Origin of the sequence: Duganella vulcania, from assembly GCF_009857655.1 — a bacterium.
In the GTDB taxonomy this organism is placed as follows: domain Bacteria; phylum Pseudomonadota; class Gammaproteobacteria; order Burkholderiales; family Burkholderiaceae_D; genus Rugamonas; species Rugamonas vulcania.
Genome location: NZ_WWCX01000045.1, coordinates 1 through 54,262, shown reverse-complemented (window position 1 = coordinate 54,262; position 54,262 = coordinate 1). Strand labels below are relative to the sequence as shown.

48 protein-coding genes and 4 pseudogenes are annotated in these 54,262 nt (G+C 61.6%); 26 read left to right on the top strand and 26 right to left on the bottom strand.

The features are described from left to right. Nucleotides 1-62 precede the first annotated feature (62 nt). A complete protein-coding gene (locus tag GTP90_RS21600) occupies nt 63-305 on the bottom strand; it encodes a hypothetical protein (protein WP_161085474.1) in 243 nt (80 codons plus the stop codon). Between the two features lie 43 nt (nt 306-348). After that, complete coding sequence (locus tag GTP90_RS21595) at nt 349-588, bottom strand: hypothetical protein (RefSeq protein WP_161085473.1); 240 nt, start codon at nt 586-588, stop codon at nt 349-351. A gap of 725 nt (nt 589-1,313) precedes the next feature. On the opposite strand from GTP90_RS21595, the gene GTP90_RS21590 reads away from it, so the two are divergent. The 3 genes from GTP90_RS21590 to GTP90_RS21580 are packed head-to-tail and all read left to right on the top strand — an operon-like array spanning nt 1,314 to nt 6,354. Then, nucleotides 1,314-2,630, top strand: a complete 1,317-nt coding sequence (locus GTP90_RS21590; RefSeq protein WP_161085472.1) for a recombination directionality factor — start codon at nt 1,314-1,316, stop codon at nt 2,628-2,630. An 8-nt stretch (nt 2,631-2,638) separates the two neighbouring features. After that, the gene (locus GTP90_RS21585; protein ID WP_175048178.1) at nt 2,639-3,916 is read left to right on the top strand and encodes a metallophosphoesterase family protein; all 1,278 of its coding nucleotides are present in this window, start codon (nt 2,639-2,641) and stop codon (nt 3,914-3,916) included. Next, complete coding sequence (locus tag GTP90_RS21580; RefSeq protein WP_161085471.1) at nt 3,913-6,354, top strand: sbcc family protein; 2,442 nt, start codon at nt 3,913-3,915, stop codon at nt 6,352-6,354. Before GTP90_RS21585 ends, GTP90_RS21580 begins: the two co-directional genes overlap by 4 nt. A gap of 208 nt (nt 6,355-6,562) precedes the next feature. Here GTP90_RS21580 and GTP90_RS21575 read toward each other — a convergent pair whose 3' ends face one another. The 9 genes from GTP90_RS21575 to GTP90_RS36465 form a co-directional block, all read right to left on the bottom strand. Then, a complete protein-coding gene (locus GTP90_RS21575; RefSeq protein ID WP_161085470.1) occupies nt 6,563-7,645 on the bottom strand; it encodes a DMT family transporter in 1,083 nt (360 codons plus the stop codon). A 12-nt stretch (nt 7,646-7,657) separates the two neighbouring features. Further along, complete coding sequence (locus GTP90_RS21570) at nt 7,658-8,026, bottom strand: hypothetical protein (RefSeq protein WP_161085469.1); 369 nt, start codon at nt 8,024-8,026, stop codon at nt 7,658-7,660. Nucleotides 8,027-8,081: 55 nt separating this feature from the next. After that, the gene (locus tag GTP90_RS21565) at nt 8,082-8,711 is read right to left on the bottom strand and encodes a hypothetical protein (protein ID WP_161085468.1); all 630 of its coding nucleotides are present in this window, start codon (nt 8,709-8,711) and stop codon (nt 8,082-8,084) included. Between the two features lie 10 nt (nt 8,712-8,721). Continuing rightward, a complete protein-coding gene (locus tag GTP90_RS21560) occupies nt 8,722-9,420 on the bottom strand; it encodes a HupE/UreJ family protein (RefSeq protein ID WP_161085467.1) in 699 nt (232 codons plus the stop codon). A gap of 15 nt (nt 9,421-9,435) precedes the next feature. Further along, nucleotides 9,436-12,663: a CusA/CzcA family heavy metal efflux RND transporter gene (locus GTP90_RS21555; protein WP_161085466.1), complete on the bottom strand. Its 3,228-nt coding sequence runs from the start codon at nt 12,661-12,663 to the stop codon at nt 9,436-9,438. Next, nucleotides 12,663-13,832, bottom strand: coding sequence for an efflux RND transporter periplasmic adaptor subunit (locus GTP90_RS21550; RefSeq protein WP_161085465.1), 1,170 nt, complete (start codon nt 13,830-13,832; stop codon nt 12,663-12,665). The genes GTP90_RS21555 and GTP90_RS21550 overlap by 1 nt, the downstream gene beginning before the upstream one ends. Beyond that, nucleotides 13,829-15,082: a TolC family protein gene (locus tag GTP90_RS21545; RefSeq protein WP_161085464.1), complete on the bottom strand. Its 1,254-nt coding sequence runs from the start codon at nt 15,080-15,082 to the stop codon at nt 13,829-13,831. Before GTP90_RS21545 ends, GTP90_RS21550 begins: the two co-directional genes overlap by 4 nt. Nucleotides 15,083-15,165: 83 nt before the next feature. After that, nucleotides 15,166-15,564 carry a hypothetical protein gene (locus GTP90_RS21540; RefSeq protein ID WP_161085463.1) on the bottom strand — a complete coding sequence of 133 codons (399 nt, stop codon included), beginning with the start codon at nt 15,562-15,564 and terminating at the stop codon, nt 15,166-15,168. Nucleotides 15,565-15,738: 174 nt separating this feature from the next. Beyond that, the gene (locus GTP90_RS36465) at nt 15,739-16,011 is read right to left on the bottom strand and encodes a hypothetical protein (RefSeq protein ID WP_175048177.1); all 273 of its coding nucleotides are present in this window, start codon (nt 16,009-16,011) and stop codon (nt 15,739-15,741) included. A gap of 111 nt (nt 16,012-16,122) precedes the next feature. Between GTP90_RS36465 and GTP90_RS21535 the strand changes: the two genes are divergently transcribed. Further along, nucleotides 16,123-18,216 (top strand): TonB-dependent receptor domain-containing protein, encoded by a 2,094-nt coding sequence (locus tag GTP90_RS21535; RefSeq protein ID WP_161085462.1) that lies wholly within the window; start codon nt 16,123-16,125, stop codon nt 18,214-18,216. 4 nt (nt 18,217-18,220) lie between these two features. Here the strand turns inward: GTP90_RS21535 and GTP90_RS21530 are convergent, their stop codons facing one another. Continuing rightward, a complete protein-coding gene (locus GTP90_RS21530; RefSeq protein WP_161085461.1) occupies nt 18,221-18,604 on the bottom strand; it encodes a flagellar protein FlaG in 384 nt (127 codons plus the stop codon). A 75-nt stretch (nt 18,605-18,679) separates the two neighbouring features. On the opposite strand from GTP90_RS21530, the gene GTP90_RS21525 reads away from it, so the two are divergent. Further along, complete coding sequence (locus GTP90_RS21525) at nt 18,680-20,152, top strand: pyridoxal phosphate-dependent decarboxylase family protein (protein WP_254451982.1); 1,473 nt, start codon at nt 18,680-18,682, stop codon at nt 20,150-20,152. 16 nt (nt 20,153-20,168) lie between these two features. Here GTP90_RS21525 and GTP90_RS21520 read toward each other — a convergent pair whose 3' ends face one another. The 4 genes from GTP90_RS21520 to GTP90_RS21505 form a co-directional block, all read right to left on the bottom strand. Further along, nucleotides 20,169-21,629 (bottom strand): hypothetical protein, encoded by a 1,461-nt coding sequence (locus tag GTP90_RS21520; protein WP_161085460.1) that lies wholly within the window; start codon nt 21,627-21,629, stop codon nt 20,169-20,171. Continuing rightward, complete coding sequence (locus GTP90_RS37050; protein WP_254451981.1) at nt 21,626-23,764, bottom strand: ATP-grasp domain-containing protein; 2,139 nt, start codon at nt 23,762-23,764, stop codon at nt 21,626-21,628. Before GTP90_RS37050 ends, GTP90_RS21520 begins: the two co-directional genes overlap by 4 nt. 93 nt (nt 23,765-23,857) lie before the next feature. Then, the gene (locus GTP90_RS21510) at nt 23,858-24,097 is read right to left on the bottom strand and encodes a hypothetical protein (RefSeq protein WP_161085459.1); all 240 of its coding nucleotides are present in this window, start codon (nt 24,095-24,097) and stop codon (nt 23,858-23,860) included. Then, entirely contained in the window at nt 24,087-24,683 is a 597-nt protein-coding gene (locus GTP90_RS21505) for a hypothetical protein (protein ID WP_161085458.1), read from the bottom strand. The genes GTP90_RS21510 and GTP90_RS21505 overlap by 11 nt, the downstream gene beginning before the upstream one ends. Before the next feature lie 165 nt (nt 24,684-24,848). Between GTP90_RS21505 and GTP90_RS21500 the strand changes: the two genes are divergently transcribed. Then, the gene (locus GTP90_RS21500; protein ID WP_161085457.1) at nt 24,849-25,130 is read left to right on the top strand and encodes a hypothetical protein; all 282 of its coding nucleotides are present in this window, start codon (nt 24,849-24,851) and stop codon (nt 25,128-25,130) included. A 52-nt stretch (nt 25,131-25,182) separates the two neighbouring features. Here GTP90_RS21500 and GTP90_RS21495 read toward each other — a convergent pair whose 3' ends face one another. From GTP90_RS21495 to GTP90_RS21480, 4 genes are read right to left on the bottom strand one after another with little or no spacing between them, the layout of a single operon-like run. Then, nucleotides 25,183-26,175 carry a YncE family protein gene (locus GTP90_RS21495; RefSeq protein WP_161085456.1) on the bottom strand — a complete coding sequence of 331 codons (993 nt, stop codon included), beginning with the start codon at nt 26,173-26,175 and terminating at the stop codon, nt 25,183-25,185. 26 nt (nt 26,176-26,201) lie between these two features. Then, the gene (locus GTP90_RS21490) at nt 26,202-28,808 is read right to left on the bottom strand and encodes a TonB-dependent receptor (protein ID WP_217432018.1); all 2,607 of its coding nucleotides are present in this window, start codon (nt 28,806-28,808) and stop codon (nt 26,202-26,204) included. A gap of 8 nt (nt 28,809-28,816) precedes the next feature. Beyond that, complete coding sequence (locus GTP90_RS21485; protein ID WP_161085455.1) at nt 28,817-30,202, bottom strand: ATP-binding protein; 1,386 nt, start codon at nt 30,200-30,202, stop codon at nt 28,817-28,819. Then, nucleotides 30,199-30,852: a response regulator gene (locus tag GTP90_RS21480; protein ID WP_161085454.1), complete on the bottom strand. Its 654-nt coding sequence runs from the start codon at nt 30,850-30,852 to the stop codon at nt 30,199-30,201. The genes GTP90_RS21485 and GTP90_RS21480 overlap by 4 nt, the downstream gene beginning before the upstream one ends. A 203-nt stretch (nt 30,853-31,055) precedes the next feature. On the opposite strand from GTP90_RS21480, the gene GTP90_RS21475 reads away from it, so the two are divergent. From GTP90_RS21475 to GTP90_RS37630, 9 genes and pseudogenes are all read left to right on the top strand, one after another. After that, a complete protein-coding gene (locus GTP90_RS21475) occupies nt 31,056-32,033 on the top strand; it encodes a YncE family protein (protein WP_161085453.1) in 978 nt (325 codons plus the stop codon). A gap of 18 nt (nt 32,034-32,051) precedes the next feature. Next, complete coding sequence (locus tag GTP90_RS21470) at nt 32,052-32,714, top strand: response regulator (protein ID WP_161085452.1); 663 nt, start codon at nt 32,052-32,054, stop codon at nt 32,712-32,714. Continuing rightward, nucleotides 32,711-34,024, top strand: coding sequence for an ATP-binding protein (locus GTP90_RS21465; protein ID WP_161085451.1), 1,314 nt, complete (start codon nt 32,711-32,713; stop codon nt 34,022-34,024). The genes GTP90_RS21470 and GTP90_RS21465 overlap by 4 nt, the downstream gene beginning before the upstream one ends. 82 nt (nt 34,025-34,106) lie before the next feature. Then, nucleotides 34,107-35,468, top strand: a complete 1,362-nt coding sequence (locus GTP90_RS21460) for a TolC family protein (RefSeq protein WP_161085450.1) — start codon at nt 34,107-34,109, stop codon at nt 35,466-35,468. Next, complete coding sequence (locus tag GTP90_RS21455; protein WP_161085449.1) at nt 35,465-36,538, top strand: efflux RND transporter periplasmic adaptor subunit; 1,074 nt, start codon at nt 35,465-35,467, stop codon at nt 36,536-36,538. The genes GTP90_RS21460 and GTP90_RS21455 overlap by 4 nt, the downstream gene beginning before the upstream one ends. Beyond that, entirely contained in the window at nt 36,535-39,576 is a 3,042-nt protein-coding gene (locus GTP90_RS21450) for an efflux RND transporter permease subunit (RefSeq protein WP_161085448.1), read from the top strand. The genes GTP90_RS21455 and GTP90_RS21450 overlap by 4 nt, the downstream gene beginning before the upstream one ends. A gap of 303 nt (nt 39,577-39,879) precedes the next feature. After that, nucleotides 39,880-40,617, top strand: coding sequence for a COG4705 family protein (locus tag GTP90_RS21445; RefSeq protein ID WP_161085447.1), 738 nt, complete (start codon nt 39,880-39,882; stop codon nt 40,615-40,617). Nucleotides 40,618-40,640: 23 nt separating this feature from the next. Then, nucleotides 40,641-41,042, top strand: a complete 402-nt coding sequence (locus GTP90_RS21440) for a histidine kinase (protein ID WP_161085446.1) — start codon at nt 40,641-40,643, stop codon at nt 41,040-41,042. A 595-nt stretch (nt 41,043-41,637) separates the two neighbouring features. Next, nucleotides 41,638-42,087 (top strand): annotated as a pseudogene (locus GTP90_RS37630) (abortive infection family protein); the annotation flags it as partial. A 94-nt stretch (nt 42,088-42,181) separates the two neighbouring features. Here GTP90_RS37630 and GTP90_RS21430 read toward each other — a convergent pair. Next, a pseudogene (locus GTP90_RS21430) lies at nt 42,182-42,439 on the bottom strand (DUF4158 domain-containing protein); the annotation flags it as partial. A gap of 276 nt (nt 42,440-42,715) precedes the next feature. On the opposite strand from GTP90_RS21430, the gene GTP90_RS21425 reads away from it, so the two are divergent. From GTP90_RS21425 to GTP90_RS21400, 6 genes are all read left to right on the top strand, one after another. Continuing rightward, on the top strand, nt 42,716-43,027 hold the full coding sequence (locus GTP90_RS21425; RefSeq protein ID WP_161085445.1) for a PepSY domain-containing protein: 312 nt from the start codon (nt 42,716-42,718) through the stop codon (nt 43,025-43,027). A gap of 107 nt (nt 43,028-43,134) precedes the next feature. Further along, on the top strand, nt 43,135-43,917 hold the full coding sequence (locus GTP90_RS21420) for a COG4705 family protein (RefSeq protein WP_161085444.1): 783 nt from the start codon (nt 43,135-43,137) through the stop codon (nt 43,915-43,917). Nucleotides 43,918-43,945: 28 nt separating this feature from the next. After that, nucleotides 43,946-44,398: a hypothetical protein gene (locus GTP90_RS21415; protein ID WP_161085443.1), complete on the top strand. Its 453-nt coding sequence runs from the start codon at nt 43,946-43,948 to the stop codon at nt 44,396-44,398. A 10-nt stretch (nt 44,399-44,408) separates the two neighbouring features. Next, a complete protein-coding gene (locus tag GTP90_RS21410; RefSeq protein ID WP_161085442.1) occupies nt 44,409-45,167 on the top strand; it encodes a COG4705 family protein in 759 nt (252 codons plus the stop codon). A gap of 19 nt (nt 45,168-45,186) precedes the next feature. Continuing rightward, nucleotides 45,187-45,852: a response regulator gene (locus GTP90_RS21405; protein WP_161085441.1), complete on the top strand. Its 666-nt coding sequence runs from the start codon at nt 45,187-45,189 to the stop codon at nt 45,850-45,852. Continuing rightward, nucleotides 45,828-47,186, top strand: a complete 1,359-nt coding sequence (locus GTP90_RS21400) for an ATP-binding protein (protein WP_161085440.1) — start codon at nt 45,828-45,830, stop codon at nt 47,184-47,186. Before GTP90_RS21405 ends, GTP90_RS21400 begins: the two co-directional genes overlap by 25 nt. Nucleotides 47,187-47,583: 397 nt before the next feature. Here GTP90_RS21400 and GTP90_RS21395 read toward each other — a convergent pair. Together GTP90_RS21395 and GTP90_RS21390 are read right to left on the bottom strand one after the other, a co-directional pair. Further along, a pseudogene (locus GTP90_RS21395) lies at nt 47,584-47,736 on the bottom strand (IS256 family transposase); the annotation flags it as partial. 60 nt (nt 47,737-47,796) lie between these two features. Continuing rightward, the gene (locus GTP90_RS21390) at nt 47,797-48,468 is read right to left on the bottom strand and encodes a cation efflux transmembrane domain-containing protein (protein WP_161085439.1); all 672 of its coding nucleotides are present in this window, start codon (nt 48,466-48,468) and stop codon (nt 47,797-47,799) included. A gap of 246 nt (nt 48,469-48,714) precedes the next feature. On the opposite strand from GTP90_RS21390, the gene GTP90_RS37040 reads away from it, so the two are divergent. Both GTP90_RS37040 and GTP90_RS21380 read left to right on the top strand, forming a co-directional pair. Beyond that, entirely contained in the window at nt 48,715-48,969 is a 255-nt protein-coding gene (locus tag GTP90_RS37040) for an EamA family transporter (RefSeq protein ID WP_443093309.1), read from the top strand. A gap of 49 nt (nt 48,970-49,018) precedes the next feature. Beyond that, nucleotides 49,019-51,547 (top strand): plasma-membrane proton-efflux P-type ATPase, encoded by a 2,529-nt coding sequence (locus tag GTP90_RS21380; RefSeq protein WP_175048176.1) that lies wholly within the window; start codon nt 49,019-49,021, stop codon nt 51,545-51,547. A 95-nt stretch (nt 51,548-51,642) separates the two neighbouring features. Here the strand turns inward: GTP90_RS21380 and GTP90_RS21375 are convergent, their stop codons facing one another. Together GTP90_RS21375 and GTP90_RS21370 are read right to left on the bottom strand one after the other, a co-directional pair. Then, entirely contained in the window at nt 51,643-51,900 is a 258-nt protein-coding gene (locus tag GTP90_RS21375; protein WP_161085438.1) for a hypothetical protein, read from the bottom strand. Between the two features lie 135 nt (nt 51,901-52,035). After that, complete coding sequence (locus GTP90_RS21370; RefSeq protein WP_161085437.1) at nt 52,036-52,551, bottom strand: aspartate carbamoyltransferase; 516 nt, start codon at nt 52,549-52,551, stop codon at nt 52,036-52,038. A gap of 140 nt (nt 52,552-52,691) precedes the next feature. Here GTP90_RS21370 and GTP90_RS21365 point away from each other — a divergent pair, with 140 nt between their 5' ends. The 3 genes and pseudogenes from GTP90_RS21365 to GTP90_RS37730 all read left to right on the top strand — a co-directional run bounded on the left by GTP90_RS21365 (nt 52,692) and on the right by GTP90_RS37730 (nt 53,750). Beyond that, complete coding sequence (locus GTP90_RS21365) at nt 52,692-52,868, top strand: cyclic nucleotide-binding domain-containing protein (protein ID WP_161085436.1); 177 nt, start codon at nt 52,692-52,694, stop codon at nt 52,866-52,868. Nucleotides 52,869-53,311: 443 nt separating this feature from the next. After that, nucleotides 53,312-53,407: pseudogene (locus GTP90_RS37735) on the top strand (hypothetical protein); the annotation flags it as partial. Nucleotides 53,408-53,438: 31 nt separating this feature from the next. Continuing rightward, nucleotides 53,439-53,750, top strand: coding sequence for a recombinase family protein (locus GTP90_RS37730; protein WP_443093308.1), 312 nt, complete (start codon nt 53,439-53,441; stop codon nt 53,748-53,750). A 79-nt stretch (nt 53,751-53,829) separates the two neighbouring features. Here GTP90_RS37730 and GTP90_RS21355 read toward each other — a convergent pair whose 3' ends face one another. Continuing rightward, the gene (locus tag GTP90_RS21355; RefSeq protein WP_161085435.1) at nt 53,830-54,102 is read right to left on the bottom strand and encodes a hypothetical protein; all 273 of its coding nucleotides are present in this window, start codon (nt 54,100-54,102) and stop codon (nt 53,830-53,832) included. Nucleotides 54,103-54,262: the final 160 nt, after the last annotated feature.

The following is a 54,262-nucleotide window of genomic DNA, read 5'->3' as shown; positions in this document are numbered from 1 at the left end:
CATGCAACTCGAAGGCTTGCAGTCGCTATGTGATGCTCAGCCTGCACGGCTGTCGGCCGTCATTAACTGAGCGGGAGCCCAGCCTCCCAGGAATCACAACTCATACACCACTCCGTGGGACGCGATCCGGTGATCAGCTCCTGTCCAAAAAAAGGAATCGCCCCGGCGGTCCAATCTGCGCCTTTGGTTCTCGCCATCTCTTCGCGAGTCTCGGCAGCGACGGTTAGCGCCAAAGCATCTATCTCAAGCTGATTCTGAAAGACTTCCTGCATTGCTTCGTTTAGTACTACGCTTTTAACGATCATTACTGCTCCTAAGTAAAATCCAATTTTGCCGCCGAGGCTGACGCTAGCGACGTTTGTTGGCGTTGAAATGTGCTGCGGTGCGGTTGGCGGACGAGTCTTTTCCAATAACGATTTCGCGTGCTTTCCAGATTCCCCATGCTAGCGCTACTGTCGCGAAAGCATATTGCGCTGGTCGAACTGGTTCAAAAAAAGCAATCCATGTCGGGAGTTGCCACCCCAGCGCAATTGCCAGAACAGTTCCCAATAAATGAGCTGACAGCGCTATCCACAAACCCTTGGTCATCGTTTTCCTTGTATAAAAGTCCTACTAAAAATTTCGTCGCTGCGAGGTCAACGGCCCGGTTGTGCCGCTGTAGCGCATCCAGTCTAGACGACGCACGCTACGGTTTTGCGGTGTAGGCGGCGAGTCGGCTGACTTCTTCGAGTTGATTTTAGTTTATTCAAAGAAACTTTGCAGCGAAAAAATTCATCATTAATAAAGCGACAATGAATCGCGTGCTGGAACGCCTGTTGAACGGTATTTGCGATCATGCTTGGGTTAGCGAGGCATGGTGGCTTACTTGGTGGTCAACGTTTGGTCCGCTGCTGGTTGAGTATTTTCATTACCGCCGCCACCAATTCTCATGAGCTGCCGCCACTTATTCTCATAGGGTGTCGCCACCGATTCTCATAGTTCGCTGACGGCCGTTCTCATGATGTGCCGCCACCCGTTTTCGCAGAGCGCCGTCAACCGCCTGCTCGTAGGCGGCCGCCATTATTCACAGTCCGCACCCTGACGCGTGTCGATGCCGGATCAGCTCTAAGTGCGATGGCGGGTAAGGCTGCAGACATTTAGGAAATATGCGATTGGATTAACGTTAAAACGCCGGATGTAATGGCGTGAGCCCTCCTCAAGTTGCATATTTAAGATGTTAGCTGCACGACGATATCTGCGCTGGCTTGCGGGGTTGAATTCGGGCGAAGGCGCGAGATCCTGATGGTGCGATCAATCCACCACAGGAGGAAGCCATGAAAAGCGACATCACCGTTTTGAAGGACAGCCGGACGCCAGTGCCCACGGTGCTGGGCCAACGTTCCGCGCGTATTCCGACCGCCGGAAAAATCAGGGCCGGAATCAAGGTGCTGACCCGCCGCGCCCAGGACAATGCCCACGCCCGCGACATCTACCAGCGCGGCATCGAAGAGGGGCGCGGTTTCGACGACATCGAACGCGCCCTTGCCCAAGCGCTGCCCGATTTGCAGCACCCCCTCGTCCCCAAGAACGTTCCGTACTTCACCGTGCGTGGCGCCGACTTCCCCAACCCCGAGACCGCGCGACAGATGCTCGATCTATATGGGGAAGATCGCGGCGACGGCGTGCGCCGTCTCTACCGGTTCCCGGTCGTCTTTCCGGCCGACGTGTGGCAGGCGGTGATGCCGCACGACCTGGTGTGCTGGGGCGCCGGCGAGAAGAAGTTCTGGAGCGAATATGCCGCCGATGGCCGTACGCGCCTGTGCAAATGCTACGCGCCGGTGCCGCAGGACCGTACGTCACGCAAGCCGATTCGCATCTTCGGCGGGCGCCGCACGCAGCTTCGCGCCGAGAACAGCGGCATGTGCGACCCGGAATTGTGTCCCGAATACCAGGCTCGCAAATGCAATCTATCAGGGCGCTTCATTTTCTACGTTCCGGGCATCCGGTCCTGCGACGCCTTCGAGCTGCCGACCAACAGCCTGTATTCGATGACGCGCGCGATCGAGAAGTTCGAGGCGCTGGCTTTCCTGCGCGGCGGCCGCATCTCGGGCTTCCTCGATGCGAAGCGCACACCGTTTTACATTTCGAAGGTGGAACGCGAGGTTCCGCACATCGACGAGCAAGGCCGGAGCGTGCGGACCAAGGTGTGGCTGATCGAGATGGAGGCCCCGATCGATGTCGCCGCGTTGCTGAACGTCGGCGACGGTGAGATTGTGCGGGAGGCCGACGCCGCTGCCATGACCTTTGAGGCGCCACCATCGGCAGGTGCGGCCGAAGATCGGGAGCCGTCGGCGCGCGATCACTTCGAACCGGAAGCGAATACGGAGCATGCCGGCACAACGGTGACTGCAGCCGCAGCCCCGATGACCGGCGGCGGTATCGAGGAGGTCGAGGCGATCCTCGGCGTGGTCGACGCCTTCGGCATGGACCGCGGCCGCTTCGAGGCGTTCGCGCAGAAGAGGTGGGGCGCCGGCTGGAAGCGCAACGCCGGTGGACGTTCCCGCGTGTTGGCCGTGCTGGAGGGATGCGAGGACGCGGCCGCGCTGGCGGCCGAGGTCGACGGCGCGCTGGGCGCTGCATCGGAAGCGTGAGGTGTGCGATGGACATTCGGATCGCACATTTCTCCGACCTGCACTATGCCCCGGAAACCCTGGTCGAAGTGGACCGCTGCTTTGCGTACGCGGTGGACGCGGCCATCGGTCGCGGGATCGACGCCGCCGTCATCTCCGGCGACGCCACCGACCACGCGCAGAACCTGCATTCGCCGGCCGTCGATGCGCTCGGCCGCAATGTGCGCAGGCTGGCCGACCACTGCCCGGTGCTGATACTACAAGGGACGTTCTCGCACGAGCCGCCCGGCACCTTGAACGTCTTCCGGCATTTCGGCGGCCGTTATCCCGTGCACGTGGCAGACCGGCTGCAGCAAGTCGCGCTCGATGGTGAGGGAAGCTGGCGCGTTTCCGATGGATGGCGTTTCGATGCGCTCCCCGATGGCACGCGGGCGCTGTTTTCCGCACTGCCGACCGTGAACAAGGCGGTGGTCGCTGCGGCGGCCGGCGCGGCGTCTGCAGCGGAGGAGGTGGGCACGCAGCTGTCCACCCTGTTGCGCGGCTATGGCTGTATCAATGATGGGGCGCGCGGGCTGGGCATCCCCACGGTCGGCGTGGCGCACGGCACTGTTCACGGCAGCACCAACGAGCATGGCGTGCCGATGGCCGGCAACGACCACGAATTCACGACCGGAGCGCTGTTCGCGGCGCGCGCCAGCGCGTTCATGCTGGGGCATATCCACCTGCACCAGTCATGGGAAAGCAATGGGCGCCTGGTCGCCTACGCCGGCTCGCCGGCGCGGCTGCATTACGGCGAGGAGGGCGACAAGGGATTCCTGATCTGGACCGTTGGCGCGGCAGGCAGTCGCTTTGAGCGGATCGCCACGCCGGCGCGGCGCACGATCGACCTGTGTTTCGACGGTCCGCCAGATCCCGCCTGTATCCGCGCGCGCATCGATGAACTGGATGTCGAAGGGGCGTTCATTCGGGTGCGCTGGCAAGTGTCGGAGGCGGAGCGCGACCAGGTCGACCGTGGCGCGCTGCTGGCCGCGTTGACCGGCGCGGCGCAGGTCAAGCTGGAAGGGCGGGTGCTGCCGGTGCAGATCGCGCGCATGGCGGGCATTTCCCGGATGGGACTGCGCGATCGCATCACCGTCTGGGCCGAAGCCGCCGGCGAAGAGGCCGCGCCATTGCTGTCGTGCGTGGAGTGGCTGGCTGCGCGCGATACCGAGTCGATCGCCCGGACGATACTTTCAAGCGGAGCGGCCCCGGTTCGGCGGGAAGTGAACCGCGCCGCCATGATCACTGTAGAGGAGGGCGCGTCATGAAGCCAGTTTCGTTGTACCTGAGAGGTTTTCGCGGCATCCGTGACGGCTTGGGCCGCGACGAGCTGTCGCTGGACCTGGCCGCTCTGACGGAGGGGGCGCAGCTGATCGCCATTTGCGGCGCGAACGGACGTGGCAAGACGACGGTGCTGGACAACCTGACCCCGTATCCGACCATGCCGTCGCGCGCCGGCGGCGACGGCAGCGGGGCCTTCTCCTACTATGACCACGTGTTCCTGCCGGAGAGCCTGAAGGATCTGGTGTGGGAGCACGGTGGCCGACGCTACCGCTCCCAGCTCGTCATCCGCAACGAGAGCCGGCGCCGGACCGAAGCCTATCTGCATGTGCTGGAGAATGCGCGCTGGTGCCCTGTCAGGACCGACGACGGGACGGTCGCCGACGGAAAGATGGAAACGTACATGCGGTGCCTCGACGCGGTGCTGGGGGCCGAGCGCACATTCTTCGTGTCGGCGTTCGCGGCGCAGGGACGGCGCCAGCTCTGCGCGTACCGCACCGGCGAAGTCAAGGCGCTGCTGGCCGATCTGCTGGGATTGGAGGACATCCGCTGCAAGGGACAACAGGCGGCGGAAGTGGTCAAGCTGCTGCGGGTTGGATTGGGCGCCGCGCGCGACGAATTGTCGGCGGCGGCGCTGGACATGGATGCGGCGAAGCTTGACGGCGCGCGGCTTCCGGCCATTGTCCGCGACATCGCGGCCGCGCAGGCACGGCGGTCGTCAACCCTCCGGAGTATCGATGTGTTGCACAAGACCTTGGCGAGGCTGGAGGCCGAGCGCGCCCAGTTGGCCGATCGTGCGGCCAACCGTGCAGCGTTGCAGACGGAGTTGGCCGGCCTGACCGCCTCGATGGCCCGGCAGGCGTCCGAACACGCGGCTGACCGCCAGCGGGAAGCAGGGCGACTGGCGCGCCTGCAACGCGAGGCGCAATCTCGTTGCGCGGACCAGCGGCGCGCCCGTGCGGCGATCGACGCGCAACGCGGGCTGGCGTGTGCTGTGATGGGCGAGGCCGGCGGGATCCGCCGCGCGTCGCGTCGCCTTGGCATGGCGCGCGCCGTGGTCGCGGCACGCGAGCAGCGCGCGCTGCGTTGCCGTGAGGTGGCCGCGGAACTGCGCACGGTGGAGGAGCGGGAGCGCAGCCTCGCCAAGGAAATCGAATCGGTCGAGCGCATGGCCGGACAGGCCGCGCTGCAGCTAGAGGACGTGCAGCGGCGCCATGGGCTGACCCTGACCGTCCCCTGCAAAGGCATGCCGATGCAGCAGGATTGTCGCTTGCTGGGCGACGCCCATGCGGCGCGGCCGTTGATCCCGGATGCCAGCGCGGAGCTGGCGCGCCTGAACGACACGCGCTCCGGACTGCGCTCGCAGTTGGCGCAGTTGAGGGTTCGGGCAGCCCGGCTGCGCATGGCGCCCAGACAGCTCGCGGACGCGGAGGCGAAACTGGCTCGGTCGCGGCGGCGTGCCGAAGGCGCCACGGCGCTGGCGGCGCGCAGCCGGGAGCTTGCACAGGCGGAGGCGACCATCCAGGATTGCGACGAGCGGCTGGGGCGCCTGGAACAATCGGCGCGGACGAGCGAGCGCCAGCAACTGGCGGAAACAACGGCGGTCGAGGCGGCCATCGCGCAGGTCGATGCACGGGCGGCGCGGCATCAAGCCGAGCAAGGTGCGGCGTGCGCGAGCTTGCGGCAGCGGCTTGCCCACTTGCCACCCGAGTTTGACGAGGCGCGTATCGCGGCGGCCGCGGAAGCGCTGCGCGTGGCGCAGGTTCAATCGCAGGCGGATGAGGCGGCTCTGGGGCCGCTGTTTCGTCAGCGCGCTGCCGCTGAAGAGGCGCTGGAGGCGGCGGACAAGCTGCGCGAGCGGTGCGCAGCCCTGCAGACGAGGTGCAGCGCGATCGAGACCGAGCTGTCCACCTGGACCATGTTCGCCAAATGCATGGGCAACGACGGTCTGATCGCGCTGATGATCGACGACGCCGGGCCGGAACTGTCGAGTCTTGCGAACGACCTGCTGTTGGCCTGCTACGGGCCGCGCTTCACGTTGTCGATCCGCACGCAGGTCGAAACCGCCAAGGGCGAAGCGCGCGAGGGCTTCGACATCGTGGTGCACGACGCGGAAGCCGGGCAATGCAAGCCGATGCACCAGATGAGCGGAGGAGAGCGCGTTTGGATCAACGACTGCCTGACGCGCGCCATCGCGCTCTATCTCGGCCAATGCTCCGGGCGTCACTATGAAACGCTTTTCACCGACGAGTCCGACGGGCCGCTGGACACGGAACGCAAGCGCATGTTCATGCGCATGAAGCGGCAGGTGCTGCGCGTTGGGGGGTACGAGCGGGAGTACTTCATTTCGCAAACGCTCGAAATGATAGCCATGGCCGATGCCGTCATCGACCTGGACGTGATGTGTGCGGACCTGCCCGGTTGAATCATTGTCGGGACAGCCTTTGCCGCCTTACAACCACGCCTATTTCACAGGGACTGCCGGTGCTTTCGTCAGCACTGCAACGGCGGCCAGCTCTCCTTCCGCCTCGGCGCCCGCGAGTCTTTGTTCTGGATAGTCACGCATTTTCTTCAAATCGAAATGAAGCAAGTGTGCGACTATCCGACGGCATTGCGGGAATGAATTCAACGCGTCAATGCCCGTGCTGGTGATGGATATCAGGATAGTGCTTGTGCGAGTGTTTGATTGGTGTGTGCCGGTGCGGGTGCACATGCGGTTCGGTTTTGTCCCACGGGAAGTCATGCTCATGCTGGTGGTGCGCATCATGGCGATGAGCGTGGGTGTGATCCAACGGGTCGTGTTCATGCTCGTGCTCATGGCTCTCGGTGAGATGCAGCCAAATGCCTCCGCCCATCAGCAGCGCGGCGATCCAGAAGAGGGTGCCGGGCTGCTCGCCGGGCAGGAATAAAGAAATGGCGGCGCCGACGAACGGTGCGGCCGAGAAGTAGGCCCCGGTGCGGGCCGTGCCCAGATGGCGCAAGGCGAGCACAAACATGACCAGGCTCAGGCCGTAGCCGCAAAATCCGATGACGGCCGCGCTCAATACCGTCGAGACGCCCGGCAAGCGGCTGCCAAGTGCGCCTGCAATGGAGAGATTGACGGCGCCGGCCACCAGTCCCTTGACGCAGGCGATTTGCACCGCGTCGCTGGCGGAGACCTTGCGTGTCAGGTTGTTGTCGATGCCCCAGCACAGGCAGGCGCCCACGATGGCCAGCGCGCCCACAGGCAGGCCTTGCGCGGTGGCCTGGTCCCACGAAAGCAGCACGCCGGCCGCCACGATCAGCAGCATGCCGATGAAGATGCGGCGATCGAAGTTCTCCTTGAAGACGAACCAAGCCAGCATCGAGGTGAGCACGCCTTCCATATTCAGCAGTAGCGACGCCGATGCGGCCGGCGTGGTCGTGAGGCCGAGCATCAGCAGCACCGGACCTGCCACGCCGCCGGCCAGGATCGCACCGCCCAACCATGGCCAGTCCTTGCGGGTCAGCCCCGCAATTTCACCGTTGCCGCCGCGCCGGACCAGTCCACGCGCCAGATAGAGCACCAGCAGGCCAAGGCCGCTGCCCATGTAGAGCATGCCTGCGAGGGCGACCGGCGCCATCTCGCCGACCAGGGACTTGGCGAACGGCGTGCTGGCGCCGAACAAGGCCGCCGCCAGCAGCGCATAGATCACGCCCTGGTGCAGCCCCGCGTTACGGTTGGGTGTCGGATTCATGCTTTTCTTTGTTTATTTGACGAGGAACTCGGAGGATACGGTGGTCTTCTCAGCCGTTGTGACGGTCGCGCGCGCTTTGGTTCCAGGCACGATTGTAGCCGCTTTCACCGGCGCCATCCCGTTCACCCCGGTTGGCTTCAGGACAACTTCGGTGACGTTGCCGCCGGCGGTATAGGACAGGGTGCCGGTCGCACCCACGGTCGAGACCTTGTGGCCGTCGTTGGTCAGGTAGACCATGGCGCCGTCCTTCTTCCTGGCCAGTTCCAGCTTGAGCGCCTGCTCCGGCGGTACGTCGTCGTGGTCCGGGTGCGCAAGCGCGGTGTTGGCGACCAGCGCCATGGCGGCGGTTAGCATCAGGGTCGTGTGTTTCATCTTGTTCATTCCATACTCCTCTTGCGCGGCGATGTCGATGGCCTCGCCGCAATCGCCATGCATTTTATTTGCGGACGATGTCGCTATAGAAGCCGCTGGTTTGCAGGGTCAGCGTGACCGGCGCCGCCGACGTGTTCTTCCAGTACCAGCCGTGCTCCCCGGTGAACGGGGCGATCAGCACCCCGCGCGACTCGCTCACGGCCTTGTCCTTGATGAAGCTTTCGAATTCGTCTTTCCCGGCGTTGGGTGGCTCGCCGTGAAAGTCCTGCAGCAGCAATTCACCGGCGCTGGTCTTCCACGTATAGGCCAGCGCCTGGCCTTTTGCGAGGCGGGTCTTGACCTCCAGTCCTTTCCCCGGCGGCAGCGTCACGTCCATCGTGTCGCTGCGATACGGTGTTTGCTGTCGGGCCGCGATCGTCAGCGAGCGTTCCTCGCCCTTCGCGGCCACATTCGACAGTGTGGTGGCGATGGCCTCGGTATTGGCGAAGCCGCTGGAGGGCGGGCCTTCCTCGCGCGACTCCTGATGCAGTCCGGTCAGCCCCAAAAGCTTGCCGGCGCCGGTCGGATCGATACCGTATTCGGCGGGCAGGACGGCGAACGTCAGGAGCACGGCCGCGATGGCGCAGGCGGCCAGGACGCCGCGCAGCAGTTCTTTTTTCGGGGCCGGCGCGATGATGTGCAGGGATTCGGACATTAAAGACTCCTTATTGGGTAATCAATCCGGCGAGCTGGAAGCCCGCCAGGGTCAAGCCGGCGGCCATCAGGGCGATGTTGCCGCGGATGGCGTTGCGGGCGAAGCTGGCGGTGCCGCGCCAGAAGCGCATCAGCACCAGGATCATGCCGAGCGCGAGCAGCTGGCCGATCTCGACGCCGACGTTGAAGGCGATCATGTTGGGGATGAGGCCGTCCGGCGACAGCGCGAAATCCTGCAGCTTGGTGGCCAGCCCCAGTCCATGGAAGAAGCCGAAAATGAGCACGGCCGCCTTCTTGTTGGGCTGCAGCCCGAACACGCTGCGGAAACCACCCAGGTTGTCGAAGGCGCGGTAGACGATGGACAGTCCGATGATGGCGTCCACCAGATAGGCGTTGATGTGCCAGCCATTGAGCACGCCCAGCAGCAGCGTGGTGCTGTGGCCCAGCGCGAACAGCGTCACATACAACCCGATGTCCTTCATCCTGTGCAGGAAGAAGATGACGCCGACCAGGAATAGCAGGTGGTCGTACCCCGTCACCATGTGCTTGGCGCCCAGGTACAGGTAGGGAAGGAGATGCAGTCCCTGGGCGCCTTGCAGAAATCCTTTGTCAGGTTCCGATACGCCATGCGCCAGCGCGGCGCCGGCGGCGATGGCCAGGGCTGCGGCGAGCAGCGCCCGCAGCCATCCGGCCGGTTTGAAAATAGTCATATCACAGTCCTCAGGTTAAGCCAGCTCAGGGAGCTGCGCCGGGCGAGGCGCTTTCCGGCGGCGTAGCACCATCGCGGTCAGCGCCGGTAGCACGAACAAGGTCAGCACGGTGGAGGTGAGCAGGCCGCCGATCACCACGGTCGCCAACGGCTTTTGCACCTCGGCGCCGGTCCCAGTGGCGATCGCCATCGGCACAAAGCCCAGCGAGGCGACCAACGCCGTCATCAGAACCGGGCGCAGGCGTTCCAGCGCGCCCTCGATGACGGACGTCGCCGCGTCCATGCCGTCGGCCATGCGCTTGTTGATGGCGGAGATCAACACCAGCCCGTTGAGCACCGCCACCCCGGAAACGGCGATGAAACCGACCGCCGCCGAAATCGAGAACGGCATGCCGCGCAAGATCAGCGCGAAGACCCCGCCCGCCAGGGCCAGCGGCACCGCCGTCAGCACGGTGGCGGTCAGCATGGCGTTGCCGATGGCCAGGTACAGCGCGCCGGCGATCAGCACGAGGCAAATCGGCACGATGACCGCCAGCCGCTGGGTGGCCGCCTTCAGGTTCTGAAACTGGCCGCCCCATTCGATCCAGGTGCCGGCCGGCAGCCGGACCTCGCTGGCCAGGCGGCGCTGGGCGTCGTCGACGAAGCTGCCCAGGTCGCGTCCGACGACGTTGGCCTCGACGTAGATGCGGCGCTTGCCGTTGTCGCGGCTCACCTCGTTCAAGCCCTGGGTGAACCGGAACTGCACCAGCTGGCGCAGCGGCACCGAGGCGCGCTGTCCGCCGTCGGCGCCGGCCAGCATGACGGGCAGGGCGCCCAGCGCATCGAGGTCGTCGCGCAGTCCGCGCGGCAGGCGCACCACGACGTCGAACCGGCGGTCGCCGTCGAAGACCTGGCCGGCGGCGCGTCCGCCCAGCGCGATGGAGATGGTGTCCGCCACCTCCTTCACGGTCAGGCCGTAGCGGGCGATGGCGGCGCGGTCGAAAACAATGTCGAAGGTCGGGAAGCCTTCGGTCTGCGCCACGCGCACGTCGGCCGCGCCGGCGGTCTTGCGCAGCACCGCCGCGATGCCCTTGGCGGCTTCGGACAGCTGGTCCAGATCGTCGCCGTAGAGCTTCACCGCCACATCGCTGCGGACCCCTCCGATCAATTCGTTGAACCGCATTTCGATGGGCTGGGTGACGTCGTAGTTGTTGCCGACCAGGGACGCGGTCTTCTCGCGGATGCGCTCGATCACCTGCTCCTTGGTCGTCACGCCCGCAGGCCACTCATCTTTAGGTTTTAGAATGATGTAGTTGTCGGAGGCGTTCGGCGGCATCGGGTCCGCCGCCAGGCTGGCGGTGCCGGCCTTGGAGTAGACCATCTTGACCTCGGGCAGAGTCAACACCGCCTTCTCCAGCGACAGATCGATGGCGACCGACTGGTCGATGGAGGTCGATGGGATGCGCACCGACGACAGATTCAGGTTCTGCTCGTCGAGCGTGGGCATGAACTCGCGGCCGACCAGTGCGAACGCCGCCAGCGCGAGGACCATTACGGCGACGCCGGCGCCGATGAACGGCAGCGGCGTGGCCACCGCGCGGCGTAGCCAGGGCGCGTAGCGGCGCTTGGTGGCGTCGACGGCGCGCACTTCCTTCTCCGCGAACGGCCCCTTCATCATCACCGCGATCAGCGCCGGCACGAAGGTGATCGACAACGCAAACGCCGACGCCAGGGCCAGCATCAGCGTGATGATCATCGGCGAGAACATCTTGCCTTCCACTCCCTGGAAGGACAGGCAGGGCAGGAACACCAGGAAGATGACCAGCTGGCCGTAGATGGTCGGGCGCAGCATTTCGCGCGAGGAGGCCACCACTTCCTCCAGCCGCTCCCCGAGCACCAGCATGCGGCCCTCGTGCCGCTGGCGCTCGGCCAGACGGCGCAAGGTGTTTTCGACGATGATGACGGCGCCGTCGATGATCAGGCCGAAGTCCAGCGCGCCGAGGCTCATCAGATTGCCGGAAATGCCCAATGAATTCATGCCGACGGCGCTCATCAGCAGCGACAGCGGGATCACCAGCGCGGCGATCAGCGCCGCGCGCCAGTTGCCCAGCAGGGCGAACAGGATGACCACCACCAGCAGCGCGCCTTCGGCCAGGTTCTTAGCCACGGTGCCGATGGTGGCCATCACCAACTGCGAGCGGTCGAGCGTCGGCACGAGGGTGACGCCGGCCGGCAGCGTGGTCTTGATCGCCTGGAGCTTGTCACCGACGGCGCCGGCGACGGTGCGGCTGTTGGCGCCGACCAGCATCAGGGCGCTGCCGATCACCGTTTCGTTGCCGTCACGGCTGGCCGCGCCGCGGCGCAGCTCGCCGTCGATATTGACCTTGGCCACCTGGGCCACCGTGACCGGCACGCCGTTGCGGGTGGCGATCACCGCACGGGCGATCTCGTCCTGGCTGCGCAGACGGCCGTCTGCGCGCACCAGATAGGCTTCGCCGGAGCGGCGGATGTAGTCGGCGCCGACCGAAACGTTGGCTTCCTCGATGGTGCGCGCCAGTTCGGCATAGGAAATCCCCAGCGCCGCCAGCTTGGCCGAATCCGGCTCGACGACGTACTCCTTGACGTAGCCGCCCAGCGAATCGATATCGGCCACACCCGGCGTGGTGCGCAGCTGCGGGCGCACGATCCAGTCCTGCACGGTGCGCAGGTAGGCCAGCTGCGCCACCCGGTCGGGCAGGCGCTCGCCTTGTTCGGTCATGAAGCTGCCGTCGCTCTGCCAACCGGGCTGGCCGTCGTTGCGCGGTGCGCCGGTGCCGTTGGCGTGCAGGAATTCCACGCTGTAGTGGAACACCTCGCCCAGGCCGGTTGACACGGGGCCCATCTGCGGCACGGCGCCCTCCGGCAGGTCGCTCTGCGCGCGCGACAGGCGCTCGGAGACCTGCTGGCGCATGAAGTAAAGGTCGGCGCTTTCCTTGAAGATCGCGGTGACCTGGCTGAAGCCGTTGCGCGAGAACGAACGCACGCTCTCCACGCCGTTCAGGCCGGCCAGCGCGGTTTCAATCGGGAAGGTCACGCGCTTCTCGACCTCCACCGGGCCCAGCGTCGGCACCACGGTGTTGATCTGCACCTGCTTGTTGGTGATGTCGGGCGTGACGTCGATCGGCAGCACATTGAGCTGCCACGCGCCGACCAGCGCGACCACCAGCGTCATGCACAGCACCAGCCAGCGCGAGCGTACGGAAGCGGTAAGGAGGGTATCGATCATCATTCGTCCTTGGCGCTCTTGATCATGTCGGCTTTGACCAGAAAGGCGTTGCGGGTGGCCACCAGCTCGCCGGCGCGCACGCCCGACACGATCCGGGCGCTGCCGCCACTGCGCTCGCCCACCAGCACCCGCTGGACGCGGAAGCCATCCCTGGTGCGGACGAACAGCACGTCACGCCCCTCGATGTTTTGCACCGCGTCCTCCGGCACCACCAGGCCGGCGGCGCCGGCCTGCAGATGGAAGCGCACCTGCACGCCTTCCCCGGCCACCAGCGTGGCGGTCCTGGCGTCCGGTGTCAGCACCGCCGTGGCGGCGCGGGCGCTGCCGCTGACGGCCGTGGTCACGCTGCGCACCGTCGCGGCGATCGGCTCGCCGCTGGCCGCGATGACCGTCGCCTTGTCGCCCGCCTTGACCCGGCTGATGTCCGCCGCCGCAATCGACGCCTCCACCTGCATGGGACCATGGCCGGTGATGTGGAACAGTTCCGTCTGCGGCTGCACGAAGGCGCCCAACGTGCCGGCCTGCGCGGTGATCGTGCCGGCGATCGGGCTGATCACGGCCACGGATTTGCCGTCGGCCGAGACGTGCGCCGCGCGCGCCACGAGCGCCGCACGCTGCACCTCGCTCTCGGCCACGCTCAGGGCGGCCCTGGCCGCCTCCATGTCCTGGCGGGGGGACACGCCTTGCTCGAACAGCGAGGCTTCGCGGGCATAGGCCTTGCGGGCCAGTTCGGCCTTGGCGTTGGCCACGCTGCGCTCGGCCGCCATGCTGGCCGCTTCCATGCTGTCCACCTGGGCCAGCGCTTCGCCGGCCTTCACCGTGTCGCCCAGTTGCCGGTTGATACGCGCAATATTGCCGGCCGCGCGCGCCACGACCACCGCCTCGCTGTTGGGCGGGGCGGTGACGGTGCCGGACGACAGGATCTGCGCGCCGGCGTCGCCGTTACCGACGGCCTCGACGGCGATCTTGGCGATCGCTAGGTATTCGGCCGGTATCTTGATTTCCGGGTTGGCTGCCGGCTGCGCCGGCGCCGTGGCGGCCACCGGCGCGGCGGCCGGCGCGTCGCGACGGCCCAACCAGTGCGCGGCACCGAAGCCCAGCGTGGCGGCCAGCGCCACCAGTAAGCCAGCCAGCGGCCAGCTCATCGGTCGTTTATGTGGTTCCATCATGGTGCTTCTCCAAATGCGATGCGGCCTTCGGCCAGGGACAGGGTGGCAATGGCGCGCACGCGGGCCAGACTGGCCTCGATGGTGAGCGTTTTTGCCTCGGACAGGGCGCGGCGTATCGCCAGCAGTTCGATCAGCGCGGTCTTGCCGGCGTCGTAGCCAATGCGGCCGAGACGATATGCCTCGGTGGCGGCGGACTCGGACAGTTGCGCCGCTTGCAGGCTGCGCTCGGCCGCCGCCATTTGCGCCAGGGCGGCACGGTGCTGGGCCAGCGTTTCCAGTCGCGCGGCTTCGAGACGCAGCGTGGCGGCGTTGGCGCGTTCCGTGGCGGCGTTCACGCCGCTCTGGTTGCGATCGAACAGCGGCACATTGAGCGTGACGCCCACGACGGCCGCGCTCTCGTTGCTCCAGCCGAATTTACGCATGCCCACGCTGACGCCCACGTCGGGCATCCAGCGCTTTTCCTCGACACGCACCTGCGCCTGCACGGCATCGCGTTCGGCGGCGGCGCTGGCGAACGCGGGCGCCTGTTCGGCCGACCAGTTCTGGGCCACGGGGCGGGCGGCGGCGACGGCCAGGAAAGGACGATCAATGCGGGTGTAGGATTCAGCGGCGCCGGCCAGCGCGGACAGTCGTTCCAGCGCCTCGACGGCAGCGGCGGCCGCCGACTGGGCGGCAGCCTGGGACGCCGCCGCGCTCGCTCTCGCCTGGGCCACGCGCAGATCGGCTTCGCGCCCGGCCTTCACCAGCGCCTGCGCCGCGCGCAAATCCTCCTCGGCGCGGGCGACGTCGCCGTCGGCGACTTCGCTGCGCAATTGCAGCGCCTCGGCGGTGGCGTAGGCCAGCGCCAGTTCGTTGGCGTACAGGATGCGGGCCTGCTTCTCCTGGATGCCGGCGGCGTCGGCCTTGCGCGCCTCTGCCTCGATGCGGGCGCTACGCTTGCCGCCGGCCTCGAAGACCTGGGTGAGTGTATAGGTGTCCTGCCGCTGGGTGACGCCGCCAGGCTTCGGCCCACCGAGGTTTTCGGCAGTCACGTTGAGCGACGGATTGTTCCAGGCGCGCGCCTGCAGCGCGTCGGCCGCCGCTGCCCGGGTGCTGGCGGCCTGCGCCAGCAGTTGGGGGGCGCGCGACTGCGCCTGCCGCAGCAGCTCGGCGTAAGAAGGTGTTTCTGCGTGCGCTGCCGCCGTCGCGCCGAGCAGCAGCGACAGCAGAGCGCCATGCGGCATGCGGCCGCGTGGTAGTGAGATAGACATGAAAGCCCCTGCAAAATGGAAATGGATGCAGTACGGCGGGCGGCGTCCCGGCCAAGTGGACGGACGTGACTAGGCAGCCCGCGCTACGCGGGCAGGCAAGGAGGGCGGAGCGGGGGAAGGGTGGTCCGATCCGAATAGGCAAGGCCGGCAAAGACCGGCGGCGCGTCGGCCGGCGCCGACACCGGCAAGGGCGCGGGCGCCTGGAGCAGCAGCTGCAGGCTGCCGCCATGTTCGTAGTCGCTCAGGTGCTGCACAGACTTGCTGGAATGGTCTTCATGCGGACCCGCGCCGGCGTCGTCATCGTCATCGTCATCGTCGTCGTCGTGATGATGCGGGACATGGGCTTCATGCTCGGCGATGTGCTTGCTGACGACGGCCGCGTCAGCGCCACCGCCCAACAAATGGACGAGGTTACGCTGCATGGCGGTTGCGGTCTGCCATGGCAATAACAGCATCATCAGAATGAGCAGTGCTTTTTTCATGAAGTCGCCGGCGGACCGGGACGGATAAGGTTGAGCTGGGCATTATATCCCGCGAACTCGAAGGAATGTCAAACCCCGATCGACGCGGCGAGCATGAGGTCGGTCAGGTCGCCGACATCGTATCAAACAAAAAAACCTTCCGCGTTCCTATCGCAAGGCCCTTGCCAACTATTTTTACTTCTTTTTTCTTCGGCTGGCCATGGTAATTTTGGGGGGAATCCTGGCCAGTTCGTTCCGACGCTTCCGCTCCAGAATGCGCTTCTTTCGTCCCTTGTAATGTATCCAGGCCATGAAGATCGCCATGAACAACAGTACGGCGATGGAACCGTACCACTCCACCAGAAAACCTTTAAAGAACATTTGCCATCTGCGCTGCACCCACTTCTCCGGATCCTGCTGACCATCAAGATCATCAGGAACGAGAAAAGCGTTCTGCTCAAGGTGCACCTGATCAAGTGTCAGGTTTGGCGGATTGCCGCTTGAACCTTAATGCCGCTTTAACGTTGGGTTTGATCTAATGGCGGCTATTCCTATCCTGTTTAAAAGAGTCCACGCCGAATGTCTCCCTGCCGCATTTATATTCCTGCCGCGCTTGCTACTTGCGCGGCGCTTGCCAACGCCCAAACCTTGAGCGCCGATGCGCCGGCCACGGTGGTGGTGGCTGGCAAGCGTGCCGACGTGATCAACAAGATCGATCGCAAAGTGTACCGTGCTGATGCGGACTTGCAAGCGGCCACCGGCAGCGCCGCCGACATCATGAACAATATCCCATCGGTCGAGGTGGATATCGACGGCACCGTCAGCCTGCGTGGCGATACCAGCGTTACCGTGCTGATCGACGGCAAGCCTTCCAGCCAGATGCAAGGCGCCGCCCGCGGCGGCGCCTTGCAGGGCTTTGCAGCCGCCGATATCGAACAGATCGAAATCATCACATCGCCTTCGGCGGAGTTCAAGCCGGACGGTTCGGGCGGCATTATCAACATCGTCACCAAGAAAAGCCGTAAGCGGGGCGGTTCCGGCCAACTGCTGGCCAATATGGGCAACGAAGGCCGGCACAACGCCAACCTGAGTGGTAGCTACAACACCGGCGCGCTGGACTTCAACGGCAGTCTGGGCAAGCGCCAGGATACTCGCCGGCGCATCAGCGACAATCAGGCGGGTCCGCGTGATGCCGCGCAAGGTTATTCGTACCAGGTACAGGATGAATCCAACGACCGCTGGTACGGAAAGGGCGGCGTCAGATACGCGCCGGACGCCAGCCGGACCATGGGCTTGACACTGGACTACGCCAGCCGCAGCGAGCACCGTATCAGCACGGAAAATGCCGCGCCATTCGATGGGCCGGTCTATCAGCGTTCCGGCCGCGGCGGTGGTCCCCGTGCTGATGCCGGCGGGGCGATGAGCTTCGACCAGAAGCTGCCCCTGCCGGGCGAAGCGCTGTCGTTCTACATGCAGCGCAGCCACTCGATAGAAACCAACCAGTACGATTATGTGGCGGTCGACGCGGCGCCCGCGCTGCAGCGTGATTTCGGCCAGGAAGTGTACGACATCGCAAAATTCAGCGGCTCCTACGTGCGGCCCTACGGCGCTGGCGCCACGCTCAAGCTGGGCTACGATATCGAGTCCGACCACAACGGCTTCAACAATTGGAGCGCCAGCGGCGCGGGCGAACCGCCGGCCGTCAATCATGCGACGGACAACCGTTTCCGCTACCGCCAGATCGTCAGCGCGGCCTATACGACCTACGGCGTCAAGAACGGCATGCTGGAACTGCTAGGCGGTTTGCGCCTGGAGCAGGTCGACATCCACACGCTGCAACAGGTCTCCGGCGACACCAGCGGCCAACATTACCACAAGTTCTACCCGACGCTGAACCTGCTCTACACGCTGAACGAGCAGGACGTGCTGACGGTAGGCTACAGCAAGCGCGTGCGCAAGCCGGACCCGGAAGACCTGAATCCCTACGTCAACGCCGCCGATCCCAAGAACCTGCGCCAGGGCAATCCCGCGCTGCGGCCGCAAATCACCGATGCGCTGGAACTTGGCTACCGGCGCGAAGGAGGCGGCGCTTCTTACGGGCTGATCGCGTACTACCGCCGTAGCCGCGACGGCGACACCGAAGTGCTGACGCCGATTGATGGCGACGTGGTATTGATTACCAAGGCCAACCTACCGACCAACCAGTCCGGCGGCATCGAGTTCAGCTCGGCGGGCAAGCTGACGCCCAAATGGGGCTTCAATGTCAGCGGCAACGCGTTTTGCAACCAGATCAATACGCAAGCGCTGGGCACGGGCGGCAGCCGTTTCAGCCTGGGATTCAATGGCAAGGGAACGCTCGACTACCAAGCCGGTGCACGTGATCGGGTCCAGCTCAGCGCCAACTACCGTGGCAAGCGCTTGACGCCGCAGGGGTATGTGATGCCGGTTGGCGTCCTCAATGCCGGCTACCGCCACCAGATTGACGAGGCGCTGACGCTGGTGGCGACCGTATCGGATCTGTTGAACAGCCAACGCAACCGGAGGGTCTACGATACGGCCGATTTCAGCGGCACCTACCGTCGTCGTCAGACGGGACAAGTAGCGTATATCGGCCTGGCCTACACCTTCGGTGGCGTGAAGAAGAGCAAGGACGCGGAATTTAACTACGAATAGCGGGTCAGGCCTTGTTGTCGACTAACAAACCTTTTGGCAAGTTCTGCAGATCCTTGCCGATTTCCAGCGCTTGCTCGGAGGGGAATTGGCGTAACACTTTGTGGGACTCGGTGTCGATCACCTTGACCACCGAGTAGCCGCTGGCCTCGTCGATACTGAACTGCACTTCGCTGTTGACTTTCAGGAAACGATTGATGGCTTCTACGGAATTTTTCAAGTCGGCTGGTTTGGGCGGCGGGCTGCCGGTGACTTTTGCTGCTGGCGTCGCCCGTGCCGCGCTGTCGGCGGCCGCCTTTGGCGCCGTGCTTGCGGCCGGACGTGCCTGCGCCGCCGTTGTCTCGGCTGGCGGCGGCGTGGCACCGGTGGTAACCCGCGGTCCTATGTTCATTGTCTTGCTTCCTCATCAGCGGGGGCGGGGCGCATTGCGGATACACTCACCCCTATCTTGGGTTACGGCGGGACTTTGAAAAAATTGAGGGAAAGCACAAAATTTATGACATTTACATCGCAGGAATCGCTGGATCCCGCTGATTGGGACTCTTTGCGCGAGCAAGGCCACTGCATGCTCGACGACATGATCGACTACTTGCGCGCGCTGGAGCAGCGGCCGGTCTGGCAGCCGATTCCGGACCTGGTGCGGGCCTCGCTGCGCGAGCCGCTGCCGCGAGCCGGCAGTGAGTTGTCGGAAGTGCATCAAATATTCATGCGGCAGATTCTGCCTTATGCCGTGGGAAATGCGCATCCCGGTTTTTTCGGCTGGGTACACGGCGGTGGTACGGCGGTTGGCATGCTGGCCGAGATGCTGGCTGCGGGATTGAACGCCAACCTGGGCGGTCGCGATCAGATGCCCGTCGAGTTGGAGCTCCAGGTGGCTCGCTGGATGGCGGCGCTGTTTGGCTTTCCTGACACCGCGAGTGGCCTGTTCGTCACCGGCACGTCGATGGCCAATATGATCGCCCTGCTGGTGGCGCGCAGGCGGGCGCTGGGCCCGGAAGTGCGGCGGCAGGGTATAGGGTGGGGAAATCGCTTGGTGGCCTATACATCGAGTTCCGCCCACGGCTGCATCGCGCAGGCCATGGACTTGGCCGGGCTGGGCACTGCGGCGCTGCGAACGGTGCCGGTGAATGAGAGTTTCGAGATGGACACGACGGCGCTGGAAGCGGCCATCGTCGAGGATCGTGCCGCCGGCCGCGTGCCGTTCATGGTATGCGCCACCGCCGGGACGGTCGATGTCGGTGCGGTGGATGATCTGGCGGCGGTCTCGGCAGTCTGCCAGCGCCACGGGCTGTGGTTCCATGTCGACGGCGCCTATGGCGCGTTAGCTATGTTGTCGCCGCAGTTGGCGGGACGGCTGGACGGTATCCAGCAAGCCGACTCGATCGCCTTCGATTTTCATAAATGGGGACAAGTGCCTTATGACGCCGGTTTCGTGCTGGTGCGTGATAGTGAAATGCATCAGCAAACCTTCGCGCTGCCGACCGCCTATCTGCGGCGCGACGAGCGCGGCATGGCCGCCGGTTCGCCTTGGCCCTGCGATTTCGGCCCGGACCTGTCGCGCGGCTTCCGGGCGCTGAAGACCTGGTTCACACTCAAGGTGTATGGCAGCGATAGGCTGGGCGAGGTGATCGCCGCCACGTGCGCGCTGGCGCGCTACCTCGCACAGCAGGTCGCGGCGCGGCCGGCGTTGGAGCTGATGGCGCCAGTGTCGCTGAACATCGTCTGTTTCCGTCATCGCGGCGTCGATGCGGATAGCTTGAACGCAGCGTTGGTGGCGGACCTGCAGGAGTCCGGCGTGGCGGCACCGTCGCTGGCCAACATCAACGGGCAGTTGGCGATACGGGTGGCGGTGGTCAACCACCGCAGCGGCGAGCGTCACATCGATGCCTTGCTCGTGGCGCTGGAGGAACTGGCGCAAGCCCGGCTTGCGGCTCAATGAGCGGAGCGATTCAGCGTCAGAGCTGCATGGATAGCAGCGCAGTACGGTCCAACGCCGCCATCGCCAGGCTGATGATCGCCTCGGACTTCAGCGTCGCCAGTAGCGGCGCACCCAGGCACAGGCGCAACGCGGAAACGGCCACATCGTCTCTCGTGCCGCAGGCGACCGGCTGTCCCAGGGCGTAACGCGGCACCCCCATCCCGCCTTCCCGCAGCAGCATTTGCAGGCGGACGCACTGTTGATGGGCCAGGGGCTGGCCGTGGTTCAATATCAGGAACGGGAAAATCGTTTGTTCGCCGTCCCACCCCGCCTGTGTACCCAGCGCGGTGCGGCGCAGCGGGGGCACGGGCAGCGCTTCGAACCGGCTGTCGCCGGCCAACCGTGCGCGCAGCGCCAATACGCAATCCAGCACCTTGTTGTTCAATGCAACCGGCTCCAGCCGCACGAAGCAGCTCCACTCTGCAAGCGTGGCATGCCAACGAAGCAGCAAGCCGAAATTGGCGCCGTTTCCCAAGTCGCGCGCCGCCTCCCAGCCGGGTGGCCAGTCAGCGGCCTGAGAATAGGCCGCGCATGCCTTTCCCAGCGCTTGCCGGCTCAATCGTGCCACGCTGGCCGCCGGCACCAGCAGTGCGCCGCAAAACGTCGGCCCGCCCAAAAATTTCGATCCGGTCACGGCGACCAGGCAATCCTGCGCCAGGTAGCCGCGCACGGTGGAGGAGGACAGGCGGAACTGGCAGGCGTCGACCAGAATGCGTATCTGCTTCGGCCAGCGCCGGCGCAGCTTCAGCGCGCATTCGATATCCGGCACGATCATGCCGGTCTTGCTGACGTCCGTCACCACCAACAGCACCTCCTGTCCGCTGCCTGCCGCGGCGTCGACGGCGGCCTCGCACTCGGCGTTGATGTCATGACTGGCGCGCGTACTGCCGTCGCCATTTCTGACCGCCAGCGTGCGCAGGACGCCGCGCCAGGCGCCCACCTGTGCGTCCGGTGTCTGACTGGCGCCACAGGCGGACTGACTGTCGAAGTGACGTCCGCGCAGCGCCAGCGGCACGCCGCTGCCGCTTTCTGCGGGATCGATCATCACGGTGCAGCCAGGACGCAGCCATTGGCCGACCAGCAGCAACATGTCAGTGCCGGAGGCCGCGAACACCGCCTGCGTGTCGTCCGCTTCACAGCCAAGCATAGAGAGCATGGCACGCCGCAGCTGCGCCATACCTTCGGCGTAGACCGCAGCGTCGTCGTCGCGGATCAGCGCGACTTGCAGAGTGCGGCGCAGAGCGTCGGCGGCCAGCCAGCCGTGTTCGGTGATCGTGGACGCGGTGCTGGAGCCTAGTTGCACCAGTTCCGGATCCGGCAGTGGCCGGGTCCCGTAGCGGTTGACGCCGGACTGCGGATCGAGTGCGATGCGGCGGTCGCCACCCGACACCAACAGTATGGTGGTGGATGGCAGTGTTGTAGAAAGCACCGCGCTCAAGACTGCGGCCTTTGGCGCAACTGCTCCAGCAGTTGGCGGAAGGCTGTAAAGACTTTGTGCATTGCGGGTCGTTTGTATGGGTACATCTGCTCGTCGTCCATGGCATGCACAATCATCGCGTTATCGATTTCAAAAATCAGCAATTTTCCATCCGGCGTCTCGGCGCAATCGATGCCCAGATAGGGAAGGCCGATGCGACGGTTGATCTCATCCAGCGCCCTGCGGTGACGCACAGCGAAGGTCTGGTCGAATTGTGCCATGCATTGTTCTTCCTCGGCGCGTTTCTCGGCACTCTGGTCCATGCCGGCATTGAGATAATGAATCATCCAGTGTTCGGAAATGGCGTAGTGGCAGACGAAGGGCTGACCGTCGATCAGCACCACGCGGAATTTGCGGAACATGCCGCCCGGACCTCGATAGTCGACAAAGCGGGCCAGGTAGAAGCCTTGCGCGCCGACGCGTTCGAGATAGGCTGGCAGGTCGGCGGCGCTCTCTAACTTTTCCAGATCATGGCCGGCGTGCGATCCGATCGGACGCACAATCAACGGAAAGGAGGCGTCTGGCAGGATTTGGCGCAGCGTGGCGGGAGCATTAGACAGGGCGGCCAAGTCAGCACGAGTGATGCGTGCGGTTTGCGGCATTTCCAGTCTGGGCGTGCCCGCTAGCGCTGCACAGGCACCGTCGCGCGACAGGACGGCGATGCGCTCCGGCCGGTTCAGCACCGGCGCCGGCCAGTCAGTGAGAAATTCGGACAGGCGCTGCAGCAGCGGCTGGTTGATGTCCGATTCGGCCAGAGCCACCATGAGGACGTCGTGTTCGGGCAGGGCTTCCGGCCAGGGCGTCTGCTGGGTCAGGTACAGTAGTTCTGTCGTCACGTCGCTGTCTTCGAGCAGGAATTCGATGGGCGTGTTCGACATCAGGTCGCCAAGGCCCATGATAACCAGAAGACGCAGCCCCGGTGCGCCGTTCGGGGCGGGGAGTATGTAACTCGCTTGCAGCTTGATCGCCTCGGCTTGCACCTCGAGCGCGACGTCGCGGTCGCCGGTCAATTGCAGCACGGTCGAACAGTCCAGATAGGCATTGGCGTCGAGTGGATGGGCATGGGCGCGCTCGACCAGCGCCCTGGCGATGGGCGCCATGTCCTGCTGGCGGAAGGCGCGGCGCATCAAGGGTGAGACGCCGATCAACGGTGCAAACGGCTGCCGTGCGGCGGCCAGTTCGTCGGGCATGAACTGCCGCAGCAGCTTGAATTTTTCGGCAAAGCGGGGCTCGTCCCATTGCGTCGCGTATTGCAACAGCAGGCGTTCACCGTGATAGATACGCACGAAGTAGGGTTTTTGCAGCAACTCCGTGTGCACATACATGGCGAATGATTCGGCGAAGTCCTCGTCCGCGCTTTGGGCCGCATACATGGTGAAGAAATCGGTGGTCAGCAGCGAGCGATAGGCTGCCAGGATGTCGTCGGCCGACAGCAACGGCTGATGATAGTAGGTCAGCTGTCGCTGCTGGGGGAAATCGTTGCGCGGCAGGGGCTCGACTTTGCCGTCGGCAGCGAGGCGCCATGACAGCTGCAGGAAGGAATAGTCGCCGGCGGAGTGCGTCTCGCCGGGCGTCAGCCACCAGTCAGGTACCAATGATCGTCCTGCCGCGAGCACGTGGCCGATCTCATGCAGTAGCAAGAGCTGGATGGCGTTCTTGCGATTGTCATGCTCGGTGTCGGCGATGCGAACCTTGAGCTGGTAGGCGGTAGGCGCGAAGGGCATGTTTTCCCGCCAACTGGCCCACTCATTGGCGCTGCGACCGGAGACGGCGTCGACATCGAGCGCGATGGCGATGCCGTGAAATTCGCCGTCCGGTCCAACCACAATGTCGGTGATGGCGGAGGAGCCTGCGCCGGAGACGAAATACACGCCCAGGAAATTTTCCTTCAGCCGCGCGCGCACCGCGTCCGGCAGTTCGCGCAACGCCTCAGTAACGTCAGCGGAGAAATCGGCGCTGACTGTCGTCGCTCGCGCGGCATAACCGTTTACTTGCTCGAGATGGGCCAGTAGTTCCTGTGGCGCCGGCGCATGCCGTAGCTCAGGCGGCTTAGTCAGGGCTGCGCTCCAGACTTCGGGATGTACGGTAATGATCAAGAGGCGCCCCAGTAGCTGCATGACGCCATACTATGGGAGCGATTATTAAGCTGCGATTAAAGGACAGTCCGCACCATCAACTGGTTTGCCGCGTCAACTACCTGCTATGGGCTCGACCGAAAGTACCTTGAGTTTGGCACTTGGATTTTCGATGCGGTTTGGGCTGTTTCGATAATTCCAATGGCCTTCATAAGTGACTTCGACATCCTGGATGCTGATGCATGCATCAAAGTTGCTAGCTTTTTTGGTGTCTATCACTTCCGCGCGGGCCTCGCTGATGGTCGGTGGGTCTTCGAGCAGGTTGACGATCACGGTGACGACTTTATATTTCATTGAAGTCGCTCTCTGGTGATAATAGTCCACGACTAAAACGCCTCAACGCCTCTGCCGTCAAGGTGACGAACGCGTTCTGATGCTCCAACAACTGTTGCGTCATCCATGCCGTGCCGGCTTCTGTTTCCGATAGCCACACTTGACCTTCGGGGAAAGTCCTCGGAAGGCTCGTCAGCGTAGCGTTTAACAGAAGATCGGATTGCAGTCCCCAAAGAAACGCGGGAGGTGGTGCCAGGGTCCAATGAAAACCGTTGTTTTCGGCGTAGATGTGATTATGGCGAAACGTCAGATCGACAATCTGGCGATCCGAATGAGCGTCGCCGACGGACTCGATCCAGCAGTGGTATGCGCCACCTTCACTACACGCAAACGCGGTGTCGTCCGCCATCAGCATCAAGCGTCCATTGCCGCAGTCAACCGCCGCCAAGCCGGCGACGGGACGGAAATCGCGGGCGGTCGCTATGCTGATCAAGTTGGCGCCGACGATCGCATAGACGTGGCAAAGCGAATAATATTGCATCGGGTAGTGCGCCTTGATGACTTCATTTACACAATCTGCAATCAAGGTCTTTACCGATAGTCTCATTATGCATCTTAAAAATTAGACCCTGCGGCCACGAGAAGATCCAATGTATATCCATGTAACTTAATGTAGCATTAAAGTTGCAGAGATATATTGCGTGTTCAAGTTTGGATGGCACGCGCCGATAATAAGTGTAGGGTGATTTTGCCCTGATAACAGGGGAAGATCATGAGCATCTCAAGTGTCACCAATGCAACTGCGGCAGTGGCGGCCACGCCAGTACCGAAGCCCTCCACGGCATCTGCGCCGGTAGCCGACAAGAAGAGTACTGACGCGGCGGCGACGCCGAAAGCGTCGACGGACACCGTGTCAATCAGTTCGGCCGCAAGGGCAGCGGCCGCTAAGGAAGCCGCTGAAACCCCCGCACAAACTGCTGCGGAGGCGCATAACGGCGATCGACAGGCGCAGCGTTTGGAAGCAAAAATTGCCGCCAGCAAGCCTGCAACATAGAAATTTCCACTTGGAGAGGGCGGCTGTGCCGAGGCATGCCTGATCGTCGGGACTATTTGCCCTCGGGAGTGACCACCAGCACCTTCAATGCTCCGTCAATAGACGCCGGCAAATAAACGTACTTGGTTGCGGGATCGAACGCCATTGTCTTGGCGCCAACCGTAGTCGGCACCTGGGCCAGCACGTCGTACCGATCGGGTGTCAGTTGCTGGACAATGGTCAGCGTGGCGCTGTCGCCGTTGGAGACGTAGATGCGGCCGGTCGCCGCGTCGTAGGCGACGGCGTCGGGATGGATGCCGATGGCGAAGTCGGCCACGTGTTTCCCGTCCCGCGCATCGACCACCGTCGCCAGCTTGTTCTTGCATGCGGCGAACAGGCGCGCATGGGCCATGTCGAGCGCCAGTCCTGTCGGCTCCTCGCAGCCGGCCAGTGGCCAGTGCGCGATCACTTTGCCGGCCGCGATGTCGATCACCTCGATCGCATTCTTATCCTCGATGTTGAAGTAGATGCGACCGGCGCCGTCGGTCACCGCAAATTCCGGTCGGCCGCCGACCTTGATGGTCGAGACGATCTGCATGCCAGGCGCGTCGAATACCGTGACATTGGCGCTGCCGCCATTGAAAGCATACAGGTGATGGGCTTGCGGTACATAGAGGATCGCGTCGGGATTCTTTCCGCTAACCTTGACTTGCCGCTTGACGGCAAAGCTGTCGAGCGCAAACACGGTGACGCTGTCCGAGCGTCCGTTGCTGGTGAAGCCCAGGTTCAGCTCCGGCGCGAATGCGACGCCGTGCACGCCGTCGGTGCCGGCGATGGCGCCTGCCATTCCATGCGTGCCCAGGTCGATCACCTGGACCTGCTTGCCGTGGGTGATATACAGGCGCTGGTGGCTGGCGTCGATGCTGGCGTAGTCCCATTTGCCATCGCCGCTCAAGGCGATACGGTCGTGGATGGCGTAGCCGGTGGTCGCCGCCATGCTGGATGGTGTGAAAAACTGGCCCAGCACCAGGGCGAGCAGGACGGTGTAACGTGCGGTTTGGTTCATATCGTGTCCTAGGTGGTGGGTGAAGATCAATAAGTAAGATTGACGCCGGCCTGATAGGTCGCGCCGTAGAACTCCCGCTGGATGGTGCGGTTGGCTGTGCCCTCGGCAAACTTGAGCGGCGTGTCGCTGAGGTTCTTGGCGTTGAGATACAGCGACACGTGCTTGTTGAAGGCGTACGCCCCGCCGAAATCGTATGACGTGCGGCGCTCGGAATACACATCCTGCGCCGCGCGGGCGCCGATGGCCCACAAGTTGCGCGACAGGGTGTACATGCCCAAACGGAGATTCCACGGACCTGCTTCGTAGAAGACGGCCGCGTTGACCGTGTTGCGCGACGTCGATGGCAGGCTCGAGGTTTCGCCGGGCCGTATCTCGAAGCGCGAATCGACGAAGGTGTAGTTTGCGCTGGCGCCCAGACCGCCGAGCCAGCCTGGCAAGGCGGTGAAGCGCTGCTCGTAGTTCAGCTCCAGTCCGCGCGCGGTCGACTTGCCCACATTGGCAAACGAGTAGACGTGGGCGACGCCAACAAAACCGGCAAACAAGCCGTTGTTGGGAAAGGTCTGGTTGCTCTGGCTGGCCGCAATGTAATTGCTGATTTCCTTGTCGAAGACGCCGATCGAGGCGATGCCGGCGTTCGGCAGATAGCGTTCAAACGACAGGTCGAACGAATTGGCAGTGGTGGGCTTCAGCTCCGGATTTCCCTTGGTGACAGTGTTCGCGCCGGGATCGATATTGAGCGAGGCCGATACCTGGCTAAAGCCCGGCCTGGCGATGGTCGAGGAGAAGGCCGCGCGCAACAGCGTCGAGCCGCCCAGTTCATAGCGCGCCTGCACGCTGGGGAACCAGTTGAGGTAGTTGCGGTCGCGGTTCTCCGGCTGGATCATGGAATTGCCGGCGGCGTCCACGCCCTTGGCGTTGGCGGCATAATTGGCGCGGGTCGCTTCCACGCGCACGCCGCCGGTCACCCCCAGCGCGCCGGAGCGTATCTGGTATTGGCCGTAGGCGGCGTAGACGTCTTCCTTGTCCTGCAGGTACTGGAGCGCGGCGTTTTCCGCATCCGAGGCCGACACCACCTGCTGGCTCCCATACAGCTTTTGCATCAGTCCCGGCGTAAGTTGCGGTCCGTTCTGGTAGTGGCCGTCATAGAACGTGACGCCGGGACCGCCCGAAGCTGCGGTCAGCGGCAGTACCGGCGGATTGTCGAACGAATAGGGCTGGCCGTTGACCACGCGTTTGCGCAGGCGCGCACCGGCGCCGACCTTGAGGCTCTCTTCATCGTAGCCGCCGATGCGCGTATCCCATGCTAGGTTGGCGGCCAGCGACCATTCGTGGTCCGAGATGTCGGTGGTACTGTTCTGTAATTTGACCAGTGCATAGTTGGCAGGATTCAGGTAGTCCGCACCGTTCACGGTGAACGCCGGCACATTGCCGGGTCCGCTGTTGGCATAGCTGACAGTGGGCGCGCCCGATGGCGTGTAGTTGAAGTCGGAGTTATAGTCGTGCATCTTGTTGTACGAGCCGCGCGTATACCCCAGGCGGTAGTCCAGCACAGCGTGTTCCAGCTGGTTCTTGCCGCCGGCCATGAACACCTTGTTGTTGATGGTTTCTTGTTCGTCGCGCAAGGTCTTGTCGAAGCCATTGGCACCCATGCCGTCAATAAAGCCGCTCGCCGTGGCGACCGGCGCGCCGTCCGGCGTCACCGTCAGGCGCTGGCGCAACACCGATTCGGTATAGCCGGCGTCGAAGCCGCGGATGTAATAGCTGTTGCGCGCGTCAGGCTGGTAGCCAAGGTCGATGCCGACGCCGTGACGGCGGCGGTGATACTGGTACCAGCGCAGGTCCCAGCCGGCGTAGGTCAATGGGGAATGGACGCCGTCGTCGAGGAAGGCCGGTTCGACATCGTCGATGCCGCGCTTGTCCTCATAGTAGGCGGCCGTGACGACGATCGAGAAAGGGTGGGAGGCATAAGCATTGCCGCTGCTTCGATCCGTGCCGTCACCTCCGAAACGGGTGCCGGTGGTCAACGACAGGTCGGCGATATTGGTGCCGCGCAGCGATTCGCGTCCGGTGCCGATGCGCGCTTCAAGGAAGGGCTTGCCGTTGCGGGGCGTGGTCTTGGGCGTGATTTCTATGGTGCCGCCCAGCGCCTCGGCATCCTGCTCCGGCAGATTGGACTTGGTCACCGTGATCGCGCCGACCAGGCCGGTCGGAATCGCGTCTAGCGCCACCGCGCGTCCGCCGCCGAACGGCGAGGCGTTGTTCGACGGCGGAAGCCGCAGGCCGCCGAAGGTCGTACTGTTGAGGTCGGCGTCGAGACCGCGGATATTGACGAAGCGTCCCTCGCCGGTGTCGGTCTCCAACGAGATGCCGGGAATGCGGCGCACCGATTCGGCGATGTTCACGTCGGGCAGCTTGCGCATCTCCGCCGCCGTCATCAGGTTGATTAGATTAGGCGCTTGTTCCTGCGCCTGCCGCGCATTGGCGTTGGTGGCGCGCTGGGCGTCCACCACGATCACCTGGATGGCTTCGCCGGACGGCGCGGCAGTCGCCGGGTCGGCCGCGTATGCGGGCATCAGGAACAGCTGGCTGATGAGGGCGGGAAGGAGCGCTTGCTGGATTGGTCTGGTTTGCATACATACTTTCATTGAAAATGAAGAACGTCTAGGACTGGGGTGGCAAGGGAAGAGGGGTCGGTGGCAGGGATGGGCAGGGCAATGCGCACCATCAGGCCGCTGGCGTCGGGCAGGCTGGCGCTCAGCGCGATCGACCCGGCCATACGCTGGACGATGTTGTGCACGATCGCCAGCCCCAGGCCGGAGCCCGTGCCGGTTATGGCGGCGCCCCGATAAAACGGCGACAGCACTAGTTCGCGTTCGTGCTCAGGCACGCCGGGACCGTTGTCTCTGACGCAGATGTGCAGCGCCGCGGCGCGGTATTCGATGTCGATATCCACCTGGCCGCCCGGCTGGATGTAACGGATGGCGTTGTCGATCAGATTGCGCAGCACGGCGCCTAAATCCATCGTGTTCGAGCACACGCTGCACGCCATGTCCACATTGGCGGTGAGCACGACCTGCTTTTGATCGGCCAGCGGCAGCAGGTCTTCCAATACGCTCTGGCATACAAAGCCCACGGCGACTGCATCCCGGTTCGCGGCATCGCGGCCTTGCAGGCGTGCAAGGAGCAGCAGTTGGGCTACCAGGTGACGCGCCCGCAAGATGCCGCGTTGCAGGGACTGTAATCTGGGCTGGGCCTGCTCGCTCAGGTTCAGGTCAGCCAGCAATTCGGCTTGCAGCGAGATGGCGGTGAGCGGCGTGCGCAACTCGTGGGCGGCATCGGCGACGAAGCGTTTCTGCTGCGCGAGCGCCAGTTCAACTCGATGCAGCAAGCGGTTAATGGCGGCGGTGAATGGCAGGACTTCGCTGGGCACTTCGCTGTCGTCGAGTGGCGCCAGTTGATCGTCGCCGCGTTCGTCGAGCTCTTGGGCTAGCCGCATGACCGGCGCGAGCATATGCCGTATCAGGGCGACCATCGCCAGCGCCAGCACCGGGATCAGCACGGCGATCGGTACAATGGTGGTCTTGCCGGCGTTGTGCGCCACTTCATCGCGCACGACGGTGCTCTGGCTGACCGCCACGCGCTCGCCGCCGGGCAGCGTGCGGATGAACAGGCGCCGCTGCTGGCCTTGCACCTCCAGCGTTTGCAAGCCGTCCGGCAGATCGGCAGCCAGTGGCAGCGGTACTTCGGCGCCTTCCACTTCTCCCCACGCGCCCTTATGCAGCAGTTGCACCATGATGCGCGCGCCGACGTCGACTACATGATTGTCGAGGTCCTGCAAACCGAGAGGCGTGGCCAGGTGGCGCCGCTCGGCCAGCGCCGACATCTGGCGCAGCTGGTCGTCCTGCAGCTCGTTGACTTCGTGGAAGGCGGTGCGATAGGAAACGGTGCCGGCGATGCCGGCGGCGACCAGCATCACGCCAGCCAGGGACAAGGCCAACCTGACTTGCAGCGAGCGCAAACCGCTCATTTAGCCACCGCCCAGCCCATGCCGCGCACGTTGCGAATGGTGGACTGGCCGAATTTACGGCGGATGGAGTAGATCAGGAATTCCAGCGCGTTGCTGGAGACGTCGTCGTCGCTGTGGTACACCTCGCGTTCCAGCGCTTCGCGCGAGCGGATCGCTCCCGGCCTTGCAAGCAGGGCTTGCATCAACGACGCTTCGCGCTGGGACAGCGGCGCCTCGATCTCGCCCACGCTCATGCACAGGGAGTCGAGGTTGAGCCGGATGGCGTCGGTGCCGATATGGCGCTCGTTTTGCTTGCGGTAGCGGCGTTGCACGCTGCGCATGCGCGCCAGCAACTCCGGCATGTCGAACGGCTTCAGGATGTAGTCGTCGGCGCCCAAGTCAAGTCCGCGCACGCGGTCGCCGAGCCCGTCGCGGGCGCTGACGATCATCACCGGCAGCAGCGGCGCGTTCTGCTGCAACGCTTGCATGACGGTCATGCCGTCGCAGCCGGGCAGGCCGAGGTCGAGCAGCACCATGTCGTAATGGTCGAAGACGGCTTCCAGCGCCTTCCTGCCGTCGCGGACCCAATCGACCACGAAAGCCGCCTGCTGGAGCGCCAACTGCATCGCCTCGCCGACCATGTCATCATCTTCCACCAGTAGTACGCGCACGCCGGGCCATCCTTTAACTCGCAGGCGCCGGACTATCCCGCGCCTTGAACAAGAGGCAAGTATGGCGAGCAAATATGTAGGCTTGATTACAGCAAACTTAGTTGAAAGACAGTGGGGGTTGATAGGCCCGAATTTGGCTGGTTGTTAATGCTGACTTAATAGAACCGTATTTAGACTGTGGATCCGCAGTACGGTTCGTCAACATGAAAGGCAACTCCATTATGTTTAATAAGTCGCTCTTACTGTCACTGCTGCTTGTCATTGTCTTGCCGGAAGTCAATGCCGCCGATTATTCGGTTCTTCAGAAATGGACGTTTGACGAGGCTGGCCGTTGGGACTACCTAGATGTTGAACCCGTGCATCAGCGTCTGTTCATGACGCGAGGCGACCACTTACAAGTGCTCGATCTGCCTTCGGGCAAGTTCGCGGGTCGGATCGACGGATTGCAGGGCGGGCATGGCGTAGCATTCGCACAGAAACTGGGGCTGGGATATGCCAGTAGCGGCGGCAGCAACAGCGTGATCGTGTTCGATCTCGGGACTCTGCAAGCCAAGCAGGAAGTGAAAGTTTCCGGCGTCAACCCCGACGCCATCCTGTTTGATGAGGGTAGCGGCAACCTTTACACCTTCAATGGGAAATCGGAGAATGCTACCGTATTTGACGCCGCCAGCATGAAATTGAAGGCAACCATTGCCTTGAACGGTAAGCCGGAATTTGCGGTCACTGACGGCAAACGGGTTTATGTGAATATTGAAGACAAGGCTGAAATTGCCGTCGTGGATATAGCCAGCAACCGGGTGGTAGCGAGTTGGCCGCTAAGAGGTTGTGAAGAACCGACTGGCTTAGCATTAGATTCCATCCATGCGCGTTTGTTCTCAGTTTGCCAGAACGGCGTGATGGTGGTGGTTAGTGCCGCCGACGGCAAGGTTGTCGCTACTGCCCCGATAGGCCAGCATGCGGACGCAGTAGTCTACGCTGCTGCCAGCGCTACGGTGTTTTCATCGAACGGCGACGGGTCGCTGAGCATGATTCACCAGGATGGTGCCGACCACTATGTCAACACCCAAACGCTGCATACCGAAAAGGGTGCTCGCACCTTGGCCATGGACCACCAAAATGGCCGTATATACTTACCGACGATATTGAACCAACATTTCACCGTTATTGTTGCTGCACCATAACATGTCAGGAATTCTCCCATGCGGTTACTGCTAATAGAAGACGATCCTATGATCGGCGAGAGCATGGAGGAAGCCCTGCGCAGCGAATGCTATGCCGTGGATTGGGTACGTGATGGGTTGACGGCGGAAATGTCAATACGGCAGGATATCTATGATTTGCTAGTACTGGACTTGGGCCTGCCCGGGCGCCAGGGTATGGATGTATTGCGACGATATCGCGCTCAAGGTGGGGAGACACCGGTATTGATCGTTAGCGCGCGCGATGCCACTGCGATGCGCATTGAAGGACTGGACGCCGGTGCTGACGATTATCTGGTCAAGCCTTTTGACGTGGACGAACTGCTTGCGCGCATACGCGCGGTTCTCCGCCGGCGTGGTAGTCGTACCAACTCGATGGTGTCGCATGGTGGTTTGACGCTAAATCTAGCCGGACACGAAGCGACATTTGACGGCGCGGCGTTGCACTTGTCGTCTCGTGAGTTTGGAGTGCTACGGGCGCTTATCGACAACCCGGGCGAAGTATTGTCCAAGACTCAGTTGGAAGAAAAAATCTACGGTTGGGGCGAGGAAATCGAAAGCAACACGATCGACGTCTATATCCATCATTTACGTAAAAAACTGGGCAGCGATTTCATCAAGAACGTGCGAGGCGTTGGCTACAAGCTGGCCAGCATTGTATGAAGTCGATCCGTGCCCAACTGCTGGCGGGATTGTTATTTGGAACCGTTCTCTGTACCTCGGCGGCGGCGTTTCTGGTGTACCGAATGGCGGACCATGAGGCGGACGAACAATCTGATCTCCGCTTACGTCAGGTTGCCTGGGCCCTGCCGTTATGGCTGGGGGACGAGGTCAAAGTGCCTAAAGAAGCGGATTCCGACGACGCGGTGTTGGTACAGGTTTGGAATGGTCCGAGCAGGCAGATATACCTGTCCGAACCGTCGCAGGCGCTGCCCCGCCAGCCGACGCAAGGCTACCGAACAATCGCGGCACAAGGAGAGCGATGGCGGGTGTATGCGGAGCAGCGGTCGAACTACTTCGTGCAGATAGCACAGCCGATCTCGACCCGTCAGCGGGTGGCCGCCCACATGGCGCTGCGTATCGTGCCTCCGCTGCTGCTGTTGTTGCCAGCGCTCGCGGCGATAATCTGGGTTGTAGTCGGCAAGGCGACCGAACCGTTGGAACGGATGGCACAGGCGGTGCGCGGGCGCTCTCCGAGCGCGCTTCAGCCATTGGAAGTGAGCGGGCTGCCGTTGGAGTTGCTGCCGATCGTGACGTCGCTCAATGGGCTGCTGCTGCGGATCGACAGCGCGATGTCGGCGCAGCGTAATTTTGTCGCGGATGCCGCGCACGAACTGCGGTCGCCACTCACCGCACTCAAGCTCCAACTGCAATTAGCTGAGCGCTCAACGGATGAAGCGCAGCGGGCGGCATCATTTCGTAAATTGCACGAGCGGCTGGAGCGCTCGATTCACCTAGTGCAGCAATTGCTGACCTTGGCTCGCCATGAGCAGACGCGGTCGCCTCCTGTAAGCCTGTCGGTCGATTTGATGACGATGGCACGACAAGTTGTAGCCGATCATTCCATCTATGCCGAGAGTAAGGCGATTGACTTAGGCATGGTGGTCGCCACGCATACGCTCGTAGTGCGAGCGCATGCGGAAGGGTTGCAGGTCATGCTGAACAATCTCGTCGACAACGCCCTACGTTACACGCAGTTGGGTGGGCAGGTTGATGTGCTGGTTGGAGTAGAGAGTGGTAAGCCCTATCTGAAGGTTGTTGACAACGGACCGGGCGTCCCAGAGCTCGAGCGAGGGCGGATCTTTGACCGCTTTTACCGACCCGATGGGAACGCTGTATGGGGCTGTGGTCTTGGCATGTCCATCGTAAAAAATGTCGTTGATAGTCATGGCGCGGAAATCGAGTTGACCAACAACCCTTGCGGAACTGGGTTGGTGGTCACGGTGCGGCTGCCGTTCGCAGCGTTGGCTTAACATTCGACGTCGATTTAACACGCACTTAATTCTCTTGTAAGTACGCTGTACGTATCGTTTTGTTTTCGTTTGGATATCGCCTATGTTAATGGCCTGTAAAATACTACGGCTGCGTTACAGCTTTTTGTTGGCTGGCGTATTTGTGTCCGCCTGCTCAACCTACCAGCCGCTGCCACTACGGGAGGGCAAGTGGAATGGCCTAGTCGTAGATACCCGTAGTCTGCCGTTTGCGCCGATGGCCGCGCATCACTTTGATCCCGACGATGGCCTTGATATCGTCGAAGTGGCAATGTTCGCGGTGGTCAACAATCCCGATTTGCGGCTGGTACGTGACGATGCAGCAATCGCGCACGCGCAATCTTTTTCTGCCGGCTTGCTTCCTGACCCGCAGTTATCACTCAGTGGCGACCTGTCCAACAGCGCAGGGGCTGGCGCCACCAAGGCGTTCAATGCCGGTCTGAACTATGACATCACCAGTCTCCTGACGCATAGTGCGCTGCATCGCGCCACCGAAAGCGATGCTGCCAAAACCGACCTCACGTTGCTGTGGCAGGAGTGGCAGGTGGCATCGCAGGCGCAACTACTGTTCGTCAAGGTGGTGCAAGGCCGCAAGCAGATGACGGTATTGAATGACACGCGCCGGCTGTTCGCCGACCGTTACGAGCGCACGCGCCGGGCGCTCGACAGCGGTCTGGTGAACAGCGATGCCGTCACCCCTAACTTAGCGGCGCTTCAGGATGTGGACCGCCAGCTGTTTGATCTGAAAAAGCTGCAAAACCAGGCTGTCCATGAACTGAACGCTTTGCTGGGACTGGCGCCAGATACGGTGCTGATATTCCAGCCAGTCGGCGACCTCGGTACGGTCGATGCGGCGTTGGCGCAGTCGGCGTTGGCCGATATTGCACGGCGGCGTCCCGACCTGCGCGCTCTGCAGGCCGCGTATCAAGCGGAGGACCAGCGCTATCGCAGCGCTCTGCTGGCGCAGTTCCCGGCGTTGACCCTTGGTTTTACACGCGCACGCGATTCCAGCGACGTCTATTCAAGCGGGGTCGGCATCACGATGTCGCTGCCGTTCCTGAACCGTAATCGCGGCAACATCGCGATCGGGCAGGCCAGCCGGCAGAAAGCTTACGACGAGTATCAGGTGCGAGTGCAGGCCGCGCGTAGCGACGTCCAACGCATCCTGGAGGAACAGGCGCTGAACTTGGCGCAGGCTGCTAGGTTGGATGCCGATTTACAGGATCAGTCGAAAGTACTGGCGCGCAGCGACCAGGCCTTCCGCACCGGCGATGCCGACGTGTTGGCCTACGCCTTGGCGCGTTCGGCGCTGCTGGCCAGGCAACTGGAGCGCATCACCTTGGAGCAAGCAGTGCTGGAGCAGCGGGTCGCTTTGAGCACAGTGCTCGGCATTGATATGACCAACCTTGAAAGTACTAAACCATGACCCGAATGACATTGATCGGCGGGGCGCTGTTGCTGGCCCTGACAGCCGGCGGCGCCTGGTGGTATTCCCACGCCGGCGGCGCGAGCGCGGCGGCTGGCGACGAAGAGGCCGGGGGCGGCAGCGTGCTGGTGCAGACAGTCAAGGTGAGCATGCAGCCTCTGCCTTTGACCATGAGCGTGTTCGGCGATATCGCCGCAGGCAAGGTCGAGTCGCAAAGCCTGCCACAGGCCGGTCAGGTGACCCGGATGGCCGTCGTTGCAGGACAATCGGTGCGCCGTGGCGACTTGCTTGCCGTCCTGTCCAGCGATCCGAATGGACTGTTGGCCTATGAACAGGCGTCCAGCGCGTTGGAATTCGCCCGGCATGAGCTAAAACGGCAGCAGGATTTGCTGGCCTTGCAGCTGTCCACGCAATCTCAGGTGGATGCCGCCGCAAAGGCGGCGGCTGATGCCAAGGCCATGCTGGCGGCACAGGCTCGCCTGAACGGCGCCCACGGTTCGGTTGATCTGATCTCGCAGTTCGACGGCGTGGTCGTCGCCATGCCTGTCGCCCAGGGCGACCGCGTGGCACCCGGCGCCACCATTGTGCAGCTGGGGCGCACCGATACATTGAAGGTCTTGCTTGCGGTCGAGCCCGCACGCGTCGGCGAGCTGAAAACCGGCATGAAAGTCACGCTCGCGCCACTTCAGGAGGGTGCGCCGGCCGCTACCAGCACTATCACCTCGATACAGAATATGATCGATCCGAAGACGCAGATGGCTGGAGCGATCGCTTTGTTGCCCGCACTGGCGCAGGCGCGGATGGCGGTCGGGACGCATCTGCAGGGTGTGATCGAGCTCGGCAGCCGTTCGGCATGGTCTGTGCCGCGCCAGGCGGTGCTGGTGGACGACCAGGGAGCATATCTGTTCCAGGTGGCGCATGGCAAGGCGCGCCGCGTGGCAGTGCGCAAACTGATCGAGACCGACCGGGTTGTGGGCGTCGAAGGCGTGCTCGATGCGGCGCTGCCGGTGGTGGTGCTGGGGAATTATGAATTGCAGGATGGCGGTGCCGTGCGCGGAGGCACGCCATGAGCGTCGCGGCATGGGCGCAGTCGCACCGCCGCTCCATCCTGTTCCTGCTTCTGATGCTGGCGATGGCGGGGATGGTGGCGGCCTTCCATCTGCCAGTGTCGCTGTTCCCGACCATTTCGTTCCCGCGTGCAGTGGTGTCGCTCGATGCGGGCGATCAACCGGCCGAACAGATGGAAATGCTGGTCACGCGGCCGGTGGAGGAGGCGGTGCGGCGCGTACCCGGCGTGCGCAACCTGCGTTCGACCACCAGCCGCGGCTCGGCTGAAGTATCAATCAATTTTGATTGGGGCCGGGACATGGCCGCCGCCACGCTGGAGGTCAACGCCGCCATCGCCCAGATTCTCGGCCAGCTGCCCGCTGGCACGCAGATGACGACGCGGCGCATGGATCCGACGGTGTTTCCGATCATTGCCTACAGCCTGGTATCGAGCACGCTGTCGCCGGTGCAGCTGCGCGACCTGGCGGAATATCAGCTTCGGCCGTTGCTGTCCAGCGTCAACGGCGTGTCCAGTGTGCAGACCATGGGCGGCGCGCTGGAGGAATATCGCGTGACGGTCGATCCGGCCCGCCTGCGTGCCCACGACCTGACGCTGGACGAGGTGGCGCGCACGTTAGCGGCCACCAACGTGTTGTCGGCGGTGGGCCGGTTGGAGGATCACTATAAGCTGTATCTGGTGATGTCCGATACCCGGCTGCAAAGCCTGGTCCAGATCCGCCAGACCGTGTTGCGCAACGCCGCCGGGGCCATAGTGAGGCTGGCCGATGTCGGCACGGTTGAGCAGGCGGTGGTGCCAGAATGGACGCGTGTGACCGCTGATGGCCGTGATGCCGTGCTGTTCTCGGTGTACCAGCAACCGGGCAGCAACAGCGTGCAGATTGCCGCCGACATCAAGGCTAAGTTGGCTGAATACCAGCACAATATTCCGGCCGGGGTGCACGTCGCCAGTTGGTATGACCAGAGCGAGCTGGTGACGGAATCGGCTAGCAGCGTACGCGATGCGGTGCTGATTGGTATCGGTCTGTCCGCCATGGTGCTGCTGGTGTTCTTGCGTAACGTTAAGGTGACTATGATCGCGGTGGTGGTGGTGCCGGCGGTGCTGGCCAGCACGGTGCTGCTATTGTCAGTCCTTGGTATGAGTTTCAACATCATGACGCTGGGCGGTATGGCGGCGGCGGTTGGGCTTATCATCGACGATGCCATCGTTATGATTGAACATATAATGCGCCGCCTGCAGGGGGGGCAGGGTGAAATGCACGAGCGGGTGGTTACGGCGGCAATTGAATTCACCCGTCCCCTAGCCGGATCCAGCGCTTCGACGCTGGTGATCTTTGCGCCTCTAGCTTTCCTCAGCGGCGTGACCGGTGCCTTCTTCAAAGCGCTGTCGCTGACCATGGCGGCAGCTCTGTTCATTTCCTTCCTGTTAACTTGGCTGGCCGTTCCGCTGTTAGCTGAGCGCTTCCTCAAGGCGCGCGATGCCGAGCCGCACGTGGAATCACGCCTGCTGCTATGGCTTCAGCGCCATTACCGTAGAGCGCTAGAGGCTCTATTCCGTCGCCCGTTGCTGGTGGTGCCGGCGGTGGTGGCGCTGGTGATGGTTGGCATCCTGGCATTCCGGGCGGTCGGATCGGGCTTTATGCCGGCGATGGACGAGGGCGGCTTCGTCCTAGACTACCGTAGCCAGCCCGGCACCGCGTTGTCGGAAACCGACCGCCTGCTGCGACAGGTTGAACAGATTGTGCGCAATACCCCCGATGTGGAAAGCTACTCGCGCCGCACTGGCACTGGCCTGGGCGGCGGCCTGAGCGAAGCGAACAGTGGAGATTTCTTCATTCGCCTCAAGGTGGCCAACCGGCGTCCTGTCGAAGCGGTGATGGACGATATCCGGGGCCGGGTTGAACACGATGTGCCCGGCCTGACGATAGAAATGGCGCAGCTGATGGAAGACTTGATCGGTGACCTGACGGCGGTGCCGCAGCCGGTTGAAATCAAGATTTTCGCCGACACGCCCGAACAGCTAAATCGCGCGGCGCAGAAGGTCGCCGCGCGCATCGCGAAAATAAATGGCGTGGTCGATGTCCGTAACGGCATCAATCCGGCCGGCGATGCACAGTTGATACACATCGATCCGATCAAGGCGGCGCAGGAGGGGACCGATGTCGATGCGATCAGCAAGTCGGTCGATGCAATGCTCAACGGCGTGGTGGCGACGCGCGTGGCCGTCGGTTCGAAAATGGTCGGCTTGCGCCTGTGTATACCCAAGGCCTTGCGCAGCACGGATACGGCGCTGCTGCAGCTGCAAATCCGCGCGCCGGACGGCCATCTATTCCCCTTGCAGAGGGTGGCGACGATGCAGGCCGTCACCGGCCAGCCGCAGATCGCCCGCGAAAACCTCCAGCGCATGGTGGCGGTGACCGCACGCATCAGCGGGCGCGACCTGGGTTCGGTGATCGCCGACGTCAAGCAGTCCATGGCGCAGCCGGACGCACTGCCGGTCGGCGCGTATTTCACGCTGGGCGGGCTGTATGAGCAACAGCAGATCGCCTTCCAGGGGCTGTTGATGGTGTTCGCCGCGGCTGCCGCGCTGGTGTTCTTGCTGCTGCTGTTTATGTACGAGAGCTTCCGCATCGCGCTGTCCATCCTGGTGACGGCGTTGCTGGCGGTGTCCGCGGTGTTCGCCGGCCTGTGGATCAGTCGGACGGAGCTGAATATTTCCGCGATGATGGGCATGACCATGATCATCGGCATGGCCACCGAGGTGGCGATCTTCTACTACTCGGAACAACAGGACCTGTTGCACACCATGCCGATGGAACAGGCGCTGGTCGAAGCCGGCATCAACCGCATGCGGCCGATTGCGATGACCACACTGGCGGCGATCCTGACTTTGCTGCCGCTGGCCTTCGCCATCGGTAAGGGTTCCGAAATGCAGCAACCGCTGGCCATAGCGATCATTTCCGGCTTGGTAGTGCAATTGCCGCTGGTTCTGTTGCTGATGCCGGTGCTGGCCCATGTGACGCGCAACCGGAGTCGCGCGTAAGGGCGCAGTGTGAGCGCTCTCGTCACAAGGGCAGGTTTCGCGTGGCATCAGTTCACCTCAGCAATGCTGCCGGCCACCAGCAAGCCGGTGACCGCTGCGGACAGCGTGCGATATTTGCTCTCCAGAGTGAGACGCGAAATTGAGTGTCCCAAAGTCTGGCCGCGCGGATTTAGCGGTCGCTGAGCCCGCGCCAAACCATTCGCTAATGGGCCGTTAATTCTGGACCGCTATCGACGACAAATTTCAACCGACTCATCTTCTTAAAGGTATTGCATGTCTTAACAACCTTCCGCGACCGGCGCCATGGTCAACAAAGTGCCCGCCGCCGTGCTGAGCTTCTGGCTCATCAAGGTAATCGCCACCACCGTCGGCGAGACCGGCGCAGATTACCTCGCGGTCAACGCCGGACTGGGCGCAGCCGTCACCGGCTGCATCACCGCCACGCTGCTGGCCATTGCGCTGGCGGCGCAACTGCGCAGTAGACGCTTCGTGCCGTGGCTGTACTGGTTATGTGTGGTGCTACTCAGCGTAGCCGGCACCCAGATTGCAGATGCGCTGACCGACGGCTTGGGCGTAAGCTTGTACCTCAGCACAGGTGTGTTCGCTGTCATGCTGGCACTGTTGTTTGCGGCCTGGTACAGGCGCGAGCGCACGTTGTCAATTACCACCATCAACACCGGCCGCCGCGAGCGCTGTTACTGGGCGGCTATCCTGTTGACCTTCGCGCTGGGCACGGCAGCCGGCGACCTGGCCACGGAGGAACTGGCGCTGGGATTCCGACTGGGCGTGGTGGTATTTGGCGCGCTGATCGCCGTCATCTATGCCGCCAACCGTAGCGGAGCAAATGCGGTGCTGACGTTCTGGCTGGCCTACATCTTAACGAGGCCGCTGGGAGCCTCGCTGGGTGACCTGCTGTCGCAATCGACCGAGTACGGCGGCATCGGCTGGGGCACGGTCAACACCAGCATCGTGTTTCTGCTGGCGATCGCCGCGCTGGTGGCGATGGTGAGCCGCAGGCCGGTCGCCATCCATTCGAACTGACTTTTTAACCTGAGGGAAGAATTATGCAAACCAAGCACTTCAAACGTCGCATCATCGTGGCCGGCGCCGTCGCCTTCCTGGTCGCGGGCATCGCTCCATCGAGCCCTTGGCTGACAGCCGCACGAGCTGTTAGTAGCGCCAGGCTGGGTGACCTGGGCAAATTCCGCGCCATTGCCCAGGTTACTGCCGTGCTCGTGGATGCTGGCGACTTGGCCGGCGGCAAGAAGCGTATCAAAGACCTGAAGAAGTCGTGGGACGAAGCGGAAGCTGGCCTGAAACCGCGCGCCGCAACCGAGTGGCATGTGATCGACAAGGCGATCGACAAGGCGCTGGATGCGCTGCGCGTAATTCCTCCTGACGCCGCAGCCTGCAAACGAGCCATGGTCGAGCTGCTGGCGGCCCTCGACAAGGCCCAGGCGAAATAGACGCTTCAGCGGCCGAACCAAATTACGCCCCGGAGCTCCGTCAGCGTTCGTCGAACTGCATGGTCTAGGGGTACGGTTTCGCCCACGCGGCGCGCCACTGCGGTAACGATCGACAACTCAGTTCCGATCTGGTGTGTGCGTCGCCCAGTGTACGGAATGGGCGCGGCCGTGCCACCCACTAGCGCGCAAGGCGGCGCCGGATGACGGGTAGCCGCCTTAGGGCAGCGGGGTGGCCTGGACTATCTGACTATCGATTGCGTCGAAGTGGTGGACAGGTAACAGCTGGTTCGACCGGAACCACGACGGTGCTGGAAGTTATCTGCTACGCATAAGCTGTCTGACGCTGTCCGCCGCCCGCTCAATATCCGGGGACTGTGCGTCAGATAATTCTGGCACCGGTAGTCTCTGTAGTCCCAGAAGTTTGCGCTACACGCGAAACCCACGCCGCGTCGGACAGCCTGTTCATGTACGTCGACGCGCCTGGTGACCCGCCAGGTGGCAGCAAGCCGGCCAAAGCCCTTGAGTGGCTTCGTCGCACCAACAAGGACAGTTCTGTCAATCCCTTGTCCGTCCTTGGCAAGTCGATCGAAGGCATATGGACGCGCCGCCAAACCGGTGGGATGACGGCACAGATAAACACAAAATCGAGAATGTCCTGGAACACTGGAACCTGCGCTACGCACAGGGCGGCCATATTTCAACCGCTGCGTCGGCTGCTTCATCGTCCAGAACCCTCGAAGAACTGCTTAAGACGTTCGCCTATCGCGCTGTCGACGAAAAGTTTTCACGCGCGCTTGCCAAAGTTCAATCGGATCCCCGCGAAGCGGTATCCGCAGCCCGCAATATATTGCAATCTTTCTGCAAGTTGTACATTGCCGAGAACGAATTGGAAATGCCGGCAAAGCAAGATATCAAGTCGCTCTGGTCGGTCGTAAGCAAGCACTTGGGGTTCGATCCTTCAGCCGTTGCCGATACCGACCTGCAGACCATCCTCAGCGGGATGATTGTCGTGGTAGAAGGTATCGGGGTGCTTCGAACATTTGCTAGTTCCGCGCATGGTCGCGGGTCGACTTCCAATCGTCTTGAGCCGCGCCATGCGCGATACCGCTCATATAGGCGCTGGTCTTGCCCAGCGTCTCGATGCGCAGCTGCTTGGCCAGCGTCCACAGCACAGGCTGGGGCACAGCCAGCGGGTCGTCCAGGAACGTACCCAGGTAGCGTACGGTCCCGAGCTGGACGGCGAAGCCCAGCCGATTGTGCGCACCGCGCTTCTGTGCGATCAGCGCATGGTCGGTGTCGTCCAGATGGAAATATCGGGCAAGGTCATGGGGCGACGGTGGGCCAGCGTAGCGGCCGTAATTTTCGCGCTGGTCGTTCGAGAGAAAGTTAACTGGCATCGGATATCCTGGTGAGCTGAAACCGCTTCATTATGCCGCGAGTCAACGGATCGCTGAGACGGGCGTCTCAGTAAACGGAATAGCCGAGGCACGCAAAGCTAATGTGCAGCGGCTCAGTGCCAGCTAAGTCATCTCCCGTAGTCTCTCCGTTGGGGGTGTTTGGCGAAAGAGTAATTAAAGTACGCCAAGCCTTTGGAATTGGCAGTAACGGCCTGATTGTTCCATTGTCCGAATTCACCGGGTCCCGATTTCAATCAACTCGATAGGAGCATCATCATGATCGCATCAAAGAAACACGTAATGTCCTTGCTGGGTCTTGTTTTAACCGTGGCAGCAGCTAATGTGTTCGCCTACACGGGCCAGGAACTGGCCAAAGAAGCAAAAATCAATATCGAGCAAGCGCGAGCGATTGCTCTCAAGGCTCATCCCGGAAAAATCACCGATGAGGAACTGGAACAGGAGAAAGGTGGTAGCGGCCTGCGCTATTCCTTCGACATTCGAAACGGCAAAGTCACGCAGGAAGTAGGTGTCGATGCCAAAACTGGCAAACTGTTGGAGAACGCGCCAGAAGGACCCAACCCGGACTAACTGGCTCGTGAGTTGCTGCCGCGAAAAACAGCTGTGGCCTATGCCTGGGCTAAGTTTGTCCTGGCATACTTGCCTCAAAATCCACTCGCCAATGGCCGGACAACCCCATGAATACGCTAACCACACCTTCCGCATCAAACTTGCTCAACAAGGTCCCTGAAGTAACGCTCTCGTTCTGGATTATCAAGATTATGTCGACGACGGTCGGAGAAACCGGTGCCGACTTTCTGGCTGTCAACGCAGGCTTCGGCCAAGGCGTGACTCGTGCAGTGATGGGTGCGCTGTTGGCTGTTGCCTTACTCATGCAGTTGCGCACGCGGCGCTACACGCCCTGGATTTACTGGCTCACGGTTGTTCTGGTTAGCGTGGTTGGTACCCTGATTACTGACCTGCTCACCGATGGGCTAGGCGTGAGCCTGTATGTCAGTACGTCGGCATTTGCCGTGGCTCTGGCAGGGATTTTTGCGGTTTGGTTTTGGGTGGAGCGCACTTTGTCCATCCATAAGATTTTCACACGGCGCAGGGAGTTGTTTTACTGGTCTGCCATCCTCTGTACGTTTGCACTTGGCACAGCGGCAGGTGACTTGGCGACCGAAGCGCTCGGTCTTGGCTTCACATGGGGGGCGGTGTCGTTCGGCACACTGATCGCTATCACCTATGCGGCATGGCGCGTGGGCGGCAACGCCGTGCTTACCTTCTGGGTTGGCTACATCCTGACACGCCCCTTCGGTGCCGCACTCGGCGACCTGCTGACGCAGGCCAAGACCTATGGGGGTCTCGGCATGGGTGCCATGTGGACCAGCGCTCTATTCCTGACCGTGATCGTAATGCTGGTGGCCGTCGCGCAGTTCAGCGTTGGCAGCCGCATGAATGCACAAGCCGCCGAATAACCTCTACCCAATAACTCAAGGAAAAATCATGCGTCATCTGCATTCGCTGACCCGCCCCGTTGCCGCACTATCGGCCATCGCTCTCTTGGCTCTTGCGGCCGGCTGTTCAAAGTCCACCGACACCAGTACGGCAGGCTCTGCCTCATTAGCAACAAGTCAGACCACCTCCGTGCCGCAGGCAAAGACCGCATCCAAGCTGGGCGACCTGTCTGCGTTTCGGACCATCGCCGCAGATGTTGCCGCCATCGTGGATAAAGGCGATCTGCCAGCAGCGAAAACACGGATCAAGGATTTGGAGGTCGCATGGGACTCGGCGGAAGCAGGCTTGAAGCCTCGTGCAGCGGATGATTGGCACATGCTCGACAAGGCCATTGACCGCGCCCTTAGCGCGCTACGTGCAGATGCGCCCAATCAAACCGACTGCAAGACCGCTATGTCGGAGCTACTAAAAATATTTGAATCACCTCAAGCGACTAATTGAGGGAGACGATATGAATACAACAACAAGACATGCGCTAACCAAGGTTCCAGAAGTGACATTGATCTTCTGGATCATCAAGATCGCCGCCACTACTCTCGGTGAAACAGGCGGCGACGCCGTCTCGATGTCGATGAATCTGGGCTATCTGATTGGCACGATCATTTTTGCGATAATATTTATCGCTGCGGTCATTGCTCAGATTAAGGCAAAGCAATTTCATCCGTTTCTTTACTGGACGACGATCATTGCAACCACCACGGTCGGCACGACTCTCGCCGATTTCGCGGATCGCTCCCTTGGCATTGGTTATGCCGGCGGGTCGTCCCTGCTTCTCACCTTGCTGTGCGGTTCTCTGTTCATATGGCATCGAACGCTAGGCTCAGTTTCGGTCAGCACGGTCAGTTCGCCGAAGGCCGAGATGTTCTATTGGGTAACCATCATGTTTTCCCAAACGCTGGGGACTGCATTGGGCGACTGGACAGCCGATACCGCTGGATTTGGCTACACCGGAGCGGCCATTGTGTTCGGCGCGTTGTTGGTGTTGGTCGTTGCAGCTTACTATTGGACAAATGTGTCGCGAACCCTGCTTTTTTGGGCAGCATTCATTTTGACCCGCCCGCTCGGTGCCGTGGTGGGTGATTTTCTGGATAAGCCGCTCAGTGCAGGCGGATTGGCCCTGAGTCGTTATTCAGCGTCAGCGGCACTATTCGCCTTCATCCTGACCAGCATTTTGCTATTCAAGCAAAGAGCCGCCAGAACGGCGCATTGAATCATCTGTCGGAGGGGAAATGCGGGTATTGCTGGTTGAAGACGACGCAATGATTGGCGAAGCCATCCAGGAAGCGCTGAAAGACGCTTCTTACGCTGCCGATTGGGTAAAAAACGGTCAAACCGCCCTCACGACACTGGATTGCCAGCACTATGACCTGGTGCTGCTCGATCTTGGCCTTCCGGGTAAGGACGGGTTGGAGGTGCTCACCAGTATTCGCGCCAAAGACAATCCGGTTCCACTGCTCATCATCACCGCCCGCGACGGCCTTGATGATCGACTGCGCGGCCTGGATGGCGGGGCCGATGACTACGTGCTCAAGCCCTTTGCGATGGCCGAGCTGCTGGCCCGAATGCGTGCCGTGCTCCGGCGCAAGGGAGGGAGCGCAACGCCCACGCTCAACAACGGCGTCGTGTCGCTCGATCCGGCAACGCGGGAAGCGGCAGTCAACGATAGCCCTCCTATACAACTTTCTAACCGCGAGTTCGCCTTGTTGCAAGCCTTGCTGGCACGCCCCGGCGCCATTCTTTCCCGTAGTGATTTGGAAGACCGCATCTACGGATGGGGCGAAGAGGTCGAGAGCAACGCCGTCGAATTTCTGATCCACGCACTACGGCGCAAACTGGGCAGCGAAGTCATCAAGAATGTCAGGGGGGTTGGATGGATGGTTTCAAAAAACGCTTGAACGAATCGGTTCAGCTCAAGCTGTCATTTTCGCTGTCGCTGACCATTTTGATCATTGCCCTGGTGGCGGGCATCTTTTCTTTCGTATCCGCGTTCGACGAAGCCCACGAGCTACAGGACGACATGCTGCGCCAAGTTGCGGCGTTGTTTGATCGGCAACACCTCCCGCTTGCACGTCTTGGAAACGATGGAGGCGCCAAAGACAGCGATGAAGAGTCGCGCGTCATCGTCCAGTATCTAATAGATAGCAGCAAGGCTGGGAAAGAGGATGCGGGAGCACCGCTGCCATTACCGACCGCGCTGTCTGATGGACTCCATACGCTAGATGTTGGTAACGAGCCGTTCCGCGTGCTGGTTAAGACAACGGCCAACGGAGATCGGATCGCCGTGGCGCAGGAAACCAGCGTTCGCGATGAAATTGCACGCGATAGCGCTTTTCGCACCTTAATGCCGTTTCTGATTTTGGTTCCCGTTATGCTTTTGATCGTGGCTGACCTTGTTCGCAAGATGTTCCGACCCATCGCTACTTTGTCGGAGGAAATCGACCAACGCGCCAAACAAGAATTACATCCCGTCGAGGAAAGCCATCTTCCCGCCGAAATACGCCCGTTCGTGGTGGCGATCAACCGTCTGCTTGTACGCGTTGACCAGTCAATGGAAATCCAACGCCGGTTTGTCGCGGATGCGGCGCATGAGCTTCGGTCACCATTGACGGCTTTCTCACTGCAAGCGGAACGACTGGCCCAGTCGGAGATGTCAGACGTTGCACGTGAACGTCTCACGACTCTGCGTCGAGGCATAGAGCGCGGACGGAACCTGCTGGATCAGCTTCTCACCTTGACCAAGGCTCAGGCTGCGCTAGACAGGCCCAAGTCGTCTGTTTCGGTGCAGCACGTCTATCGACGCGTGCTGGAAGACCTTATGCCTCTGGCCGAGGCCAAGCACATCGACATTGGCGTCGAAGGAGAGCAGGATGCCCAACTCTGGGTTAACGAGGTGGACGTGATTGCCGTGGTCAAAAACTTGGTTGATAACGCCATTCGCTACACGCCGGATGGTGGCAGGGTTGATCTTTCTGTCACCACGGGGGAAGGCCGTGCAATACTGAGAATCCAAGACTCAGGGCCAGGTATTCAAGTTGTCGAGCGGGAGCGGGTGTTTGATCCGTTTTATCGCACCCTTGGGAGCGACCAAGTCGGGTCAGGTCTGGGCCTTTCAATCGTCAAGGCAGTCACAGACCGGATCGGCGCTGAGCTTCAACTAGGGTTCTCAGATGAAGTGAGGCACTCCGGCCTGTGCGTCTGTGTGCTCGTGCCGCTGGCTAAAGCACTTTAAGGAAATATGTGGCGACATCAACCGGCTGGTACTTTTGGGCAATTCTGTCCGCCGTTTTTGCGGCGCTGACAGCCATTTTTACCAAAATTGGCATTCAGGGTGTCGATTCCGATCTGGCCACCTTAATCCGAACGTGGGTATTCCGGACGAACGTGACCAGTGATTCGTAAGTGTCAGCGGAACCCAGTCACCGCAACGCTGCGTACAAATCGATGATCTTACGCAGCAGCCCCGGCGAGACGCGCCATTGCTCCCCGTCACACAGTAGCGAGCACGACGTCGCGTTGATGCGTGTGACGGTGCCGATGCGTTCGCGCAGATGCTTGTCGGTGAAGCTGACCGTGTCGCCGAGTTTGAACGCGGTCGCATCAACGGGGCGCTGTGGCATGGGAGGCATCTTCTTAAGCTGCCCCGCCAAGCCCGATTCACGAAGGATCGACTTGGCGTCCTTGTTCTGAACTTGGGCCAGCAGCTGGTCGATCAGCTCAACTGGAAATGGATACGGCTCTTTCTTTTTGCGAGGTTTCTTGGTGGTCATCGTGTCGGTCATGGAACATCCCTTTCGGTATTATTTCATGACCCCGCTTCACACAGAAATTCTTACAGGCTCCTATGGTGCCGTCCGTCGAATTTCGATAGTCACAGGCGCGGTCACTGGCTGTGCTTTTTCCGGTGTTCGCAGCGCCCGCCTCGCATCCCGCAAAACGCCAAATGCGGTACTCAAGAACAACCCGGCGATAATGCTTCCTACAAGAATGTCCGGCCAACCTGAAACCACCAGGTAACTGCTTCCGGCAGCTAGCAAGACGCCGACGTTTGCGATCAGATCATTTCGGGAACAAAGCCAAGTTGAGCTCATATTCAGGTTGTCGGCTCGATGGCTGTACAGTAAATAGAAACACACTAGGTTTGCAGCGAAGGCAATTGTGCCGACGGCACCCATCGCTTCTACGACAGGCATCGTCGGATAAATCACTTTGTAGGTCGCTTCTGCCAACACGCCCAGCCCAAACAGCAACATGAAGCTGCCTTTTATTAAAGCTGCGCCGGCTTGCCACCTGGTTGATCTTGCCAGTACAAACAGGCTGAAGCCATAGACGAGCGAATCACCCAGCATGTCGAGCGCATCGGCCATGAGTGACGTCGAACCGGCGTACAGCCCCGCAACACCTTCGACGATGAACATGGCGGCATTGATTGCCAGTACAGCCCACAAGACACGGCCATGACTCGTTCTAAGCGCATCAATTTCGCAGCTTTTATCTTCGCAACAACTTGACATGGTGTTCTCCGTGTAGTCCGCCTCATTATGCCACTCGGCAGCTCTACATTAGTTGCAAGCGTGTGGCGGCTGCACGAGCTTGATGGCTACCATCGCCGACGCCATACTGGACTGCGAAATGCGGCCCTACCGTTTCACGCCGACCGGCGATTTTCGCGTGGCCAACGGCCAAAACAGCCAAAGGGGAGAAAAACATCGACCCATCGTGACCGCAAGGATTAGAATTTGACCGCGTAACTCCATTTCATGCGCAGTGGTCACGTTTCGCGGAATGACTGGTCACGTTCGCCGGAATACGCACGAACGGCAATCATCATTGTCGTACTGTCGGTGTTCGTGGCTTATACGAGCAATTGGTCCAACCCCTTCGAGCTTTCGTCGAAGAACTGGTTGTTCCTTGGATTGTCAGGCCTAGCCACGGGCGCGGCTTGGGTCTGTTATTTCCGGGCACTCAAGATAGGTGAGGCCTCCAAGGTCGCCCCGGTAGACAAGTGCAATTGACATCGCCAACCCGCTCTAGACTGAGTAACCTACAGAGAGAATATTCACTATGCAAAAAGCCTCAGGAAAAGCCGAAGCGCAGCCTGTGCCCTTAAAGTCGATAACTGCGAAAGTTCCTGACATCGCCACCGCGTCGGTTTCCGATACGCTAGCCGCTCTGCATGTGAACCCGGACACCGGACTCGCGCGCGCTGAAGTGGATACTCGCCTCAATGAGGAGGGCTACAACGAAGTCGCGGAAAAAGTGAAGCATCCGGTCCTTAAATTTCTCGGAAAATTCTGGGGAGTCTCGGCATGGATGCTTGAACTGATTATGGTGCTGTCCGTGGTGCTCGGCAATTACTCTGATCTCGCTGTGGTCGGGGCGTTACTGGTTGTCAACGCGGTGCTAGGATTTATGCAGGAGCACCGTGCCGAGGGAGTTGTTGAGGCACTGCGGAAACAGTTGCAGGTCAGTGCGCGCGTGCGTCGCGATTCAAGCTGGCAGGTTATTCCGGCCCGCGAGCTGGTTCCCGGCGATATCGTTCGCGTTCGATCCGGCGACGTTATTCCGGCAGACGTGAAGCTTCTTACTGGAGCGTTGAGCGTGGATCAGTCGACTCTCACAGGCGAGTCCAACGATGCAGACAAGGCGCCCGGCGACGTTCTGTCGTCGGGCTCTGTTGCCCGTCGGGGAGAAGGCAACGGCGTGGTGATACTGACTGGGGCAAGGACCTACTTCGGCCGAACAACTGAGCTTGTGCAGGTGGCGCGCCCGAAACTTCACATCGAAGCAGTCGTGGCTAAGATTGTCCGCTGGCTCTTTGTCATTGTCGGCGTTCTGCTCGGCGTAGTGGTCGCATTGTCGGTGATCCGTGGCGTGCCAATGATCGAAATGATGCCGCTCACGCTCGTTTTGCTCATGAGTGCGGTGCCGGTCGCTCTCCCTGTCATGTTCACGGTCAGTATGGCCCTTGGGTCGAAGGAGCTGGCCAAGCGAGGGGTGCTGGTCACCCGTCTGAGCGCCGCTGAGGATGCCGCGACGATGGACATGCTCTGCGTGGACAAAACGGGAACCATCACGATGAACCAGCTCGCCGTTACCGGCGTGATTCCGCTGGAGAAAGCTACGGAAGCTGATGTGTTGTTCGCAGGCGCTCTCGCATCGCAAGAGGCCAATCAGGATACCATCGATCTGGCATTCCTCACCGCCGCAAAAGAGCATCACGTCTTCGACGGCCTGCCCGCTGTGACACCGATTTCTTTCGCACCTTTTGATGCGAAAAGCCGGCGGACGGAGGCCGTGGTCGAACAAAACGGGCAGCGGCTATGCGTGATGAAAGGCGCCGTGCGCACTATCGCCGAAGCTTGTGGACTAAGGCCGCCTGAAATCGTGGCGCTGGAGCAACGCGTTAGCGCGGCGGCTGCGAAGGGCTATCGGACATTGGCGGTAGCCCGTGGCCCCGAGAAGGGCATTCCGGCTTTGGTGGGGCTGGTGTCGCTCTATGACCCGCCGCGATCCGACGCCAAGCAACTCATCGCCGCACTCCTAGACATCGGTGTTCAGGTAAAGATGCTCACCGGCGATGCATTGCCGGTGGCGCTTGAGATTGGTTCAGGAGTTGGGTTGCCCAACATCAGGCGCGTGGGCGATTTGAAAGCGGCGGGCACTGGGACCGGCAGCGAGGCCATTGATCTCTTGGCGAGTGTGGATGGTTTTGCCGAGGTATATCCAGAGGACAAGTACATCGTTGTGCAGCATTTGCAGACCGCAGGGCACGTAACAGGTATGACGGGCGATGGCGTCAACGATGCGCCTGCTCTTCGTCAGGCAGAGGTGGGGATCGCCGTCAGCACAGCAACCGACGTGGCCAAGGGCGCCGCGAGCGTTGTTTTGACCGAGCCGGGTTTAACTAATATCTTGACGCTGGTCCAACAAGGGCGGACAATTTATCAGCGTATTTTGACCTGGATTATCAACAAGATTAGCCGGACCATCCTCAAGGCCGCGTTCGTGTCAATTGCCTTCGTGGTGACCGGCAAGTTCGTTGTCTCGGCTTTCGCGATGTTGCTGCTGGTCTTCCTGACGGACTTCGCGAAGATCTCCCTCGCCACCGATAACGTTCGGCCATCCAAGAAGCCGGAGACTTGGAACATCGGGGGCTTCATCACCGTATCCGTGGTGCTCGGGATCGCGATGCTTGCAGAAACGCTCTTCCTTTTGTGGGTCGGCTGGACACGATTCGGTTTGTCGACCGACAATAACGCGCTCTACACTTTCAGCTTTCTCCTGCTGCTCTACTTCGCTGTATTCTCAGTCGTGTCCGCGCGCGAGCGCCACTGGTTCTGGTCTACCCTCCCCAGCAAGGCGCTTATGCTGGCCCTTGCCGCCGACGCCATCACGGGCACTTTACTGACGTTTGTGGGAATCAAGGGACTCACGCCTTTGCCCTGGTGGGCGACGCTCGCAGTCTTTGCGTATGCCATGGTCTCGTGCCTAGTCTTGAACGACGCCCTAAAGGTCGCGATGATCAAGTGGCGCATCTTGAACGTCATGGTTTTGAAACCTGTGCCTACCCCGGCGCCGGCGAAAGAATAGACATGAGTTGAAGTGACGGATATTTCAACAATTCTGGCGGACGACCAGGGGCCAGAGGCTTAACCCGGCTTTCCGTTCCACTGCACCTCAAACCCCTAATTGCGCCATGGCCGGCGCCGTTTCGGGCGGACCATCTGTGATCGCAAGCCGTCGGGGACGAACAGAATGACGTTGTGCGGTTTGTCGGCGCCGTGCGCTGCCATGCTGAGGGCCGCTCCGGCAACCAACACTGCCAACCGATTGATTCGTAATTTCATTGAAGTTCCAAAAAAGCCAGCAATGCGTCCATCGGTGCTGGCAAGATAATCGAGATAGCGGGCAATATGCTTGAATGAATTGCAGAAATCAAGCACAAACTTCCATGGGCCGGTTTCGATTAATTTCAGAAAAAGTCTCGCATCACGTTATAGTCCGGTCACAATCAAGGGCCAGAATCGGAGCTCTTTTTTTAAATCCGAATTTTTCATCACTTCAGACCCTTTAGGATATCAATTCCTGTGCGACACATCATGATGGTGCTGATGACCCTCCATGGCGTCGGTGCCGTGGTCTGACAGCTGAGCGTCGAACCACTTGTGCAAGGCCGCCACCATCACGGGGTTGGATGTCCGATAGTTGAGCTCGGCTCCGCCGTCTACATCTCGGTAGTCGATGGCAATTTGGGCTTGCTTGGTCGAACGAAGTTCTTCCAACCCAGGCATGGTCTTGCCGTGAATGTGCGAAGGGCCCGAAAAGTCGCCTTGGAGAAACTGCTGTTTTATCTCGTGCAGATGCACCCTCACTAGCTTCGTCTGGTCCGCGTCCGCAATGTTCTTCGCGACGACGCGCTGGATTCCTCCCTCTGCGGTCTTAGTGAAGATGTGGGTTGTCGCTGCGAGGCTGAACGGCATGACTTCCTTGCCTCGCTCCGCGACCTCGGCTTGGCGCTGGGCGTCGGCAGCAATGGCCAATTGAGGGAAAGTGGAAGCGATAGCGACAGCCAGGGCGATAGTGATCTTTTTCATGAGCGATGCGTCCAATAGGTGGGAATTGAGTATGCCAAGCCATCAAGGTATCCCTTGTGGAATGCCTCTGGTACGTTAATGTCCGATGAATCGGCTCGACTAGGTTATGATCCAGATCATGTTTAAGGTTGGAGTTCACAATGCGTTCACTCGACGGTTTGCCGCCGGAGTTGCTTGGATTCGACCCCGTTTTGATCGCGGCCACGAAAGAACTACAGTATCCGCCTGGCCGAGTGCTGTTCCGCACCGGAGACCGACCCCGCTGGTTATTCTTTATCTTGCAGGGTCAAGCGCTGCTGCAGCGGGTCACTGTTTAAGGAACATCCGTGACGTTGCAAAGGACGAATCGTGGCTTCCTGGCAGAAGCGAGTTTGACCACGTCCGCATACCACTGCGAAGCCATGTGCAAAAGCGAATGTCAGATTCTGGCCTTCCCCTTGAAGGAACTTCGCGATGCCATTGACAGACATGCCCCGACGAGATGGGCATGGATCACCTTGCTGAGCACACAGTCAAGACAGCAACGGCTCCGCATCGAGCGATTGGCGCTTAATTCGCTGCGGGACCGGCTCAAACATCTGGTCTACACTGAGGGCAACACCAGGGGGAGCTACGACGTTACAAGTACACGGGCAGCGCTCGCTGGTGAACTGTGCGTGACTCCAGCGGCGCTATATCGAACTTTGGCATCGCTTCATGCCGAAGGAGTCATTTCGTTAGGTCCGACGACAATCTGCTGGCGCGACGGATAAGTGGATAAATGGACCGGACTGTAAGTTCAAAACAGGACTACGCCCGCGTATCGACCGATGACCAGAACCTGGACTTGCAGCGCGATGCGTTGCAGGCGGCCGGCTGCGAGCGCGTCGTTGAGGAGATGGTGAGCGGTGCCAGGGCGGACCGCACCGGACTGGGCATTCGCAGGAGCAGGCTGCGCTTCCAAGGTCGGGCGCCGCCGCCTGCAAGAAAACATCGGCACCGGAGCGAGCGGCGGCAAGCTGGTCTTTCACCTGTTCGGCGCACTGGCCGAGTTCGAGCGCAAGCGGATCCGCGAGCGCAGCCAGGCCGGTCCGCTCGCGGCGCGTGCGCGCGCCCGCATGGGCGGATGGCGGAAGGCCCTTGATCCGGGCAGGCTCGCGCTTGGAAGATCCCGCCCTGGATGGTCGTGCTCTGCTGCGGCACCACAGGCTGGGTACTAGCCATCCTGTTCTGGTTGGCGATTTCCGTGTCATGTGTAGAAGCGTCATGTGTAGGACGGCAATGTCGTTGTTGGGCCGACTACCCGGGAAGCAGGTGCGAAAACAAGGCCTGAGCATCGGTGCCGGCAGCTGCCGTCACCGTCACATCGATCGACACCGCCGTGCGACTTACCGCGTAACTCATGAAGCTGCAGCATTGTTGTTCCTGCAAAACCATCGTATCGACGTCGTCCGCCGCATCGAGTCGGTATGACAGGTTCAGGCGCGGCCCGGCTAATTGATGACTTAGCAGCGCGCGCGACGTCAAATCACGCAGCCAGGCGGCGCGTTCTTTGAAATTCTCAGCCGACAATGTGCATGCGATCGGCGCGGGCTTGCCAACATTGATCGCGTCCCACGGAGTGGTGTATGAGTTGTGATTCCTGGGAGGCTGGGCTCCCGCTCAGTTAATGACGGCCGACAGCCGTGCAGGCTGAGCATCACATAGCGACTGCAAGCCTTCGAGTTGCATG

Bases quoted from the DNA above. Each gene is read 5' to 3' on its own strand.
- GTP90_RS21425 (WP_161085445.1), top strand. From the start codon at position 42,716: ATGATCGCATCAAAGAAACACGTAATGTCCTTGCTGGGTCTTGTTTTA.
- GTP90_RS21415 (WP_161085443.1), top strand. From the start codon at position 43,946: ATGCGTCATCTGCATTCGCTGACCCGCCCCGTTGCCGCACTATCGGCC.
- GTP90_RS21405 (WP_161085441.1), top strand. From the start codon at position 45,187: ATGCGGGTATTGCTGGTTGAAGACGACGCAATGATTGGCGAAGCCATC.
- GTP90_RS21555 (WP_161085466.1), bottom strand. From the start codon at position 12,663: ATGATCGATACCCTCCTTACCGCTTCCGTACGCTCGCGCTGGCTGGTG.
- GTP90_RS21495 (WP_161085456.1), bottom strand. From the start codon at position 26,175: ATGAACCAAACCGCACGTTACACCGTCCTGCTCGCCCTGGTGCTGGGC.
- GTP90_RS21595 (WP_161085473.1), bottom strand. From the start codon at position 588: ATGACCAAGGGTTTGTGGATAGCGCTGTCAGCTCATTTATTGGGAACT.
- GTP90_RS21450 (WP_161085448.1), top strand. From the start codon at position 36,535: ATGAGCGTCGCGGCATGGGCGCAGTCGCACCGCCGCTCCATCCTGTTC.
- GTP90_RS21575 (WP_161085470.1), bottom strand. From the start codon at position 7,645: ATGAATCCGACACCCAACCGTAACGCGGGGCTGCACCAGGGCGTGATC.
- GTP90_RS21585 (WP_175048178.1), top strand. From the start codon at position 2,639: ATGGACATTCGGATCGCACATTTCTCCGACCTGCACTATGCCCCGGAA.
- GTP90_RS21470 (WP_161085452.1), top strand. From the start codon at position 32,052: ATGCGGTTACTGCTAATAGAAGACGATCCTATGATCGGCGAGAGCATG.
- GTP90_RS21590 (WP_161085472.1), top strand. From the start codon at position 1,314: ATGAAAAGCGACATCACCGTTTTGAAGGACAGCCGGACGCCAGTGCCC.
- GTP90_RS21505 (WP_161085458.1), bottom strand. From the start codon at position 24,683: ATGAGACTATCGGTAAAGACCTTGATTGCAGATTGTGTAAATGAAGTC.
- GTP90_RS21560 (WP_161085467.1), bottom strand. From the start codon at position 9,420: ATGACTATTTTCAAACCGGCCGGATGGCTGCGGGCGCTGCTCGCCGCA.
- GTP90_RS21475 (WP_161085453.1), top strand. From the start codon at position 31,056: ATGAAAGGCAACTCCATTATGTTTAATAAGTCGCTCTTACTGTCACTG.
- GTP90_RS21535 (WP_161085462.1), top strand. From the start codon at position 16,123: ATGTCTCCCTGCCGCATTTATATTCCTGCCGCGCTTGCTACTTGCGCG.
- GTP90_RS21485 (WP_161085455.1), bottom strand. From the start codon at position 30,202: ATGAGCGGTTTGCGCTCGCTGCAAGTCAGGTTGGCCTTGTCCCTGGCT.
- GTP90_RS21445 (WP_161085447.1), top strand. From the start codon at position 39,880: ATGGTCAACAAAGTGCCCGCCGCCGTGCTGAGCTTCTGGCTCATCAAG.
- GTP90_RS21400 (WP_161085440.1), top strand. From the start codon at position 45,828: ATGGATGGTTTCAAAAAACGCTTGAACGAATCGGTTCAGCTCAAGCTG.
- GTP90_RS21460 (WP_161085450.1), top strand. From the start codon at position 34,107: ATGTTAATGGCCTGTAAAATACTACGGCTGCGTTACAGCTTTTTGTTG.
- GTP90_RS21550 (WP_161085465.1), bottom strand. From the start codon at position 13,832: ATGATGGAACCACATAAACGACCGATGAGCTGGCCGCTGGCTGGCTTA.
- GTP90_RS21600 (WP_161085474.1), bottom strand. From the start codon at position 305: ATGATCGTTAAAAGCGTAGTACTAAACGAAGCAATGCAGGAAGTCTTT.
- GTP90_RS21570 (WP_161085469.1), bottom strand. From the start codon at position 8,026: ATGAACAAGATGAAACACACGACCCTGATGCTAACCGCCGCCATGGCG.
- GTP90_RS37040 (WP_443093309.1), top strand. From the start codon at position 48,715: ATGCGCAGTGGTCACGTTTCGCGGAATGACTGGTCACGTTCGCCGGAA.
- GTP90_RS21380 (WP_175048176.1), top strand. From the start codon at position 49,019: ATGCAAAAAGCCTCAGGAAAAGCCGAAGCGCAGCCTGTGCCCTTAAAG.
- GTP90_RS21420 (WP_161085444.1), top strand. From the start codon at position 43,135: ATGAATACGCTAACCACACCTTCCGCATCAAACTTGCTCAACAAGGTC.
- GTP90_RS21410 (WP_161085442.1), top strand. From the start codon at position 44,409: ATGAATACAACAACAAGACATGCGCTAACCAAGGTTCCAGAAGTGACA.
- GTP90_RS21365 (WP_161085436.1), top strand. From the start codon at position 52,692: ATGCGTTCACTCGACGGTTTGCCGCCGGAGTTGCTTGGATTCGACCCC.
- GTP90_RS21530 (WP_161085461.1), bottom strand. From the start codon at position 18,604: ATGAACATAGGACCGCGGGTTACCACCGGTGCCACGCCGCCGCCAGCC.
- GTP90_RS21390 (WP_161085439.1), bottom strand. From the start codon at position 48,468: ATGTCAAGTTGTTGCGAAGATAAAAGCTGCGAAATTGATGCGCTTAGA.
- GTP90_RS21540 (WP_161085463.1), bottom strand. From the start codon at position 15,564: ATGAAAAAAGCACTGCTCATTCTGATGATGCTGTTATTGCCATGGCAG.
- GTP90_RS21545 (WP_161085464.1), bottom strand. From the start codon at position 15,082: ATGTCTATCTCACTACCACGCGGCCGCATGCCGCATGGCGCTCTGCTG.
- GTP90_RS21510 (WP_161085459.1), bottom strand. From the start codon at position 24,097: ATGAAATATAAAGTCGTCACCGTGATCGTCAACCTGCTCGAAGACCCA.
- GTP90_RS21370 (WP_161085437.1), bottom strand. From the start codon at position 52,551: ATGAAAAAGATCACTATCGCCCTGGCTGTCGCTATCGCTTCCACTTTC.
- GTP90_RS21565 (WP_161085468.1), bottom strand. From the start codon at position 8,711: ATGTCCGAATCCCTGCACATCATCGCGCCGGCCCCGAAAAAAGAACTG.
- GTP90_RS21500 (WP_161085457.1), top strand. From the start codon at position 24,849: ATGAGCATCTCAAGTGTCACCAATGCAACTGCGGCAGTGGCGGCCACG.
- GTP90_RS21490 (WP_217432018.1), bottom strand. From the start codon at position 28,808: ATGCAAACCAGACCAATCCAGCAAGCGCTCCTTCCCGCCCTCATCAGC.
- GTP90_RS21465 (WP_161085451.1), top strand. From the start codon at position 32,711: ATGAAGTCGATCCGTGCCCAACTGCTGGCGGGATTGTTATTTGGAACC.
- GTP90_RS21580 (WP_161085471.1), top strand. From the start codon at position 3,913: ATGAAGCCAGTTTCGTTGTACCTGAGAGGTTTTCGCGGCATCCGTGAC.
- GTP90_RS21440 (WP_161085446.1), top strand. From the start codon at position 40,641: ATGCAAACCAAGCACTTCAAACGTCGCATCATCGTGGCCGGCGCCGTC.
- GTP90_RS21455 (WP_161085449.1), top strand. From the start codon at position 35,465: ATGACCCGAATGACATTGATCGGCGGGGCGCTGTTGCTGGCCCTGACA.